Here is a 56,688-nt window from a genome sequence, read left to right as displayed (position 1 = left end):
GCTGTGTACTTCAACACGTGGGGCGCCCACCTCGTCTCGCACCCGATCGGCTGGACGCTCCCGATCGCCGCGCTGGTCACCTGCCTGTTCGCGGGCGTGGCGCTCCACGCTGTGCGGCGGCGGGCCGCTTCGCCGGGCCGGATCGCCGCGGGGCTGCTCGCCTTCCTGGCGCTGCTCCTCGGCGTCGCCGCGGCCGTGGGCGGGCTCGCGTGGATCCTCCGCAGCGTGCACCCGGCCCTCCGGGTGATGCCGTTCGAGCCGTACAACGCGCCCGCGTACCGGCTCGCGCTCGCGCTCGCCGCGCTCGCGGCCTGCGCGGCGGGCTACCGGTTCTTCCGGCGGCGCCTCGGCGCCTGCGAGCTCGCCCTCGGCGCGCTGCTCCTGTGGCTGTTGCTCCTCGTCGCGGCGAGCCTCTTCATGCCGGGCGCGAGCTTCTACTTCGCCTGGCCGCTCGCGTTCGCCCTGCTCGGGCTCGCGGCGGTGACGATCCGGCGCGGCGACGCCCCGCCCACGCTCGCGGACGCCGCGATCCTCGTCGCGGCCGCGGTGCCGGCGGTCGCGCTCGCCGTGCCCGGCCCGTACCTGTTCTTCGTCGCGCTGGGCCTGCCGAAGTCGGCGGTCCCGGCCCTCGCCGTCGCGCTCGTCTTCGGGCTCTTCCTGCCGCACGCCGAGCTGCTCGGCGGCGGCCGCTCGCCGCGGCTCTCGCTCGCGTTCGCCCTCCCGGGCCTCGCGGCGCTCCTCGTCGCCTGCGCCACCACGGGCTTCACCGAGGCGCGGCCCCGGCCGGCGAGCCTCGCCTACGCGGTCGACGCCGCCGCCGGGAAGGCCCACTGGCTCTCGGCCGACCGCGACCTCGACCCGTGGACCGCCGCGTACTTCCCGGACGATCGCGGGCAGGCGCCCTCGTTCGCCGTGCCGTTCGTGCGCGTGACGCGCCAGGCCGAGGCGCCGGCCCTCGCCCTCCCGGCGCCGTCGCTCACGGTGCTCGGTGATGTGCGGCGCGACGGCGTGCGGGCGCTCCGGCTCCGCGTCGCCTCATCCCGGGGAGCCCCCTGGCTGTTCGCCGAGGTGACGTCCCCGAACCGGGTGATCCGCGCCGAGGTGGACGGGCAGGGCGTGGAGGAGCCGGTGCGCGGGGCCGACGCGAAGCCGGATGTCCGCTGGGGGTTCACCTACATGGGTTTGCCGTCGGGAGGTATCGAGTGGTCGCTGGAGGTCGAGGATTCCGGGCCGATCGAGATCCGGCTGATGGACCAGACCTACGAGCTCCCAAGCGAGCTCGTGCGCTGGCAGAGGCCCAGCGAGCTCATGGGCGTGCCGTACCGCCTCGCCGATTCGACGTTCGTCAGCGGGTCGTTCCGGCCTTAGCACCGGCGGGCTCGCTGAAGCGGGCCCGCCGCCCTCGCTGCGCAGGATAGGTCGAGCGGATCAGTCGAGCAGCTCAGTCGAGCAGCTCAGTCGAGCAGCTCAGTCGAGCAGATCAGTCGAGCAGATCAGTCGACAAAGATGGGCTCGCAGTTCGTGAACGCGAGCGTCGACTGGACGGTGAAGTTCGACTCGCTCGTGTGCCGCTCGGCGTGGAAGAAGTCGAGTGCGTACTCCTGCCCGGGCGTGATCCCCAGCTCGTTCGCCATCGCGTCGAGGTCGAGCCTGTCGTCCTGCGGGCCGTGGAGGCCGCCCAGATCGATGGCGAGCCGGTTGTTGATGAACACCCAGAGATCGTCGTCGCCGGAGAACCTGAACTCCTCGCCGCCGTTGTACACGAACGTCATGTGGAGCTCGAACGTGAAGTGGTAGTTGTGCTGCCTCCCTTCGTTCCCGAAGCCCTGTTCGTCGATCGGGAAGAAGGCCCGGTTCTCGTAGGTGGCAATGCCGTCGGCGCCGACCACGGGCGTGATCGTGAACTGGATCGGCATGTTCACGCCGTCGACGTCGCGGTACCACTGGTTGAACTCGTCTGGCCCGGTCGTGTGCTCGGTGCCCCCCGGGTGCGCATAGACGGGCTTCTGATCCGGGCCCAGCTCGCGCTCGACGATGCCTTTCAGGCCCTGGCCCGTGAACGTCTCGAAGTCGGGGTGCCCCTTGCCGCCGTCGTAGGCGCGGAAGTCGCGCACGATGCCCGTGAGGCTCGCGTTGCACCCGTCGCCGCTGCCGCTGCTGCCGTTCCCGTTGCCCGCGCCCGCCGACACGCCGGACCCGAAGTCGCCGCCGCTGCTCGTGCCCGCGCCAGCGCCGGCGCCGGAGGTGTTGCTGGAGTCGCTCGCTCCATCGGTGCTGCCCCCACACGCGACCCCGGCCAGCACCAGCATTGTCGCGAGCGGAGCACACCAGTTCAACTGTAGCGGCCTAAGCATGTGAAGACTCCTTCTGTGGGGGACATCGCGCGTGGTCTGCGCGTCCGTTGTGCGTGGTTTGCGCATGTTTTGCGCGTTCTTTGTGCGCGGGGCGCGGCGCTTCCGGCGGTCGCCGAGGACGCAAGTGAGACAGCAATTCTATCTCGTCGCAATGGCGGCGCGATCCAGAAAATTGCCGCCGTGCGCTGGCAGCGCGCAGCGCGAGGCCGAAGCGGAGAAAAGTGCAGCTGGGCGACAGCGCACGAGCGCCGGGGAGGCGCCGAGATGTAGGTCGTTTATCGAGATCCGACGCCGCGGTGGGCGCCGAGGCGCCGCGCCAGCGCGGCCGGGAGCCGCTCGCAGAAACCGTCGCTCCGGGGCAGGGGCTCGCGCCGCGCGGTTTGCCAGAACAGCACCGGGCCCAGCCGGCGCTCGCGCGCGTGCGCCATGAGCGCGGCCATGGCCTTGCCGGTGTAGACCGGCTCCAGCGAGATCCCCTCGGCGGCGAGGGCGTCGCAGGCGGCGAGCGACGCGGGCGTGGGCGAGCCATACCCGCGGCCCAGGTAGCCGTGCACGACGTCGATCGGCGCCGCGGGGGGCACGGGCGCGACGCCCCGCTGCGCGAGCGCGGCGCGGAGCTCGGCGGTGAGGGCGCGGAGGCGGAAGCGCGAGGCGAGGAGGCGCTCGACCACGGCGACGGCCACGACCCGCGACCGCAGGCCGCCGAGCGCGAGCCCGACGGCGAGCCCGGCGGCGGTGCCGCCGGAGCCGAGCGGCACGTAGACGCGCGCGGGCTCGGGGAGCTCGCCGGCCCGGATCTGCGCGCCGAGCTCGAGCGCCGCGCGCGCGGCGCCCACCATGCCGAGCGACGACGTGGCGCCGAGCGGCACGATCGCCGCGCCGTCGTCGTCCCGCGCGCGGAGCGGCAGGAAGAGCGAAGGGCGCGCGAGCGCGAGCGCGGCGCGCGACGGGTAGAAGCGGATCGAGGCCGGGCCCGAGGCGGTGAACGCGAGGTTGTCGAGCACGCCCCTGGAGAGGTCGGTCCAGAAGAGGTGCGCGTGCACGCTCCGGCCGAGCCGCTGGGCCGCGGCGACGAGCGCGGCCACGTTGCCCGAGCCGATGCCGCCGGCCGCGGACCACGCCGCCGCGGTCGAGAAAGGGGGCGCGGCGAGCACGTAGTCGAGCTTCCGCATCTTCATCCCGCCGTGGAGGGGCTCGCAGAGGTCGTCGCGCTTGACGCCGAGGAACTCGATGCCCAGCGCGGAGGCGAGCCGCGGCAGCGCCGTGACCGGCGAGGGCGCGCCGACCCAGCCGAGCCTGGGAATGTCGTCGATCATCCGGAGGGCGGCTGCGTCGCGCAACGAGGGGACCTCGTGAAGGGTGTAAGGCGATCGGGCGAGCGAGCAATCGGGCGAGCGGGCAATCCGGGGGTCAGGCGAGCCGGCGATCGGGCAATCAGGGGTCGGGCGAGGTGGCGGTCAGGCGCTCTTCCGGTCGGCGATCACCCGGGCGTGCCGGCGCGCTGCCCAGCGAGCGTCGCGTCCGGCTCCAGGACGAGCAGGCGCACGCGCCCCGAGGCGCAGAGCCGGCCCTCCTCGTCGTAGACAGAGCCCTCCCACACCTGGGTGCGCCGCCCGCGGTCGAGCGGGCGCGCGGTGGCGCGCAGCCGCCCCGACCGGACCGCGCGCAGGAAGCTCGTGTGGTTCTCGAGCCCTACGACCGAGCGGCCGTCCGGCAGGGCGTGGAGCGCGGCGCCGATCGACGCCAGCGTCTCCACGATGCCCGCGTGGACGCCGCCGTGGACGATGCCATAGGCCTGCCGGTGCTGCGGCCCGATGTCGAGCTCGGCCTCCACCTCGTCGCGCGTGGCGCGGATCAGCCGGAGACCCATGGCGCTGATCCAGCCGTCGATGGCCGCGGTGTTCAGCGCGGCGGCGAAATCCTCGGGTTCCCCTTCGGCCATGGCGGCAGCGTAGTACACGCCTTGCCGGGAGCTTCCGGCGATTTCTCCCCGGGCGCGTCAGCGCGTCATCCGGATACCTTCCTCTCCAGGAGATCGGCGAACTCCTCGCGCAGCTTCGATTTGAGGAACTTGCCGGTCGAGGTGCGCGGGATCCGCTCGAGGAAGAGGTACTCGTCCGGGAGCCAGAACTTCGCGAAGCGCGGCTCGAGGAGGGCGCGGAGCTGCTCTTTCGAGGCGCTCTGGCCCTGCCGCAGGACGATCGCGGCGAGCGGGCGCTCGCCCCAGAGGGGGTGGCGCGCCGCGAACACCGCGGCCTCCAGGACAGCCGGGTGGCTCATGAGCGCGTTCTCGAGCGCGACCGAGCTGATCCACTCGCCGCCCGACTTGATCACGTCCTTCGTTCGATCCGCGATGCGCATGTAGCCCTCGCCGTCGATCGTCACGACGTCGCCGGTCTTGAACCAGCCGTCCTTCGTGAAGCGGTCCTCGCCCTCGCCGCCGAAGTACGATGAGGCGACCCAGGGGCCCCGCACCTCGAGCTCGCCCATCGTCCTGCCGTCCCAGGGCAGCGGCCGGTCGCCCGCGTCGACGTGGCGCTGATCGATGAACGGGACCGGGTAGCCCTGCGACGCGCGCGTCTGCAGCGAGGCGGCCGGGTCGTCGCGGAGGCGGCCAAGGCTGCTCCGGACGTGGGCGACGGTGCCGAGCGGGTTGGTCTCGGTCATCCCCCAGGCGTGGAGGACCACGAGCCCGTGCCGCGCGCGGAAGCCGTCGATGAGCGCGGGCGGCGCGGCCGAGCCGCCGATCACCATGGCGCGCATCGACGAGAGATCCCAGCGCTTCGGGTGCTCGTCGAGGAGCGCGAGGATTCCGAGCCAGATCGTGGGGACGCCCGCGGCGAACGTGACGCGCTCCCTGGCCATGAGGTCGAGCAGCGACGAAGCGTCGAGGTGCGGGCCGGGGAGCACGAGGCTCGCGCCGGTGGCGATCGCCGCGTACGGCAGCCCCCAGGCCATCGCGTGGAACATGGGCACCACCGGAAGGACGATGTCGCGGTCGCGGAAGCCGAGCGCGTCGTGCATGCAGGAGACCAGCGTGTGGAGCACGATCGAGCGGTGGCTGTAGGCCACGCCCTTGGGGTTGCCGGTCGTCCCCGACGTGTAGCAGAGCATGGCGGCGGAGCGCTCATCCAGGCTCGGGAAGTCGAAATGATCCGGCTCGGGCGCGAGCAGCGCCTCGTAGTCGAGCCCGTCGCCCGCCGCCGGATCCACGGGCCCGTCGTCGTCGAGGACCAGCACGCGCTGGATGCTGCGGACCTCCGGCGCGAACTTGCGGAAGAGCGGGAGGAGCGAGCGGTCGACGACGACGACCTTGTCCTCGGCGTGCGAGGCGATGTACCCGAGCTCGCTCGGGTGGAGGCGCAGGTTCAGGGTGTGGAGGACCGCGCCCATGGCCGGGACGCCGAGGTAGAGCTCCAGGTGCCGGGCGTGGTTCCAGCAGAGCGTCGCGACGCGGTCGCCCGCGCGGACGCCGAGCCGCGTGAGCGCGTGCGCGAGCTTCGACGCGCGGCGGTGGAGATCGGCGTACGTGGAGCGGGAGACCGTCCTGTCCGGGTTCTGGGTCACGATCTCGCAGCGCGCGTGGTACGTCCGCGCCCGGTCGAGGAAGTGGGTCAGCGTGAGCGGGTAATCCATCATGCGGCCGGCGAGCATGGGCGGTGCCTCCTCGTCCCGCGCGAGGCGCGGGGATCCGTCGAGTCAGGAGGGCTGTTCGAGGCGCCGCGAGACAGCGGCCCCGCCCCCCGAAACGGAGACTAGCTCTGTCTAGCTGCCCGTGCGCGACATTGCGCGCCGGAACGCGCGCATGTGGAACTCGCGCTGCTCGTCGGGATAAATGTGCTCCTGCCCGATCGGGCAGGCGCGGCGCGACAGGCACCCTCCCGTCATGCACGTCGCGTTTGGCCCGGCGTGGAGGTGGCCGACGCACGCGGCGACATCGTAGCTGCCAGGGGAGAACGCAGACACGGGGCAGGCGCTCAAACAGGGCTGGCCGGCGCACGAGGCGCAGGGGCTCGCCAGGTCCTCGCGCGGCGGGAGCGACAGCCGCTCCGCGAAGACGAGGGCGGCGCGGTACCCGTGCCAGAGGCCGAATCGCGGGTGGATGAGGATGGCGAGGGGCGACGGGGACAGCGCCTCGGCCTGCTGCGCCCAGCGCTGGAACGGCCAGTAGGGAGGGCCGGTGAAGGGAAACAGGGCAGTCGCGCCGAGCTCCGCCGCGAGCGGGGAGACGACCGCGACGGTCCAGTCGTCGAGCGCGAGATCGGGGGCGTCCTTGCGGGCGCGCGAGAACGCGCGCCACATCGACGGGCCGGCGTTGCCGAGAAGGGCGAGCGTCCCCGCGGGGAGGTCGCCTGCCGCAGGCACGCCGTCGCCCTCGCGCGGGTGGAAGCCGCCGCGGAGCGGGAGGCCAGCGCGCTCGCAACGCGAGGAGAGATCCGGCCAGCTGATGGGCATCGCGCCCCGCGATAGGGCGCCTGGGCCTGCGCGGCAAGCGAGCGGCGGCGCTCAGTTCACGTCGACGTAGAAGTCGAGGCTCTTCAGGTTCGTGATCGGGCCTTCCCAGATCTCGAACCCGACGGCGACCGCGTTGACCGTGTCGCCGGGGACGCTGAGGCCGCGCGTCTCCGCGTCGCGCACGAAGTCCATCACGTCGAACTCGATCTCCGAGCTGTCTTGCCCCTCGGCGCGCACCCAGTTCACGATCGGCAGGCCGTTCACCATGCCGTTCCAGATGTTCCATTTGCCGGGGACGTTCGCGACCGTCACGCCCTGGTGCGCGGCGTTCGGCTGCCCGGCGGGCTGATAGCGCGTCGGATCGCGCAGCCACACCATGAGGTAGCCGCGGAGCTGCGTGCCGTTGCCCATCCAGATGTCGTACGCGGCGTTGTACTGGCCCTCGTTGCCATTTTTCGCCCAGCGCCAGCCGGTGCGCAGGCTCTTGATGGAGCTGCTCGGCGCCGGCAAGCCGCAATCCGGCACCTCCTTCACCGAGTATCGGCCGCAAAAGACGGTCGGATACGAGGCGGGTTGCCCCATCGAGCCGGCCGAGCCGCTCATGCTCTCCACCGTGAACGACGTGCCTTCCCACGAGACCGTGTGGTTGCCGAAGCCGGGGCCCCAGCCGTTGGTGATGAGCACGTACGGCGTGCCGTCGCGCGAGACGAGGCCCGTTTCGTACCGCTCGCTCGATCTGCCGGAGCCCTCCATGGCGCCGTTGCCGAGCTCGGAGCCCGGGTTCGCGGTGCCGCCCGTCCCTGCCGTTGTGCTGCTCGCATGCGAGGTCCCCCGCGTCACGCGCTTCCTGGACTTGACGTCGCTCCGGCGACCTCGACGCTTTGCGTGTTCGCGTGGGAGCGCCGCTCGACATCGTTTTTACGCCCATCGAGGGTTGGAGTCGCCAGAGGGACGCTCGAGCCGTGCCTCGCTGATCTTCATCGATGCTCCGAGTCGCTCGATGACGGATGAGGCCGTTGGTTGCGGAGACGAACGCGTCCCCAGAAAGCGCGGAACCGAGTGACCGGGCGCTTGCGCTCCTCCCCGGTTCCCACGTTCTGGTCTAGAGTGCCGTCGTGCCACCTAGGCTCCACTGCCGGATCGGGACGGAGGCAAAGTCCCCTCTCACCCGCGCGTTTGCTCGCGCCGGACGCGCACCAGCGAGCGCGCCATGAGCCTGCCGCGCCCGCGGGTCACGCTCCACTTCGCCCAGACGCTCGACGGGCGCATCGCGGCCCAGGACCAGCGCGTCATGCTCAGCACACCCGCAGGGATGGTGTGCGCCCACCGGGCGCGCGCGGAGCACGACGCGGTGCTCGTGGGGATCCGCACCGTCGTGATCGACGATCCGCTGCTGACCCTGCGCGGGTGCGAGGGGCGCCAGCCCATGCGCGTGGTGCTGGCGAGCGCCCTCGGCGTGCCGGGAGGGGCGCGCCTGCTGCAGCCGTCCGGCAGCGGGCAGCCGGCCGGCGGGCGCGTTGTCGTCTTCGGCGCGGCGGGGCGCGCGCCGCGCGCGGCGCGGGCGCGGCTCGAGGAGCGCGGCGCAGAGGTGGTCGTCGTGCCCGCGGACGACCAGGGCCTCGTCTCGCTGCCGCACGCGCTGGCCGAGCTCCACGCGCGCGGCGTTCGGCGGCTGCTCGTCGAGGGGGGCGGCGCCGTGCTCACCTCGTTCCTGCGCGCGCGCCTCGCCGACAGGGCGGAGGTCGAGATCGCGCCGCGCTTCCTCGGCGACACCGCGATCCCCGCGGTCGGCGCGCTGGGAGAGGCGCCGCTCGCGTCGGCGATCGACCTGCGCGAGCCGGCGGTCGAGCTCCTCGGGGGCAACGTGCTCTTGCGAGGGGAGGTGCGTTATCCCGACTGACGCGCCCGCGCCGCCCGGGGCCGTCGCGCCGCGCGACGCCGCCCCGCCCCTCGCCCGCGAGCTCTGGTTCGTCCGGCCGGGGCTCGTCGAGGTGCGTCCGGGGGCCCCGCCGCGCGCGCCCGGGCCTGGCGAGGTCGTGGCGCGCGCGCTCGCGTCGGGCGTGAGCCAGGGGACGGAGCTGCTGCTCTTCCGCGGCGAGGGGCCGACGCCGTTCGACCCGTCGCTCGACGCGCCCGACGCTGAGTGCGCGCCGACCTACCCGCGCCGCTACGGCTACGCGTGGGTCGGCGAGGTCGTCGCCCGCGGCGACGGCGCGGCGCTCGGGCCGGGCGACCGCGTCTTCGCGCTCGCGCCCCACGGCGATCTCCACCTGCTCGGGCCGGGCGCGGCGCGCGGCCTGCCACGCTCGATCCCGGCCGAGCGCGCGGTGCTGGCCGCGAACCTCGAGACGGCGATCACGTGCGTGTGGGACGCGGGGCTGGGGCTCGGGGACGCCGTGGTGGTGCTCGGCGGCGGGATCGTCGGGCTCCTCATCGTGGCGCTCGCGCGGCGCGCCGGGGCCGTGGTCCGGCTCGTCGAGCCGAGCGAGCGGCGGCGCCAGGTCGGCCTCGCGCTCGGCGCCGTCGCGGCGCTCCGGCCGGAGGACGACCGGCCGCGCGGCGACGCGGACGCCGTCATCGCCGCGACCGGCCATCCGGAGGAGCTCGACCGCGCGATCGCGCACGCGGCGCGCGAGGCGACGGTGACGGTCGCGTCGTTCTACGGGGCGCGGACGAGCCCGGTCGCGCTCGGCGCGGACTTCCACCGCCGGCGCCTGCGCCTGCGGGCGAGCCAGGTCTCGACCATCCCGCCGGAGCGCGCGCCCCGATGGGACCACGCGCGACGCTTCGCGCTCGTCCGCGCCGTCCTCGAAGATCCGGCGCTCGACGCGCTGCTGGACCCGCCCGTCCCGCTCGACGCGGCGCCGTCGGTGTACGCAGAGCTCGCGGCCGAGCCCGGGGCGCGGCTACAGACGGTCTTCCGGTACGGCGCACGATCGGCTACGCGAGAGGCAACCTAGAGGGTAGAGGCCCACCACCGCCATGTTCCTCCTCGGCGTCAGCGATCACGTGATGATCGCGCACAGCTTCTCCGATCCGTTCTTCGGCCCGGCGACCCGGATGCACGGCGCGACGTACTCCGTCGAGATCGAGATCCGCGCGAAGGCGCTCGGCCCGCACCACGTCGTGATGGACATCGGCGCGCTGCACGCGTCGCTGCGCCGGGCGCTCGACACGATCGACTACCAGAACCTCGACGAGCACCCGGCCTTCCCCGGGCGCACCTCCACGACCGAGCGCGTGGCCGAGCACGTGGCTGGCCTGCTCGCCGCGGACATCGCGAAGCTGCCCGCGGACGAGGCGCCTTGCTCGGGCGCGACGCTGCGGGTGCTCGTCCGCGAGTCGCCCACGGCCTACGCGGGCTTCGAACGCGATCTCTAGGCTCCGTCTGACGAGCTGCTGCGTCGTCCGAACGGCCGGCCGAGCCCGCTCCAGGACCTGCTGGCTTTCTCGCGTGCTCTCCCGGCCTCAGGCCGCTCGCGACGCTCGTCCGGCAGAGCCGAGCGCTCCTGAGCCCGGCGAGGCGCGCGCCTGTCCGTCCGAGGCCGAGCGGCCAGCTGCTCGGCGCCTGCTCCGGCGCTCGCGCGGGACTAGGGCAGTCGACTCCGCCGCATAACAAGGCGGAGACACCCTTATTCCTCTGACGAAGCGATCTTCACAGAGACGCCACGTAGCCCGGCCGGGGGCGCCCGGAGGAGACCCGTGGTGTCTCGCTGTATGCGATCGGAACCTCATAATTCGTCACGACGCCCGGAACCCGGTACCCCCCCCGTTCCGTCTTCTGGGCCACAAAGGCGGAACACTTCAAGGCGACCCGCGCGGGGCTGGATCGATTTTTGTATTCCTGTTGCATCAGCAACTCGATGCGAGAACGCGACCGAGCCTGCTCCGCCGCGTCCTCGTGACGTCGAGGGCCGCTGTACTGGATGACCCGACGAGCGCTCGCGTAGGACCGCGGGCGATAGCGCTCGGGGACGCGCGCAGCGCGCGTCGGACGGTTGCCTGGGCAAGGAGGACTGGATCTCATGAGCGATGAACCTGGATCTGCCGTCGTCGAGGGAGGCACAACCGGCAGGAGCGGGCAGGCGGTCCCAAAACGGGAGAGGGAGCGCCTCGTGGTGATCGGCAATGGGATGGCCGGCGCGCGGTTCGTGGAGGAGCTCGTCGCGCGGGGGGGCAGAAACCGCTTCGAAATCGTGATGTTCGGCGATGAGCCGTACGGCAATTACAACCGTATCCTGCTGTCGAACGTTCTCGCGGGAATCCAGGATCCGAAGGACATCTTCATCAACCCTCTGTCCTGGTACGAGGACAACGGCGTCCGCCTCCACGCCGGGGTCCGGGTCGCCTCGATCGACCGCAGGAGCAAGATTGTCCGCGGCGCCTCGGGCGTCGCCGAGGCCTACGACAAGCTCGTCATCGCCACGGGGAGCCGCGCCTTCGTGCCGAGGATCGAGGGGCTGGAGCGGGAGGGGGGAGGGTACAAGAGCGGGGTCTTCGTGTTCAGGACGCTCGATGACTGCAGCGGCATCCTCGAGCACGCGAAGCGGTCGCGGCGGGCCGCCGTGATCGGCGGCGGGCTCCTCGGCCTCGAGGCCGCGCGGGGCCTGCTCGGGCTCGGCCTGGAGGTGCACGTGGTGCACCTGATGAAGCACCTCATGGAGGTCCAGCTCGACGCGGCCGGCGGAGCCGTGCTCCGGCGCGCGCTGGAGGACATGGGGCTCGCCGTCCACCTCGAGAAATCCACCCGGGAGATCCTCGGAGACGAGCGGGTCGAGGGGCTCCGCTTCGAGGACGGGAGCGAGCTCGCGTGCGATCTCGTGGTGATCTCCGCCGGCATCCGCCCGAACGCAGAGCTCGCGCGCGACGCGGGGCTCACCGTCGAGCGGGGGATCGTCGTGGGAGACGACCTCTGCTCGCCCGACGATCCGGACATCCATGCGCTCGGCGAGTGCGTCCAGCACCGCGGGCGCACCTACGGGCTCGTGGCTCCCCTGTGGGAACAGGCGCAGATCCTGGCCGATCGGCTCACGGAGCGCCGGCCCGACGCGGCGTATGCGGGCTCGAAGGTCTCCACCAAGCTCAAGGTGATGGGCGTCGATCTCCTGGTGATGGGGGAGCAGCGCGCCGCGAGCGACGCGGAGGAAGAGGTCGCCTACGCCGAGCCGTCGCGCGGGATTTACCGGAAGCTCGTGATCCGGGACGGGACCCTCGCGGGCGCCATCCTGCTCGGCGGCGGGGCGCCGGGCGGGAGGCTGCTCCAGGCGTTCGAGCGGGGCCTCAAGATCCCCGAGGATCGCGCGGCTCTCCTCTCCGCAGGGGCCCACGCCGGCGCGGGCGAGCCCAGCGTGGGGGACATGCCGGACGAGGCGCAGGTATGCAACTGCAACGGCGTCTCGAAGGGCCAGATCGCCGCGGCGGCGCGGGGCGGGTGCCGCACCCTCCGGCAGGCGTGCGCCGCGACGCGCGCCGGGTCGGGCTGCGGGGCGTGCAAGCCGCAGGTGCAGGCCGTCCTCGAGCTGGTCCTCGGGAGCGGCGCGGCGGAGGACCCCTCGGCCCATTACTACGTGCCCGGCGTGCCCTACGCGAAGCCGGAGCTCGTCCGGCTCATCAAGGAGCGCGGGCTGCGCAGCGTCTCGTCGGTGTTCCGGGAGCTCGCGGGCGGGCAGGAGGACCTGGCGAGCAAGCCGGGGCTCGCCTCGCTGCTCAAGGGCATCTGGGGGAGAGAGTACGAGGACGAGCGCGACGCGCGCTTCATCAACGATCGGGTGCACGCGAACATCCAGCGCGACGGGACGTTCAGCGTCATCCCGCGCATCTATGGAGGCGTCACGACGCCCGCCCAGCTCCGGAAGATCGCCGACGTGGCCGAGCGCTACGAGGCGAGGATGGTGAAGATCACGGGCGGCCAGCGGATCGACCTCCTCGGCATCGAGAAGGAGCGGCTGCCGGACGTGTGGCGCGACCTGGGCATGCCGTCCGGTCACGCTTACACCAAGGGATTCCGCACCTGCAAGACGTGCGTCGGCAGCGAGTTCTGCCGTTACGGGGTCGGAGACAGCACGGCGCTCGGCATCGCGATCGAGCGCCGATTCCAGGGGTTCGAGGCGCCCCACAAGCTGAAGCTCGCCATCGCCGGCTGCCCTCGCAACTGCTCGGAGGCGACGACCAAGGACGTGGGCGCCGTCGCCATCGAGGGAGGCCGGTGGGAGATCTACGTGGGAGGCGGGGCCGGCTCGCGCGTCAGGAAGGGAGATCTGCTGTGCGTGGTTGACACGCAGGAGGAGGTCATCAGGTACGCGGGCCGCTTCATGCAGTATTACCGAGAGCAGGCCAGGTACATGGAGCGCTCGTACGATTTCGTCGAGCGGGTCGGGATCGAGAGAGTGCGGCGGGTGATCGTGGACGACGCCGAAGGGGTTGCGGCGCGCCTCGACGCGGAGGTCCAGGCTTCTGTCGACGCCTACGCGGACCCCTGGAGCGAGGCCGACAGCCCGATCCATCCGTCCCAGTTCACGACCCTGCTCCCGCCGCCGAGCGGCGCGCCCGCGCAGGCGGAGTAGGCCGTGGATCGGCGGAGAGGCGCGCCGGGCCAGCGCCCGGCGCCCGCGGAGGCGAGGGGTGTCATCCGGCCGGCACGCGCGCCGGCCGGGGAGGAGTTCGTGTGATGAGCGAGGTCGCGCTGAAGGAGATGGCTGTCTTCAACCTTGGCCCCCTGGGCCAGATACCCGAAGGAGAAGGGAAGGCGTTTCATGTCGACGGCTACGAGGTGGCCGTGTTCCGGACGCGAGCAGGGGAGCTGTTCGCCGTGCAGGCGCGCTGCCCTCACCGGGGAGGGCAGCTCGCGGACGGGCTCCTCGGGGGCAACGTCGTCCAGTGCCCTCTTCACGGGCTCGCCTTCGACCTGTCGACCGGTCACCCGATCGGCGCCGAGTGCAGCGCGCTCGCGTGCTTCGCGGTGGAGCTGAGCGCGTCGGGGGAGATCCTCGTCCGCCTCTCGCGTCCCGAGGCGGGCAGCTCCCCCTTTCCGCGCGAGGAGCGACCCGCGCTGGCGCCGCTGCGGAGCGAGCGCGGAGCTTGCGGCGCATGATCGACGGCACGGTGCAAGCCATCCTCGCGCCGCAGCGCGCCCCGCTCGCGCACTGGGGCGCGGTCCGCAACGGGACCGTCGCCGCCGCCGCGCTCGCGGCGCTCATCGTCCTCGGCAGCCGCGATCTCGCGGACTTCGACTCCGCGCTCGTGGGCTACACCTTCGCGTGCCTCTTCATGACCTTCGGGGTCGTTTACCGGTACTCCGTCTGGCTCAGCAAGCCGCCGACCCGCAAGTTCTGGGTCCGCGGCGTAGAGGTGCTCTTCTCGCCGCGCCGCTGGCCGCGCATTCGCCGCCCGACGCTCGTCGTCAAGGCGCTGTGGTCGAAGATCATCGCGCAGGATTTCATCCTGCGCCGCGGCCTGACCCGGTGGATCGCGCACATGCTCATCGCGTGGGGCTGCGCGCTCGCCGCGGCCGTGACGTTCCCGCTCGTGTTCGGCTGGCTTCACTTCGAGTCCGGCGCGGGCGCGGTCTATCGCGTGGTGCTCTTCGGATACCCCGTCTCGGAGATCCCGGTCCACGGCGTCGTGGGGTGGGCGGTCTTTCACGCGCTCGTCGTCAGCGGCCTCATGGTCATGCCGGGGGTGATGCTCGCCATGCTCCGCCGCATGCGGGAGGGCGGCGCGGTGGCGGCACAGCGCTTCGAGCGCGACCTCCTGCCGCTCCTCCTGCTCTTCGCCGTGAGCGCGAGCGGGCTCTTGCTCTGGGTGAGCTACGAGTGGCTGCACGGGTATTTCTACGGCGCGCTCGCCCAGCTCCACGCGCTGACCGTGATCGTGACGCTCGTTTACCTGCCGTTCGGCAAGCTCTTCCACGTGTTCCAGCGCCCCGCGTCGGTGGGCGTCACGTTCTACAAGGAGGCGGGCGACTGGGGCGAGAAGGCGGTCTGTCCGGTCACGCGCGAGGCGTTCGCGGCGAAGCTCCAGACCGACGATCTCAAAGGGGTGCTCGAGGAGGTGGGGTTCGACTACGCGGCGCGGACGGGGACCGGACCTGCGTGGAGCGAGATCTCCCCGCGGGGCCGGCGGATGCTCATCGGCCGCGCGCACCACCGCGCGCGTGGCGGCCGCTTCTCGTGAGTGACGGAGCGGAGGAGACGACATATGGCTCACCTGAGATTGCCTATTTCCGACTACATTCGTGAGTACGGACCGCACGTCTCGGACTCGCCCGTGACCGGGTGGGGGCCGAAGCCCGAGCCCGACAGGCTGGTCGAGACGCACTGCTGCTTCTGCGGGATGCAGTGCGGCGTGAAGCTGCAGGTCAAGAGCGGCCGTGTCATCGGCATCGAGCCGTGGGAGGAGTTCCCGTTCAACGAGGGGCGGCTCTGTCCGAAGGGGGTCAAGCGGTACATGCAGACGCACCACCCCGACCGCCTGACCGACCCGCTGATCCGCGAGGGGGCCGGGTTCAGGAAGGCGGGCTGGGACGAGGCGCTCGATCTCGTCGCGTCGAAGGCGCGCGCGATCCAGGCGAAGCGGGGCAAGGACGCGTTCGCGATGCTGAGCGGGGTCTCGCTGAGCAACGAGAAGAGCTACCTCGTGGGCAAGTTCGCGCGCCTCGCGCTCGGCACCGCCAACCTGGACTATAACGGCCGGTTCTGCATGGTCTCCGCGGGCGCGGGCAACAAGAAGGCGTTCGGGATCGACCGCGTCGCGAACCCGTGGGACGACATCCCCGAGGCCGGCGTCGTGCTGCTCGCGGGCACCAACGTGAGCGAGTGCTTCCCGACGCTGACGCACTACATCTGGAAGGCGCGCGACCGGGGAGCGAAGCTCATCGTGGTCGATCCGCGCGAGACGCCCATCGCCCGCACCGCCGACCACCACGTCGCGCTTCGCCCGGGGACCGACAGCGCGCTCAACCAGGCGCTGCTCCACGAGCTCGTCGCCAACGGCTGGTTCGACCGGGAGTTCGTCGAGCAGCGCTGCACGGGCTGGGCCGAGCTCCGCGCCTCGGTAGAGCGCTGCACGCCCGAGTGGGCCGGCGAGATCTGCGGCGTCCCGGCGGCGCTCATCCGCGAGGTCGCCGCTGCGTGGGGGCAGGCGAAGACGAGCTTCCTCCTGCACGCGCGCGGCGTGGAGCAGCACACGAAGGGTGTCGAGAACGTCCTCGGCCTGATCAACCTCGTGCTCGCCACCGGCAGGATCGGCCGCAGGGGCTGCGGCTACGGGACCATCACGGGGCAGGGCAACGGGCAGGGCGGGCGCGAGCACGGGCACAAGTGCGATCAGCTCCCCGGCAACCGCGACATCGAGAACCCGGAGCACCGCAAGCACATCTGCGATGTCTGGCGGATCTCCGACGCCGAGCTGCCGCGCAAGGGCAAGACGACCGTGGAGATCGTCGAGGCGATCCACGCGGGCGGGATCCGCGGGCTCCTCAACATCTGCTTCAACCCGATGGTCAGCCACCCCGACACGGGCTTCACCCGCGAGGCGCTCGAGAGGCTCGAGTTCTTCTGCGTCATCGACTTCTTCATGAGCGAGACGGCCCGCTACGCCGATGTCGTGCTGCCGGGCTCGCTGCACGAGGAGGAAGAGGGCACCTCGACGACGGCGGAGGCCCGCGTGGTGCGCATCCGCGCCGCCGTGGAGCCGCCCGGCAACGCGCGGCGGGACACGTGGATCCTCCTCGAGCTCGCGAGGCGGCTCGGGAAGGAGGAGCACTTCCGCTTCTCGAGCAGCGAGGACATCTTCAACGAGCTGCGCCGCGCGAGCGCGGGAGGGACCGCCGATTACGCGGGCATCACCTACGAGCGCGTGGAGCGGGAGATGGGGGTGTTTTGGCCCTGCCCATCGGAAGGGCACCCGGGCACCCCGAGGCTCTTCGAGGACGGGAGGAGCTACCACCCCGACGGCAAGTTCAAGCTGCTCCCCACGCCTTACCGCCCGAGCGCGGAGGTGCCCGACGCGGAGTTTCCGCTGTACATGACCTCGGGCCGGAGCGTGTTTCATTACCTCAGCGGGACGCAGACGCGGCGGATCAAGTTCCTTGTCGAGAAGAGCCCCGGGCCGATCTGCGAGATGCACCCCGCGCTCGCGGCGCGGCTCGGCCTCGCCGATCGGCAGCTGGTCACGGTCGAGACCCGGCGCGGCGGGATAACGGTCCCGCTCCGGATCGTCGAGACGATCCGCCCGGATACGGTGTTCCTCCCGTACCACTGGCCCGAGAAGCTCGCCGCCAACCAGCTCACGGTCCGCGCGCTGGATCCCGTGAGCAAGATGCCGGAGTTCAAGGTCGCGGCGTGCAGGGTGCGCGCCGCCACGCGCGGCGAGGCCGATCTGGCGCGGTCGCTGTTCGCCGAGCTCAAGCTGGAGGCCTCATGAGCGCTGTTGTGCGTGATTTCTTCATCGATTTTCAGCGGTGCATCGGCTGCCAGGCGTGCGCCGCGGCGTGCTCGGAGTGCCACACGCACCGGGGGTTGCCGATGGTGCACGTGGACCTGGTCGCGCCGGGCGTGTCGCTCCAGACCGCGCCGATGGTCTGCATGCATTGCGCCGATCCGACCTGCGCGTCGGTCTGTCCCGCGGACGCCATCAAGGTCGACGAGCACGGGATCGTGCACTCGAGCCTCAAGCCCCGGTGCATCTCGTGCGGCAATTGCGAGCTCGCGTGTCCGTTCGGAGTCCCGATCATCAAGATGGAGATCCAGCAAATGCAGAAGTGCGACATGTGCTTCGACCGGACGAGCGCAGGGAAGAAGCCGATGTGCGCGACGGTCTGCCCCACGGGCGCGTTGTTCTACGGGACGCGCGAGGAGATCGCGCAGCAGCGGCCGGCGAGCAAGCCGATCAACCGCTGGCGCTTCGGCAAGCAGCGGATCGCGACGCGCGTGCACGTGATGGTGCCGCACGACGTGGACGAGATGGCGGTCGACCTGCCCGCCTTCGACGAGGGCGGCGGCCCCGCGGCGCTCGCGGTCGCGCAGGCGGCGGGCGCGCGCGACGGGCGAGCGCCGGACGAGGCGGGGCCGGAGGCGGAGTTTCTGTGATGGGCGCGGAGGATCTGCCCAAGTGGCGAGAGGACTTCCCCTACGAGTCCGAGGGCGATGACCACGTGACCCGTCGCGACTTCGCCCGCTTCCTCGTGCTGCTGAGCGGCGGGCTCGCGACCGGCAACGCCGTGGTGTACCTCCGCTCGCGCCGCCCGCCCGCGGAGCCGTCCGGCCGCATGGAGATCGCGCGGGTCGGCGATCTCGCGCCCGGGAGCGCCGTGGTCTTTCGCTACCCGGACGAGACGACGCCGGCGCTGCTGATCCGCCGCGAGAACGGCGAGCTCCTGGCGTTCGAGCAGAAGTGCTCCCACCTCGGATGTCCGGTCTCCTATGCGCGGGAGGGCGGGGAAGAGTGCCTCCGGTGCTACTGCCACAACGGCCGCTTCGACGTGGCCTCGGGCGAGGGCACGTCCGGTCCGCCGCGCGACCTGCGGCCGCTCGGGCGCATCGTGCTGGAGGTCGAGGGCGGCAAGGTGTTCGCGGTAGGCCTCTCGCGGCGGCGTGCGACGTGAGGTGAGCGATGCCGATCCCTGGACCGAAACACGATCTGCGCCCTGGGGCGAAGGGCGCGATGAGCGCGAGGCTGCTCGCCGTGGCGATGCTCTGCGCGTTCCAGTACTGGCTCCTGACGTCCACGGTCGAGGCGTACAACGGCGGCGATCGCGACATCCCGCTGCCCGCGCTCGCGACCTCGCTGGTGTGCTTCGCGCTGGGCGCCGGCCTTGTCGCGGCGGGGGAGCTGTCGGCGCGGAGGGCGCGCCGGTGGCCGCCGCGCGACGCGTGACGCCCGGGCGCGGCGCCTGGCCGTCCGCGCGGGGCTGGCCAGGTCCCGTGGTACTGGGTTGACGCATGCGCATCGCCTGGATCGTCTACGGAGCCCTCGACCAGACCACGGGCGGCTACATCTACGATCGGCTCGTCGTCGAGCGGCTGCGCGGCCAGGGCGACGCCGTGGAGGTCGTGTCCCTCGATCCGGCGCCGCGGTCGCGGGCGATCGCCGGCCTCGCGCTCGCGCGGCGCCTCGCCCGGCTCGACCCCGCCGTGGTGGTCGGCGACGAGCTCTGCTTCCCGGAGCTCGGGCCGGCGTTCGCGGTGCTGCCGCGGCGGATCGCGCGCGCGCTCCTCGTCCACCACCTGAGCGCGTGGGAGCTCCCGCCCGGCCCGCGGCGCGCGGCGCTCTCGCTCGCGGAGGCGGCGGTGATCCGCCTGTGCGACGCGCACCTCGCGACGAGCGCGACGACCGCGGCGCGGCTCCGGCGCGAGCTCGGGCTCGCGCGGGTCGACGTGGCGACGCCGGGCGCGGACCGGCTCCCCTTGCTCGCCCGCGCCCGGCGGGACGGCGGCCCGCTGCGGCTCCTGTTCGTGGGGAGCTTCATCCCGCGCAAGCGGCTGCTGGAGCTCCTCGCGGCGTTCGAGCGGGTCGGGAGCGCGCATGCCACGCTCGTGCTCATCGGGGACGCGGCGCGCGACCCGGCCTACGCCGGGCAGGTGCGCCGCGCGATCGCCGGCTCCGCGTTCCTGCGGGCGCGCGTCTCGGCGCCAGGCGTGCTCGGGGACGAGGCGCTCGCGGCCGAGCTCGCGGCGGCGGACGCGCTCGTCCTGCCCTCCTCGCTGGAGGGCTACGGCATGGTGCTCACGGAGGCGGTCCGGGCCGGCGTCCCGGTGCTCGCCGCCCGCGCCGGCGCGATCGCGGAGGCGGTCCAGGACGGCGCGGAGGCGCTGCTCTGGGACGACGTCGAGGACCCCGCGCCGGCGCTCGCCCGCTTCCTCGAGGACGGCGCCCTCCGGGCGAGCATGAGCCGCGCGGCGGCCGCCCGGGCCGCCACGCTGCCCACCTGGGACGGCACCGCGGCCGCGGTGCGCGCGGCGCTCGCGCGCGCGACGGGCGGATGAGCGGATGAGCGGATGAGCCGATGACCGGCTCGGCGAGGAACGGGCAGGAGCGCGCGCCGGGGCGCCGGGCCGTCACGCCCCCGCGAGCAGCGCCGCCGCTTCGTCCTTCAGCCATCGCGTGAGCGCCGCGTCGTCGCGGGCCCCGCGCGCCACCTCCGCCGCGTCCCGCGCCTCGCCCAGGCGCACCCGCACGTCGACGTCGTCGAAGCCCGGCAGCGCCGCCTGCAGGAGCGGCGCCAGCGTGGTGATCCCGCGGCGCTCGGCCCACCGCGTGATGGCCAGCCGCTTCGCCCGCGGCGAGTGCACCCCCGAGACGATCGCCACGGCGGCGCGCCCCCCTGCCGCCGCGGCCGCGCGCAGCAGCGCGCCGGCGCTCGGCTGCCACTCCGCGAGCAGCGCGTCGCCCTTGCCTGCGAACGCCGGATCCGCCTCGATGCGCCCCGCGGGGAAGTGCAGCAGCGCGCCCCCGCGGCGCAGGTGCCGCAGCGCGCGGCGCACGCCGGCCGACCGCGCCGCGAGCGCGGGCGCGCCATCCTCGTCGATCGGCACGAAGAGCAGCCGCTGGCTCACGTGGGGCAGCGCCCGCAGGAACCGCCGCTCGGCCGCGACGATCATGAGGTCTTCCCGGCCGAGCGCCGCCATCAGCGCGAGCGCGTCGTAGGCGCCGGGGTGGTTGGACACGACGAGCAGCGCCCCGCGCGACGGCGGCGCCGCGTCGGCCCTCCAGCGCGCCCCGAAGCCGGCGAGCGCCTCCCGCGCCGCGACGTGGAGCCCGGCCTCGCCGGTGCGCCGATCGAAGCGCGCGAGCACGCGCCCGAGCGGCCACGAAGGGACGGCGAAGGCGGCACGCCCGGCGCGGCGCACCCACGCCGGCGCCCCGCCGAGGCCGAGCGCCGCCACCATCTCCGCGCCGGACAGGTTCGCGAGCTCTCTCTCCAGCGGCTCCGTCATGTCGGCGTCTTACTCCGTGTCGACGCCGCCTCGCCAGCGCCGGCGCTCCGCCCGCTGATATCGCCCAGCACGATGGGACGCGACCTGTGTCGCCTGTCGGGTTTGCGTCGGGGCGCGCCGCCTCTGGGTTTGCGTCGGGGCGCGCCGCCTCTGTATGAAGGGGGCCATGAACGCCACGCCCCCTGCCATGGATGACGCGATCGGCCGCGGCGACGCGGCTGCGCGTCCTCGGCGGACGCTCGCGGATCTCCCGGGGCCGCCGGGCTTGCCTGTGATCGGCAATCTGCTCGCGCTCCACCCCGACCGCTGGCACCTCGAGTTCGAGCGGTGGTGGCGCGCCCATGGGGACCTGTTCGTCGTGCGGATGGGCCGACAGCCGGTCCTCGTCGTCGTCGACGGCGAGCTCGTGCGCGACGTGCTCCAGCGCCGCCCCGCGGTGTTCCGGCGGGTGCGCGCCATCGAGGCCGTGTCGCGCGAGGCGGACATGGTCGGCCTGTTCTCGGCGGACGGCGACGCGTGGCGGAAGCAGCGGCAGCTCATCCACCCGACGTTCCACCCGAGGCACGTCGAGGGCTTCTTCCCGAGCATCCGCGACATCACGGGCCGGCTGCGCGAGCTCTGGGCGCGGGCGGCCGACGAGCGCGCCGCCCGCGACGTGCTCGGCGATCTCATGCGCTACTCGGTCGACGTCACCTCGTCCGTCGCCTTCGGCCGCGATCTCAACACGCTCGAGCGCGGCGCGGACGCGCTCCAGGAGCACCTCCAGCGCGTGTTCCTCGGGCTCAACCGGCGGATGCTCGCGCCGCTGCCCTACTGGCGCTACCTGGGCCTCCCCGCCGACCGCGCCTACGACCGCGCCCTTGTCGCGGTGAAGCGGCTCATCCTCGAGCTCGTGACCGCCGCGCGGCGCGAGCTCGAGGGCGGCGCGGACCGGCCCGCGCGCCCGCGGACGCTGCTGGAGCTCATGATCGCCGCGCGGGACGGCGAGGACCCGAGGGCGCGCCTCTCGGACGCCGAGGTCTACGCGAACGTGCTCACGATGCTGCTCGCGGGCGAGGACACCACAGCGAACACCCTCGCGTGGATCCTCTATTACCTGGGCTCGCGCCCCGACGTGCAGGCGCGCGCCCGCGAGGAGGCCGATCGCGTGCTCGGCGGCGGGCTGATCCCGACGCTGGAGCAGTGCAAGCGCCTCGAGTACACGGGCGCCGTCACGCAGGAGACGCTGCGCCTGCGCTCCGCCGCCCCGCTGCTCTTCCTCGAGGCGAACCACGACACCGCGGTGGGCGACGTGGCCGTGCCCGCTGGCGCCGGCGTCGTCGCGCTCACGCGCGCGACGGGGCGGAAACCCGAGTATTTCGGCGATCCGGAGTCGTTCCGCCCCGAGCGCTGGCTCGGGGGCGCGCCCGCGACGCTGCCCCACGAGCCGAGGATGGCGCTCGCGTTCGGCGGCGGGCCGCGCGTCTGCCCGGGCCGCGCGATGGCGCTGCTGGAGTGCGCGGTGACGGTCGGCATGGTGCTCCGGAGCTTCACGGTGCACCTCGCGGATCACACAGCTCCGGTGGGGGAGCGGATGGCGTTCGCGATGCAGCCGGAGGGGCTGCGCATCCGGTTCACGAGGCGCGCGAGCGCGTGAGATCACGGGGCGCTCGCGCGCGTGGCGGGGAAGCGCCGGCGCTCCGGCTCACTGCACCTTGGCGAGGGCCGCGTCGTAATCGGGCTCCTGCGCGATCTCCGGGACGAGCTCGACGTGGAGCACCTTGTTCTGCTCGTCGAGCACGAGGACCGAGCGCGCGAGCAGGCCGGCGAGCGGACCGTCGACGAGCGTGACCCCGTACTTCTGGCCGAAATCTCCCCGGAACGTCGAGAGGCCTTCCGCGTTCGAGATGCCCTCGGACGCGCAGAAGCGGGTGTGCGCGAACGGCAGGTCCGCCGAGATGTTGAGCACCGTCACGCCCGGGAGCTTCTCGGCGCGCTCGTGGAACGTACGCACGGATCTCGCGCAGACCGGGGTGTCGACGCTCGGGAAGATGTTGAGGATCTTCTTGCCGGAGTACGACGAGAGCTTGCGCTCGGAGAGGTCGGTCTTCACGAGCGTGAAATCGGGGGCGGTCGCGCCGACGGACGGCAGCTCGCCGGCGGTGTGGATGGGGCTTCCCTTGAACTTGGTCTGAGCCATGGTCGCATCCTCCTCTGTGCTCTGTGCAGCTGTGCGGCAGCGACTCTCGTAGGCGCGCCGGGGGCGGACGCCAAGCAGAACCAGCCAGACCGCCTCGGCCAGAGCTCCGCTCGTCCGGCGTGCGGACGCTGCGCTGGCCGGGCGGTCTTGCCCGCGCGATCGTGCGAGAACGTGCGAAAACGTGCGAAAACGTCGATCGTCCGCGCGCGCGCTCAGCGGAGGGGCGAGCGATGGACCAGGGGAAACGGCTCGACCTCGCCGTCATCGGGGTTGGTCGAGTCCCTGCTGTACCCGATCTCCTGCTCGGCCGTCGTGATGACGAAGGGGCCCCCGATCTCCTCCGGCTCCACCCTGTCTTCGTAGTCTTCGGTGGTGTCGCCCCTGCCCGATGTCGCCGAGGCGACGTACTGCTCGGCGATCTGCTCGGCGAGCTCGTCGAGCACCTCGGGGGGGCCGTCGCCGGGGTCGGGGATGAACGCATCTCGGCTCTCCGCGCGACCGGCGCTCCTGCGCGCCGCCTCCACGAACTCATGGCTGTGGGTCCTGCTCGTGGCCCGCAGGGTGCTGTCTCGCTTGGTCTGCATGGATGATCTCCTCGCTCGGCGGCGCGCTCTCACGCGCTCTCGGAGCCGCCGCCCTTCCGCTGTTCTGATGGCGAGAGATGCACCGCGTGTACCATGCCGCTGGATGGCTGATCCGCGCGCGCCACGGCGAGCAGATGGGACCGGCGCTCGCACCCCGCGAGATGCGCGCTGCGCTGGCGTGGGATCGGTGGTGCGTCGTGCCACAGCGGTCGCGACGGGCCGGTGGCACGATGCCCCGGCCCCGCGCGGCCCTTACCAGTCGAGCTCTTCGCGGATGGCCTCCGCGAGCTGCTGGGCCATGAGCGCGTTCGTCTTGACGCTCGGGTGGTAGTCGCAGCCGAGCCCGTTCGCCGCGCCGTCCTGCGCGGGGAACTCGAGGACGCGCACCTTGTCGTCGCCGTCGTCGTTCCGGTCCTCCACCACCTGGCCGATGTAGGCGCGCGCCCTGGTGAGCGCCTCGGCGCCTTCCGGGTACGAGTCGCTCAGCATGGGCCCGATGGTGCAGAAGATGAACGCGTCCGGATAGTTCGTTCTGACCGTCTCGACGAGGCCCGCGTAGGCCTGGGTGAACGGCGCGCGAAACTGGGCGTCGCCCGGGACGTTGATGCTGAAGTCGTTCGTGCCCAGGTTGATCACCACGACCTGCGGCACCCAGGACGAGAAGTTCCACGCGGGCTGCTCCTCGTCGGCGATCGTCCGGCCATAGATCTCGGGCATGGTGGGCGCGACTTCACCGTTGTAGTTCCGGTACACGCCTCTGCCGGACCACGCGACGATCGTTGTATCGGCCCCGACAAGCCGCCCTGTCAGCGCGCTGTAGGCGAGGTAGTTGTTCTCCGTATCGCTCGTGAACGGGCAAGTCTCGTTGGCCCCATCGACGCCGTAGCCGGCGGAGATCGAGTCGCCGATCACCTCGATCCGGCGCGCGGGCGCCGCCGGGACCGGCAGGAGCGCCTCGCCCTGCTCCGGGACGAACTCGAGGAACTGCGACACGCCGACCAGCGGCTCGGTGCGGCGGTGGAGCACGAGGTCGTGCTCGCCGTCGGGCAGCCCGTCTGCGACCGTGTAGAGCTCCTCCTCGCTGTTGACCTTGAGGACGCCCTTCGCCTCGCCGTCGATCACCACCTGGAAGAAGTTGGATTGAGCCGCGGTCGACTCATCGTTGAAGCGGACGCCGAGCGACGTCCCCGAGAACCGCGTGACGATCGCGCTGCCTGCCCAGGAGAAGCGGGGGCCCTCGGCGTTCGTCGTATCGAAGCGCCCGATGAAGCGGATGGTGTCGCTGGAGGGGTCTCCGCCGCCGGCGCCGCCCGCGCTCGACGAGGTCGTGCCGGGATCCGCGCCGCCGCCGCCGCCTCCGCCGCCTTCGTCCGTGCCGCCGCCGCCCGTGCTGGCGGCGCTGCTCGAGGTGGATGAGCCGCCGCCGGAGCCCGTCGTTCCAGTCGTTCCATTCGAGTCGTCGTCACCGCAGCCGGCCAGCGCCGACCAGGCGATGCAGCAGACGGAAGCGAGCTTCGGGAGGGTGGAGTAAGCTTGTCGTTTCATGCGCGCGAGGATGCTCTAGCTCCGTGGCGCGGACAACTCCAATCTCCTCCTGCGCGCCGGGGCAGACACCGCGGCGCGGGCGTCGAGCTGCGGAGATCGGTTGATCTCAGTTCCAGGTCCGGTCCTGGCTCTGGGCTCTGGAGCGGCCGCCGTCCTCGGCGGGGGAGCGCTCGCGGTCGCGGCCTTGCGAGGCGCGCACGTCGTCGCGCTCGTGGACGCGGGTCGAGTACCCCTGCGGGATCTCGTCGCCCATGAAGCGGCCGAACCCGGGCCGGCGCTCCGGGCGATTGTACGTGTCGCCGTATCCGCGGAGCTCCTGGCTGCGGCCGCGGCCTCCGCGCTCCTCGCCGCGGCCCTGGTATCCGCCACCGTGGACGCCTCGGCCGTCGTGGTGGCCAGGGGCGTTTCGCTCCTCGCCGCCTCGATATCGATCCTGGTCATCGCCGCGCCCGTAGCCGTCGCTGCGATACCAAACCTCGCGTCCCTGGTAGTCGTCTCTTGTGGCGTCGCGGCCCTGGTAGCGCTCGCGGCTCTGGTAGTCGTCTCGCGTGGAGTCGCGGCCCTGGTAGTCGTCTCCTGTGGAGTCGCGGCCCTGGTAGCGCTCGCGGCCCTGGTAGTCGTCTCGCGTGGAGTCGCGGCCCTGGTAGCGCTCGCGGCCCTGGTAGTCGTCTCTTGTGGAGTCGCGGCCCTGGTAGCGCTCGCGGCCCTGGTAGTCGTCCCGGGTGGTGCCGCGGCCCTGGTAGTCGTCTCGCCCGTCGTCGTAGCCCTGGTAGCGCCGGCTCTGACCCTCCTCGTCGCGGCCGTGGTCGCGGCGCCCGTAGGCCCCGCGGCCCTGGTCCTCGCCCGGCCCGGAGAAGCCGCGGGCCGCGTCGCGGCCGTAGTACGCCTCGCGCCCGTAGTAGCCGCGGTTCTCCTCCCGCCCTCGCTGCGCCGAGCCGAACCCTCTTCGCTCGTCCTCGGCGCCCCGCCCGCTGAAGTGGTCGTCGCGCCCGCCGATCCGCTCCCACGAGGGGCTGTCCTGTCCGTAGGCGCGGCGCTCCTCGGGCTCGCGGTAGCCGCGCGCGCCGGCCCCGCCCTGCTCCTCCCAGCGCCGCTCGGCTCCGCCGCGATCGTCCTGTGCGTGCTGGCCGCCCGCCCTCCACGCGCCCCTGCCGTCTCCGCGCCCTTGCTGACCGTACGGCTGCGGCATCTGTCCCAGCTCGCCCTGCCGGCTGCCGCCGCTCTGGTTCGCGTAGTTGCCGCGGCTGTACGACCCTCGCTCGAACGCGTCGCGCTCCCCCTCGTGACCGCGGAATCCGCGCTGATCGTCGTCCCGTGGCGCGCGCCACCGCTCGTCCCGGTGACGCCAGTCGTCGCGCGGCCCCTCGTCACGGAAGTCCCGGCCCTCGTAGCGATCTCGTGCCATCTCGCTCTCCCTCTGGGTGCTGGTGAACAACTGTCGAGGCTCACGCAGGTGGTCACCTCCGTGAGCAGCGGGCCCACCCCGGTCAGCGACGGTCAGCAACCGACGTGCCCAGTTGAAACCCGGTTGGAATCCGGTCGAGAGGAGAAGAGCGCCGGCGCTCCGACAGACGGCCTCGCAGGCCGGATCGCGCCCCCGCGCGACAATGCGCCACACGCTGGGGCAAGCTGTCACGCAGGCGCGGCTCGTCTCATCGAGGACGAGCTCGCCGGGCCTGCACGGCGGCCCGGTTCGGATCCGGGGCGGAGAGACAGGGAAACAGGGAAACTAAGAGGAAGAGCGCCGCGTGCAGCGGCGCTCACCCGGCCCTCAGTAGCGCGTCTCGCAGGGGTGCTGATCGGCGAACGCCTTCACGGCGGTCTTGTTGGACGACCACGGGAAGTTCCGATCGGTGATCGACCACGAGAGCGCGCCCGCATACCCCATGGTGTAGAGGTCGCCCACGAACTTGTCGTAGCGCACGTCCATCTCGGCCATGTTGATGGGGAACTCGCCCATGACGACCGGCTTGTCGGTGAGGCCGTACTCGGAGAGGGGCTTGCTGTAAGGGAAGTAATCGTTGACCCAGCCGTACATGTGGACCTGGTAGAAGTCGACGTCCGAGCGCGTCCACGCCTGACCCCACTTGATGGCGGCGCTGCCGACGCTCACGGGCGCGCCGGTCTCTCCCCTCAGCACGGCGGCCGATTCCTTGGCGAGCGCCTCCATCTGCTGGTGTGTGACGAGATCGAACTTGCTGGAGTCCCCCTCGAACGCGGGGTCGCCGCCGTAGAGGCTCGGCCCGGTCATCGCCCACTCGGGCTCGTTGATGACGTCCCAGGCCAGCATCCGGTCGCTGTGCGGGCTCGACGCCACCGTCCGAGCGATGGGGCGGACGACGTTCTCGATGAGCTTGGCGCGCCGGCCCGCGTCCGCGACGATGGGCCCCATGCTCGCGACCGACAGGCCGTTCGGCGGATTGTAAGACGTCTTGTAGAAGCCATCGAAGGAGAACAGCGTGAACATCACGTTCACCTGCGCCTGGTCCGCGAGCTCGAGCGCCGCCAGGATGTCCTGCGTCGAGGTGCCGCCGAGCCCGGTCGGGTTGCCCTGTGCGTCGAAGTTGATCTGGTCGCCGTAGAAGCGGGGATAGATCCACCAGCGGACCACGTCCACGCCGTTGGCGCGCATGTCCTGCAGGTCGGCGAGCACCTGGCTCTTCTTGCCCGAGATGCCCGCCTGGCTCCACTTGGACTGACCGCCGAAATCGGCGCCGAAGTCGCGCCAGGCGTAGTTCACGCCGTACATGAAGCGGAGGCGGCAGGCGATCTCGACCCCTGCCTCGAACGGGCACTCGTCCTCTTCGGCGCCGGCGCAGGCGCTGGGCTCTCCTCCACTGCTGGTGCTGCTGCCGGCCACGGGGTCGCCGCTGCCCGTGCTCGCGGGTCCGCCCGTGGGCTCGCCGGCGCCCGCGCCGGAGCCCGTGGGTGTGCCTGCGCCCGCGCCCGAGCCCGCGGGTGTGCCTGCGCCCGCGCCGGAGCCCGTGGGCGTGCCGGCGCCCGAGGAGCTGCTCCCGGTGACGCCGCTGTCCCCCGCTTCGCCGCCGGCGCCGCCGTCGCCGCCGCCGTCCGATCCGTCGCCACAGCCGAATCCAGCCACGGAGAGCTGGAGAACCCCGACAAGAAAAAGCCAGTTGCGCATGCCCGATTATCACCAGAAACGCGCGCCGGACCAGCCCGAACTCTTAATCGGTTCAGTGACTCACTGCGCAACGTTCTGCTCTTGCTACAAGATCGTGGTCGCAGCGGCCCTGATGAAGATCAAGTGAACTTCGCGGGGCACCTGCGGTATCGCCGCTTACCTGGACGGCCCGCGCGGCCTCGGGTGGATCCCCATGTACGCGGCCGCGCTCTTCGCGGAGGGATCGTCCGGGTAGCGCTCGATCAGGTCTTCCGCGAGGCTGCGGGCCTGGCCGATCCGGTCCAGGCGAACGAGCGCCCGCACGCGGAGCATGCCGCGCTCGGCGGCGCGGGGGCTGTCGCCGAAGTCGCGCGACGCCGCGTCGTCGAGCCGGAGCACCTCCTCGGGGTTGCTCGTCAAGGCGGCGCGCATGCGGTCGATGATGCTGGCCTCGGGGTCGGTGTCCGGCGCCGGCTCCGACTCCTGTGCTGCGGCGCTCACGGTGGCAGCGGCCGGCGGGGCAGCGGGGGGGACGACGGGCGCCTCCTCGCTTCGCTGCGGCCGGGGGGCTGCGCTGGACTCCGCGCTCGGCGGGCGCGCGTCCGGGGCGGGGCGCTCATCGCGATCCACGAAGAGGAAGGCCGCCGCGGCGAGCGCGGCGACGGGGAGGCCGATGAGCAGCGCGCGACGAGCGCCGGACGGTCGGGGGGCGTCCACGGCGGCGAACGTAGCGCGGAGGAGCGGCCGGCGGTAGCGGACGGAGCGAGCGGACCGCGCAGGAGGGGGCGAGCCGCACAGGGGCGATGGCCGCCGCCATCCGCGCGATCTCGGGCCGGCCGCCCCGCGCGCCTCGCGGCGGTGCTGCCGACGGTGCGAGGCAGGTCTACCCTATGGCGCGGCGCTTGACAGCATTTGGGTCTTGCTGCGCAGAGCCGATACGTGAGATTTTTTTGTGTGAGGGAAGATACAAAAAACGACAAGTATTGCTTGGAACGCCCAGGTCATGACCTCGTATCCGAGCTTGGATGGCTCCCGCCCAGCTGGCCGCTGAGTCGTTTGGCAGCCGCTACGAGGCACCCGGCGAATGAATCCGACGGAGCTCAGCGAAGAAGATCTCTGGCTCGCTTTGGACGAGCGTCGCACCGATGCGGAGCGCGCCTTCATCACGGAGATGTCGCGTCGAGCCTTGGCGTGGCGCAGCCTGGGGGTTCCCGGCGACCATCTCCTCGGCACGGTCGGACCGTTCGTCATGCTGCTACTCGACGTCTCCGCGGACGGAAAGGTCCTCCGAACCCTCCGGGTCGATTTTCACGAATCACGCATTGTGGTTGGAGAGGATGAGACGTTGCAGGCCGCCACAGACCTGGACGAGGAGAATCCACGCGTGCTCGTGGTCAAAGAAGGGTCGCCCTTGGCTCTCGCGACCGCGGCCGCCGACTGGATGGAACGGGAGATCCTGCGGCCCATCGAACGTCACGAATGGGTGCGAGAGGACTTTTGTCACCAGAGGTATGTGTTGTCGGACAGTGGAGAACCCCTGTGCTGGTCGGACTCCCACAACCAGAAGAGGCCCGACTTGGGCCCACCAGACAGGACTGTCACCGTGCGAAGCTACCATGTCCAAGGTCGCGGCTGATTGCTCGCAAGGCGAACACAGCGAGCCGGCGCGTGACCCGATGATGCGCAATGCGACGACGGAATCTTGCGAGCTCGCGCGCTCGCCGAGCCGGCGGGGCGCGCTGGTGGGGTCGCCTCGGCGCTCGTGGCTCCGCGCACCAGGCATCGCGCGCAGGTAGAGTCGAGCGCCTCACCGGCGAAACACGCGTGACGCCCTTGACGTGCGGGTCGGTTTGCTCTTCGCTTTCCCCGGCCATGAAGCTCGTCATCCGCTCCGCTGGCGTCTGGGGGCATGCCAATCTCCGGACGTGGGCGCCCGACGAGCCCGACGCGTTCGCCGAGCTCGTGATGCTGGACGTCGGGCCCAGAAAGGGCGCGAGCGCGGATTCCTCTTCACCCTCAGGGTGGCCACGCCCGCGGGGCTGGACCGGCTGGAGGCACGCGATGGAATCCTGGCCACCCGCCCGCTGCTCGTGATGCGCCGGTACGACTTCGATGATCTCTGGCGCTGGCTCGAGCAGACCGTCGCGTCGTGCGAGGCCGAGACCTGGCCCGCCTGCGTCGAGAACCTCCGGCGTTACTTCGCCTGGGAATACGAGAGCTACCGGGAACCGTGACACGGCGCGCGCTCTCCTGTTCGCCCCCCGCTCCTCGCCGCAGCGCAGGTGCGCGGCGCGTGCGGCGGCTCCTCCAGCTTGCCGCCCCGTCGGTGCTCGTGGCCGCCCCGGGGGGTACCGCCTGAACGTCGAGGGGAGCTTCGCCAGGAAGGAGAACGTCGATGGCAGACTCGCTCCACCCGTACCAGGATTTTGCCGCTTGCCACCCGAAGTTGCGGGAAGCGGTGTCTGAGGTCGTCGCCTACTGGGAGCCCGATGCGGTCCCTATCACGGTCGGCTTCGGCAGCATCGGTCGTGCTCTCGTCCAGCTCGAATCCGACCTCGATGACGCCACGCTCGATGAGGTCTCGCGGCTCGTGGAGCGTTCGCTGTCGGGAAGCGGCCCGGAGGCCGATGCGGTGGCCACGGGGCTCCTGGAGGCGATCTGCGCCCAGAGTGTTCGTGACCCTGCCGCCGTTGCGCGCGTCGTCTCACGTCTGGGAGCGGATGCGCGAGCGTACATTCGGGCCTGGGATGCCTTCACTGGAACGACGACGCCGGGCGTCACGTAGTCGTGCCGGTGGCCATGAAGGGAGTGTCTCGATGCCCACCACGAAGCCCGTACGGGTTTTGATGTCCGCACCTTTCAAGGCAGATCCGCTGAGCTTTGCGCCGGCTCGTTCGAGGAGAGAGAAATGAAATGGACGATCTTTCTAGAGGAGTACGCCAAGCACACGGCGCTCAACTTGGGCCAAGTGATGCAAGGCGTCCGATACTTCCATTCTCATCCGGACTGTGATGAGGTCGCGGCGCGTGGGACCTTGAAGCACTGTTTCTCGTCGATGTCCCTTCGGGCGAGGCGAGTCGCGAACGACCTCTTCTTTTCGATGATTCCACCTCACTGGCATCACACGCCGGACGAGCTCCACGGGATGCGAGCGATCCCGATCAAGAAGTGGTTCTTCTACGGCTATTCTGCCTGGCAATTCGACGAGTCCGGGGAGGTCAGGACCGACCTTGACGGGAGAGAGGATCGAAGATGGGATCCGCGATGCCGAAAGCCACAGACATGACGGGTGGAGCGCCTGACGCTCGGCTTGCAGCGGACGTTGCGTCGCGCCGCCGCTAAAGCCGAGCGTCAGGCAGACGAAGTGTTGGCCGGGCGGGGGACCCTGGGCCGCCTGAGCGGAGCCGCACCGTGGGTGAGCATTCCGCATCACCGGAGAGGCTGGGAAGCCTGCGCGGGGAGTGATAAGGTGTCCCGCCGTGGGGCTCTTCGATCGCTGGCGAAAGCGCGCCGACGCTCCCGCGGCTTCGCCGGCGGACGATGAGCACGTCGTCGTGCCCAAGGGGCATCGGGTCGACATCCACCGCGTGAGCCCGTTGCCGGGCTTCGCTCGCTCCGCTGCGGGCGTGTGGCTGGCATACGTGGGCGGCAGCAGCGACGAGCTGGAGGAGGATCTCGATCGCGTCCTCGGCGAGGTCGAGATGCTGCTCAGCGGCCCTCGGCCGCAGATCTTCCTCGCCGCGGACCACGGGCTTCTTTCTTCCCTCATGGCGCCCGCGGACCCAGCGCTCACCCCGATCTCCGGTCACCTCGTGTGGAGCCTCGACGCTGCTGCCCTCGCGGGAGCGCCGCGCGCGTCCGCGCTCGTGCAACGCCTGCTCCGGCGCATGTACGTCACCTCGCGCGCCGCGATCACGCAGAGCGTGTTCGCGCTGAGCAACGATGCGGCGCCGGCGCGCGCGGTCGTGACGCTGATCCGCGAGCTCGGTATCGGGGTGCGCGCGCCTGAGCCGAAGAAGCAGGCCGTCCTCGTCGAGGTGCACCGGCCGGAGGGCGTTATCCTCTCCGCGCTCCCCGGCACGCCGTACGAGGAGGCGCACGCCGCGGGCGCCTGGGCGCGCGAGGTCAACGCGGAGAAGGATCTCGCCGCGGGCGATCGCGAGCGGCGCGCGCGATTGGAGGAGGAGGAGCGTCGCGTGCTGGAGGAGCGCCTCGCGCCGGCCGGCGGTGCAAGGCGGGTCGCGGCGGTCGATCGGGCGCCGCGGCTCCGTCGGCTGCTCCTCGCGGTGGGGAGTGAGGGCGGCGCCGCGGCCAAGACGGCGCTCTATGACGAGCTGCTCGGCCGCGAGATCCCCCTGCTCTTCATGATCGACCCGAGAACACGCGGGATCCACCTGCGCGCCTGGCCGGGCGGCTTCGAGGCGCTGGCGGTCTACGCCGACAACGCTTCGCTTCTCACGAGCGCGCGCGATCTCGGGCTGCCGATGGGCTCCTTCGCGATCGCCGGGATGGAGCCCGCGGCCCTGTTCTCGTGGGGAGCGGGCCAGGGCTGGGCCGTGGCCATCTGCGTGTTCGCCGAGTCGGGCGAGCCTGTCTATGTGCCCATCCACGCGGAGGAGGTGCGCTCGCTCGCGGCGGGGCGCCCCGGAGCGGCCTGAGCAGGACCTCGCGACGGACCGGCAGCGCCCCGAAGCGCGCGGCCGGAGCCCGCCATTGCGTGAGCCGTCAGTACACGGCCGTGAGCATGGGCAGCGCCTCGTACCGCAGCCCGATGTTTGACTTGATCGCAGGATCCTCGCTCTGGAATGTACGGAGCTCGGCTTCGTCGCGGACAGCGACGATGCCGACGCCCCATCCGCCCGCTGGGTCGGCGACGGGTCCGAAGGCGATCACGTGGCCCTCGGCGAGCTTGCCGCGCCAGTATTTGCCGTGCGCCTGCATGACCGCGAGTTCATCAGCCGTCATGTCCTGCATGAAGGTGGCGCGCGACGGCAACAGCCGACAGAGAAAGAAGCTCCGCTGCGGCTGCGGCGCGACGTGGTTCGTGAGCCAACCCAGGACACGCTCCCAGCCTGTCGCATGGCTCTCGCACGATGCTGCACGCGTGCCAAATCCAGTGTGTCGGACCGTGAGGCGCGTGCCCGTCCCGATCGCGTCGAGGAGATAGGAGACCGTCGTAGGGGGCGCGTCCGCATCCCATGACGGTTCCCACGTCTGGACGAGCCTTCGAGGCGGATCGAGCTCGAGAACTTTGCCGCCGACATGGAATGGCTTCCCGTCTGCGCCCACGCCCTCGGTCCGCCAGGCCCCTCCTGCGCGAAGGTCGATCGTGAAGGCGGTCGTACGATACATCTCCGCAGAACCCCACCACTTCGTCAGCTCGTCGGTCGTCAGCGCACGGAAAACGCGCTCTGGTGGCGCGGCGATCTCGATGCGGGCGAGGATCGTCCCTTGCGCGACGTCGGCGATCGAACGGGCGTGGATGCTCTTGGCTGTCATGTATCCTCCAGGTAACGCTTCAGCGACTCGAGATTGCGACCCCAGAACGCGCGGTAGCCCTCGAGCCATGCCATCGCCTTCTGCAGCGGCGCGGGTCGCAGCGTGTACAACCGCTCGCGCCCGACCTTCTCCTCGGTTACCAGCCGTGACGCCTTGAGCACGCGGAGGTGCTTCGAGATCGCGGGGCGGCTCTGAGAGAAGTCGGCCGCGATCTCGTTCACAGGGGCAGGGCCCGCGCGCAAACGATCGAGGATCGCGCGACGGGTCGGATCGGCGATGACAAAAAACACATCGATGTCGGCTTTCGCGGGTGACATATAGGTAACCGTTGGGTTACCAGTATCGCGGTGGTCCGCGCTTGTCAAGCGCGTCGAAGCGGTGCGCGCACGCCGGTCGTGCGCTGCGCAATGTCGGCAGAGCTGACCCCATGCTTCCGCACCCGTTCGCCTGGGGCTTCGAGAAATGGCTTCGACTCGCGCCGTTGTTCGACGGATCTTGCATATCCCCTCCGAACCGAAGCTCCCTATCCCGTGGCGCGGGACAGCATTTGGGACTTGCGGCGCAGAGCCGATCCGTGAGACTTTTGTGGGGGAGAGCACAAATGGCGACGATCGCGACAGACCTGGTCCGGCGGCTCAGGTCGACCAACCGACTGACGGTTCGGCGGACAGAGGCGCGAAGACCAGGACGAGAGGATCGCATCGCCATGCGTGCCCCCTTGAACCGGAATCGCTCTGCGGAGGTGAGAGACATTTGACTGGCCGAAGAGTACTCGCGGTATCCCTGGCGGTCGGAGGCGTCTGCTTTGCCGGACTGGCCTTCCTGGCCCTTTCGGGCCGCCTGCCCTCACTCACGCCTGGCTCGCGCACGTACCACCCGGTGTCGGAGCAAGAGGCCGCGGTCTTCGCGCGAGCAACGCGGGATATTCATCCGGACGATGTCCGCGGCAATCCTGGCCGATACGGCAAGACACTGGTTGCCTGGGCGGGCGTCTTGCGATCGTACAAGGTGTCGAAGGAGAACGACGCCACGGTGCTGCGGTTCGACATCGAGCATCGGTACTTTGACTGGATCGAAGACTCTGGCCTTCAGCGGGCTCGCTACTTCCTCTCCCCGAGAGGGGAGGGGGCCATCAGGGCAGCATGGTCCATGCCCCTTGAAGCGTTCAAGTCCGTTTCCGAGCAGATCCATGATGGTGACATGTTCGTCGTGTACGGCTATCCTGCCGATGTGCGGGGGCAGATCGTAGGACTCTTCCCCACGGAATACGTGCGGTTGATTCAGGCGGATCTCTACACGGATCGGCAACTCGACTACGGCCGACCGGACGCGGCGCCATGAGGGGTCGCCTGGCGCGTCACCCACCGCAGCGACCCCGTACTCCCGCATCGAGTCGAGAGCCGGCGGGTCGGGGCGGCGCGGCGGCGCGCCGCGAGCCGCGAGCCGCCGGCCGTTGGACGGGCGGGAACCACTCCTGTACTCTAGCGATCGCAGCGACTCATGCCGGAAGACCTGGACGTTCAGTACCTGGAGGGATTCGTCGCGGATCCAACGGCCATGTTCGACATGGCGGAGCGAAATCTATCGTGGGATGATCGGATGCATTCACGTCGAACCGCCTCGTGCGGGGTGGCGTACAACTACTCAGGCATCTCTTACCCGGACTGCGAGATGCCGGCCTTCGTGCAGGACCTCGCGGCCCGCCTCGCCGGCGTGGTGGGGCATCCGATCAACAACTGCCTCGCCAACTTCTATGCGGACGGGACGGCGAAGATGGGCTTTCACTCGGATTCCAGCGCCGGTGTCGTCGCTGGAACGACGACCTCGATCCTGTCGCTGGGCGCGCCTCGCGTCCTCACCTTCCGCCGGAATCTTCGCCGGGACGAGAGGCGCGACATGGCCCTGGCGCCCGGCTCGCTCCTGATCATGCGCGCCAGCGTTCAGGAGGGGTGGCAGCATGCGGTCCTCGCCGTCGAAGCCGCGGGCCCGCGGATCAGCCTCACATTCCGATCCCTGTCTCGGTGAACGTGGCGGGCTTCGCTGGTAAGCTCCCGGCCGTTACCCGGACGAGAGGGATCGACGGCGTCAGCCGCGGGGGCGCGCCCCCGGAGGAGGAAGACGTGGCGAGAGGACGAACGCAGCGAACCGCGACCGTCGGCGTCGCCGAGCACGGCAACTCGGCGGTGCTCGTCACCGTCGCGCCCGGCGGCGAGCTCCTCGATCGCCGGCGCATCGACCTCACCGACGGCTTGCCGACGCACCCGCATCACCACGAAGGGTCGTGGGCGGTGGGGCGCTACCTCAACACCCCGGGAGCGCGAGCGCTCTCGCTCGCCGACGCCGTCGCGCTCGTCGAGCGCGTGCGAGCGTCCGCGGCGCGCGGCGCGCGCGAGAGCCTCGAGGCGCTGGCCGCGGCGGTGGCCGTGCCGATCGCGAGCATCGCGATCCGCGTGTGCCCCGAGCTCCCGCCGACGACCGAGGAGCGCATCGCCGACAATCGCGCGCAGACCGTCGCCGACTCCGTCATGTACCGCGAGGCCCTCGCGGCCGCGGCCGAGGCGCGCGGCTGGTCCGTGCGCTGGTACGACCGCGAGCGCGTGTTTCGCGAGGCTGCAACGGCGCTCGGCCGCGACGACGTGAACGATCTTCTGCATGCGATGGGCCGATCGATCGGGCCGCCTTGGCAGGCCATCCACAAGCTCGCGGCAGCTGCGGCGCTCGCGGCCACAGGGCATCCAGCGCCGCGGTCAACCGCCGGATGACATGCAGTTGCGGCGGGCGGTGATACGGCATTCACACGACACCTTGTTGATCCGCTGCTGAACTGCGGCCCGGCGCCGGTGAACGCCGAACCGTCAGGTCCGCGGAGCGCGAGAAATACCCGTCGTCGCATCGGAAAAGGTGCCGGCCGGAGGTCGCCAGATGAACGAGACGGAATGGCTGGTGTGTGATCGGACCAAACCCATGCTCCGCTTCCTGCTCGGACTCGGGCCGGAAGAGGTGCGGGTTGCGGACATCAAGACGTTTCCGGCGTGCAGGGGGACTGACCGCAAGCTGCGGCTGTTCGCCTGTGAATGCTATCACCGCGTGCGCGCCCTGCTCCCCGATGAGCTTGCAGAAGCGGCAGTGGAAACAGCGAGCCGTCACGCCGATGGCCTGGCCACGCTGGAAGAACTTCAGGCGGCCGAGGCGCTGGTCCGGCAGGCGCTCGACTCTCTGGAGGGTCGGTGGCGGGCGTCCCATGGGGCCGAACGTATCTCGCTCCAGCCGACGCACGACGCACTGGCCCTGAGCTATCAGGTGGTTCGGCCACAAGCTCCGAAGGCCGCGTACTACGCCTCGTCCAATGCTCATCTGGCAGCTGCTGCCATGGCCAATCCTGGCGCCGCGTCTGGGGATACTTCCCACGCTGCCAGCAGTGCAGCGGAAGAGCACGCCCAGGCCGACGTACTCCGCGACATCTTTGGCAACCCGTTCCGCGCGGTTGCATTCGACCCGGATTGGCGGACCTCGACGGCCGTCGGGCTGGCCCGGCAGATGTACGAAAGCCGCGTGTTCGGGCCGATGCCGATCCTCGCGAACGCCCTGCTGGACGCCGGGTGCGACGACGCTGACGTGCTCGGCCACTGCCGCGGCCACGGGCCGCACGTCCGCGGCTGCTGGGTCATCGATCTGCTGCTCGGGAGGGAATAGGCTGAGCCTGACTCACGGCTGCTGCCGATGGTCGAGCTCCGCCCGTCCGTGTCAGGCCTTCACGCTGGCGGGCCAAGGGGCGTTGCGCGACGGAAAGGATCTGCGTACCATTGGGTGAAGCAGGAGCGTAAGAGAGAACGTCATGCAAGACAGACAAGTTGCCGCGCCCGACGACACGGCGATTCGGGTCGCCCTTTGGCGTGCGCTGCACGTGGAAGCCGATGCGCCGCCGCACGTGTTCGAAGACGACGTTGGCTTGAAGCTCGCGGCCCCCGACGACGGATGGCGCAGCCGTCCGGACATGAGCCCGTTCACGCGGCCCTTCCGCGCATCCATCCTGGCCCGCGCCCGCTTCGTCGAGGATCTCGTCGCGGAGCAGGCTGCCCGTGGCGTCGGGCAGTACGTCATCCTCGGAGCGGGCCTGGACACGTTCGCCCAGCGTCGGCCGGAGCTCGCCGCCCGCCTGGTCGTGTTCGAGATCGATCGGCCCAGCCCCCAGGCATGGAAGCGCCAGCGCCTCCTCGACCTCGGCCTCGGCGTTCCATCGTTCCTGCGGCTCGTGCCGGTCGACTTCGAGGCGGGTGATGCGTGGTGGGAGCGGCTGGCGGCGTCGGGCTTCGACTCGGGGCGGCCGGCTGTGGTGGCGTCCACCGGTGTCAGCATGTACCTGACCAGGGACGCGATCGCGGCGACGCTGCGCCAGGTCGCGGCGCTCGCTCCGGGCTCCACGCTCGCCATGTCGTTCATGCTCCCGATCGAGCTGGCGGACCCGGAGGTGCGTCCGGGGATCGAGCGCGCGGCAGCGGGGGCCAGGGCCAACGGCACGCCGTTCATCAGCTTCTTCACGCCGGCGGAGATGCTGACGCTGGCCCGAGATGCCGGCTTCAGGGAGGTCCAGCATGTATCGGCCGCCGCGCTCGCCGAGCGCTACTTCGCGGACAGGACGGATGGCCTTCGTCCGCCGAACAACTCAGAGGAGCTGCTGGTGGCGACGACCTGAATCAAGGGGTCCAGCTCGACTCGTGAAGCTGACGTGGCCCTCGTTGCGCGTGGGACAACGCCGCCTGATGCCAGTCGTTGGTTAGATCTGTCGCTCGCCCGCGGACGTTGGACCGACCCGAGTTGCATCTACTTGACCATGCGGAAGCTCGCGTGCCGTAGCCAGGAGCGCGCGAGCGCCACGTCTCCGTAGTGGGAGCGCGCCGTCGCGAACAGCACGCCCGTGACCCCACCTGGGTTCTCGACCCTGACGGGCTTGTCGTCTTGAAGGCCGTCCAGCAGTGGACCGATCGCCAGCAGCCCGCCGAAGTCGATGACTCCACCTTCCGCCTCGGCCAGGTCGATGCACAGCCTGGCGAGCAACCGATGATCTTCGTCGTCGTTGCACATCGCAGCGAATGAAACGACGTCTTCTGGCGACCATCCGAGCACCTCCGGGAGGCCCGCCTCGAGGATTTCGGATATCGCCTCAGGGTATTCGGGCCCAACGGTCAGAATGAACGGGCGTTGGTCGAGCCAGAAGTCATCCCCACGGACGTCGTTGGCAATGCGCGAGATTCCACTTCGAAGCGCGGCGACTCGCTCAACGCTCATCTTCGAGGGCAGCAAAACGGACGCCACTGGCCCCGCCATTCCGGGAGCGTACGCTTTCGAATCATGGCAGTCCACCAAGGCCTCGCAGCCGCCGAGCTTCGAAGCTTCTTCCGGCTGGATCACGGCCGCCTCTCGGGGTGATCGGCGAGGGCGGGAAGGGACGCCTTGTCGAAGGCGCGAAGGCAGCGGTGAAAGGCGGCGAGGGGAGGCTCACCATCGACGCCACGCTGCCAGCCTCGTCGGCCCCCATCGACAGCTTTTGGCTCTTCGCGCGGGCGGCGGAAGCGCTACGCCCGCCAGCGCTGGAGGACGAGGAGTGGGTCTGGTGGGAGATCCGGAGCCGGTGAGCTACGAGCCCTTCGCAAACCTCCGCGGAGCGATCGACGGCGCACGCCGGGAGCCCGGGGCGATCCGCGACCCGATGGATCTACGCCGCGTCGCGGCGTTGGCACACAAGGACGAAGCTCCTCGACAGGTGTGCCAGGCTCTGACCCTCGTGTCATGAGGGGGCTCCGGCGGCGCGCCCGCGCACCGCCGCATGGACGGCCCGAGCTCCTCACCATGCTCGCAGGACCCGCAGGGCCGACGTGCCACCAGGGCACCGACACCGACGCGTCAGAATTCCGCCATAAACGGTACGTTATTTGCACTGGGCGTGAAGCGGAAAGGTTGCGCTTCATGTCCAATCAGCTGCCGTCGTCTTCCTCTGCTCGATCATGGTCGTCTCGCACGCGAGCCATCTCGCTGCTCGCCCTGCTTGCCCTCCCGTCTGTCGTCGTCTCGGCGGGGTGCGCTGACAAGCCGGACAACATCTACAACTACTACTACACGAACGGGGAGGGCGGCGCCGGGGGTGCCGGAGGTGCCGGGAGCACCAGCGGCGCCGGCGGCGCCGCCGGCGCACCCCAGGAGTACCCGGGAGCGCCTGTCGTGGACACCGAGGTGGCCGAGCATGAGCTCGACCTCTTCGGCACCATCGGCAACCGCTACTGGTTCGCCGTCTCGGAGGAGCAGCTCGAGCTCATGAACGAAGGGCTCGGCGGCATCGGGGGCCCCATCAAGAGGGATATGTTCGGAGATATCTACTCCCCGACAGGGGAGGACGCGACCTTCGTGGATCACCTGTGGGTGACGACGGCCGGTGCCAAGGGCAAGACGGCCGACTACGGCAAGGTCCAGGTGGGGATCGCCGGCCAGTCGACGCAGCGGCCCTGGACGAAGCGAACCATCCCCAACCTCAACGTCGACGCCGACGAGTTCGTCGAGAAGCAGCGGCTCGGCGGCTTCGAGCACGTGCGCTTCAACAACGGCCAGGTCGGCAGCATCTTCCGCGAGCGCCTCACGCTCGATCTCTATGCTCGCCTCGATTATCCGGCCCCCCTGACCAACTACGCCTGGCTGTCGAGCAACGTCTGGGGCGAGGAGGTGTCCATCCCCTACATCGTGGTCGAGCGCTACAAGAAGGCGTTCTGCACCCGCCTCGAGGGCAAGTTCGGCGGCGGCTGCGCCAACATCTGGGAGTTCGCCGGAGACTTCGCCGGCAACATTCCGGGAGGCGGCGGGATCCCGCTCCCGGTCGACCTGGTGCCGTTCGGCGCCAGCGTCTTCGACGAGCCGGAGAACTGCCAGCTCAAGGAGTGTGAGAACACCCGCGCGAAGGAGCTCGAAGAGGCGATCGCCGAGACGCCGCCTGGCGAGGGCTTCAAGGCTGCGCTCGCGGGCTGGATCGACTGGCCGGCGTTCCATCGGTTCCAGTGCCTGTCGTGGGTGCTCGCCACCGGCGACGACGCGCTCCACAACAGCAACAACGTCGTGCTGGTCGAGCGGGCCGATGGTCTGTTCCAGTACCTGCCGTACTCGGTCGACATCAGCCTGGGGCAGAGCTGGTATCCGGTGGTCCCGCTGGCCGGTATGAACACGCTGGCGCGCGGGTGCCAGAGCGAGCCGGGCTGCTGGGCCGACACGATCGCGGCGTGCGAGCAGGTGATCGAGGAGTTCACCGCGCTGGACCCGAACGCGGTGCTGAAGGGTATCTACGAGCAGCTGTCGGATGAGGGCATGCTCCGCCCGGGCGACGAGCAGCGATACAAGGAGCTGGACGCCTGGCTCACCCAGCAGATCGAGGTCCTGCCGGTGGAGCTGGAGAGGAACCGCGAGCAGCCGCAGCTCTGCATGCCTCCCCAGATCGATTGCGGCGGCTACTGCGGCTTTCCCCAGGACTGCGGCGGCTTCTGCGAGCCTCCCCTGGTCAATTGCGGCGGCTACTGCGCCTATCCCAAGGAGTGCGGCGGCGGCGTAGGTGCGGGCGTCGGAGCGGGCGGCGGCGAAACGCCCGTCGGCGCGGGCGGCGGAGACGCGGGCGTCGGAGCGGGCGGCGGCGAAGCGCCTGTCGGAGCGGGTGGCGGCGACGGGGATGCTGGCGGCGCTGGCGGTAAAGCGGCGGACTGACGCCGGCTAAACGCCCGAGGGAGGGGGCTCCGCCGTGGAGCTCCCTCTCAGGGCGAAACCTCGAACAGGCACCGCGTGATCGGGATGCCGACGTCTTTCCAGACGTACAGGTAGTATTTCGTGCCCGGGACGAGCTCCTCGGGGTTCCCCTCGGCCGGATAGCCCTGCTTCGTGTTCGGCGGGACCTCGCCGTAGATGATACCGCTCTTGACGGGCTCGGCGCTCGAGGGCACGTCGAGCCGCCAGATCGTCCCCTCGGGCAGGTCGAGGTTCGGCGGAGCGCCCGGGTTCTCGGCGTCCGCCGACAGGACGTAAACGTAGCGGGCGTCGCCGCCGGTCCAGGTGATCTTGCCTGCAGCGTCCACGCCTTCCCCCGCCGCGCAGTCGCCGGGCACGTAGAGGCTCTGTTCATGGAGCGGCCCGCCGAACGGGGTCTCGTCCGCGAAATCCTCCTTCGTGAATCCGCGGCGCAGGAGCTCGCCCTCGAAGAACGCGACCATGCGCGCCGGGTCCGTGGAGGGCAGGCCGCTGACGTCACGGGAGAATCCGTTGTTCTGATCCGGCGGATACGCGCCGAGCGCCGCCGAGGAGACCCAGCCGGCGGCCAGCGCGAGGCCCGTCGGATAGAAGCTGTCGGTCCAGACCGGTCCGGCCTCGATGTACCAGTTCGACGGCCCGGTGGCCGGCGCGGCCTTCTCCGAGTGACAGCACACGCACCCGCACGCCTCGGTCTGCTCCGTGACCCAGGCGAGCTCGCCGAGCCATTGCGGATCCGAGAGGCGTGGATCGTCGCTCGGAGTCTTGTAATCCGAGGGGGGCGCCGGCCAGTACGGGCGCTGCGTGAAGACGGGCTCGCACGACGCATAGTCGGTGAACAGGCGGCCGGGCTCGGTGCAGCCGGAGATCGCGCCGAACGTGCAGACCTTCCCGCCGCTCTGCCCTGCCGGCTCGCCGGCCTGCGGGTCGACGCAGACCTGCGCGGGCCACTGGAAGACGGCGCCGCCCGTGCCCACGCCGCCGCCCGGCTCCTCGGCCGCGCCCTCGCAGGCGTCGGGCTCGAACCGGCCGCCGCCGAACATCTCGCAGCCGCGCTGGGTCGAGGCGCACTGGCTCGTGTCGCCGCCGGGGAGGACCAGGCTGACCTCGTCGTCGGTCCCGCCGCCGAGCACGCATCGGCCGAGCGTCTGCGGATACGCGCAGCGCTCGGCTCTGGTGAAGGTGGAGCCCTGGAGCGCCTTGCAGTCGGCCTCCGCGGCCTCTGCGGTCCAGCCTGCGCCTGTGTACTCGCGGCACTCCTCGGCCTGGCTGAAGGCGCTCGTATAGACGCAACGATCTGGCGTTACGGAGGCCCCTGGAGCCCCCGATGCGGCGTCTTCCTCGGTCCGTTGACAGGCGCCCAGCCCTCCCAGGGCCGAGACGAGGAGCGCTGCGCCCAGCATCACGTGCGGTGAACGGAGGAGCTCTTGCTTCACGGTCGAATCTCCTGAACGTCGTCTTCGGACGAAGTCGTTTGTGATTTGCCTCACATGGATGCCCTGTGAGCGTTCGTCGATATACCGTTTGTTCATGGTTGTTCAATCTTAGTCCAATCTTTTCTCTAGAAATATGTATGCAAGGACACGTTCTTGCTCATGGCGCCATTCGCTTGGAGGAGGCGGAGGTGTGTCCAGGGGCGTTGGCCCGCGCCCTGCGTGAGGATCAGGCGGCGACGGAGCTCCTCACCGGAGCGCGCCGAGGCCGAGCGAGATGCAGGGCTCCCCGTCGTGCAGCGAGATCCCCGCCACCTGCTTGTCCGGCGGGTACATGTACCCGAACAGCATGCACATCTCGTTGTCCCCGTAGCCGAACGTGAGATCGTGGTCCGACGTGTTCCGGAACCTGCACGCGTACCGGAGGGAGTCGCCTTCGCCGAGCGCGAGCGCCGGCCTGTAGACCTCGATGTCGCTCTCCAGATCGAACGCCCCTCCCTCGTAGACGCGCGCCTCGCCGCCGTCCGCGCGGACGACGTCGACGTCGAAGGCATCGGCGTACCGGTGCGTGTGCGGCATCAGAGACACGATGTTCCCGCCGAACGTCGAGCACGTCGTGCCGACGCTCCGGGTGGCGCGCGGAGGGACGAGGAAGTCGTTGACGCTCAAGACGAACGGCGCGAGCTCTTCCTTGCGCTCCGAGAGAGGCATGGTGAAGAAGTCGTAGGCGAGCTCGACGACCGCGGGCTCGGGCGACGTGTTGAGCAGGTGGACATTCGCGGCGATCTCGCGGGACGTGTCGAGGGTGAAGCCCATCCCCTCCGGGAACACGAGCGTCTCCTCGCCGACGATCTGCGTGGAGCTCGCGAAGAGGACGTCCGGGATGGCCGCCGGCAGCGTCCCGAAGGGATCGTCGGCGCCAGGATGGCAGCCCGGGTAAGGGTTCGGCCCGAACGATGGATTGACCGGCTTGGCGATCACGTTGCTGTGATGCAGGCCGCCTGTCGCGTAGACGCGCGCCGCGTGGACGGTCGTGTTCTCGAGCGCGGGAAAAGGCCATGACACGCAGAAGGTCACCTCCTCGCCGGGCGCCATGAGCCGCGGCGGCGCGATGATCCTGAAGCCGCTGCGCGGCGGCTCCGGCAGCGCGAGCCGGGTGAGCTCGGCGCCGAAGGCGACGACGTTGTCCCGGTCGATGCGCTCCTCAGGCTCGTAGCGGGCGGCGGGCTGGACGCACCGCCCGCGAAAGCGCTCCTCGCCAGGAGAGCACGCCTCCGGCGGCGACGGCTCGACGCCCGTGCAGGCAGGGAGAAGAAGAATCCAAAGGAGACCCGTCGACCATGCTCTGTCCCTCGGGACATAGCGAGTTTTGGGATGTTGCATCACAAAGCATCTGCGGCCGACTGCTTCTCACCGGAAGCCTCGACTGTGGATCTCCCCTGCGGAGGGAGGGGCCCTCGCGCGGCCAGGGCGGAGCCCGCGGCGAAGGGGACGCTCCCGGCACAACCGAGGACGGCGTGGGCTGACACGGTCCATCCGCGGCGGCGGTCGTCGCCGGGCAGCGCCCGCGCGGCGGCTGGTGCGCCAGCAGCAGCGCTCGCTCCGCCAGCAGCAGCGGCCGCTCGCCGGCCCGCGGCCGCTTCGTCCAGCGCAGAGCCGACCGGAGCATCCCGCCCACCTGTCCGCCGGCGGGGGTAGAAGGGCCGCCCACGTGGACACCCTGTTCACCCGGCTCGACGCTGTGCGCAACAAGCGCGTGACGTGGGCGCCGCGGATCGTCTAGGATCCGCGTGCCGAGGGGCAGCGCGCCCCACGATCCCCCGCATCGCCCGACCACCACGCAGCGTGGTCCCAGCTCGTGGAGAGACAGCATTGAGCGTGCAAGCAATCGAGCCGGCCCTGCCCGTCACCGCTTTCGAGAGGCGCTTCAAGCACCCGCCGGGGCTCGTGATCCTCTTCTTCGCGGAGATGTGGGAGCGCTTTTCCTATTACGGCATGCGCGGCCTCCTCAAGCTGTATATGGCGAACTACCTGTTCGTCACCGCGCGAGAGGCCTACCAGGGGTGCCGGCAGCACGCGCAGCCATGCGATCTCGTCGCTGGCGATCCGACGACCGTGTTCGCCTGGCAGTTCATCAAGGGCCTCCTCCCGAGCGCCCCCAACGAGCAGGCGTCCATGCTCTACGGGCTGTACACGGGCCTCGTGTACCTCACGCCGTTCTTCGGGGGCATCCTCGCCGACAAGGTGTGGGGGCAGCGCAAGACGGTGGTGATCGGCGGCGTCTTGATGGCCGCCGGGCACTTCGTGATGGCGCTCGAGAACTCGTTCTTCATCGCGCTGCTCTTGCTCATCCTCGGCAACGGCGCGTTCAAGCCCAACATCTCGACCCAGGTCGGAAGCCTGTACCCGGCGGGTGATCCGCGCCGCGACGGCGCCTTCACCATCTTCTACATGGGCATCAACCTCGGCGCCTTCATCTGCAACTTCGTGTGCGGCACCCTGGCGGCCGTCTACGGGTGGCACTACGGCTTCGCCGCCGCGGGCGTCGGGATGTGCCTTGGGCTCGTCGTCTACCTGGCGGGGCAGAAGTACCTCGCCAAGGACAACCTGATGAAGACGGCGGAGGGCGCCGGCGAGCAGAAGCAGCCGCTCTCCAGCGACGAGTGGAAGCGCGTCGGCGCGCTCGTGGCGCTCTGCGCCCTCAACATCGTCTTCTGGGCGGTCTACGAGCAGCAGGGCAACACGATGCAGACCTGGGCCGACGAGAAGACGGTGTGGCCGAGCGTCCTCGGCTTCCAGATCCCGTCGACGTGGTTCCAGTCGGTGAACCCGCTCTGCATCATCCTGTTCGCCCCGCTCCTCGACGTCTTCTGGCGCTGGCAGGCGAAGCGGGGCTCCGAGCCGACGAGCGTCTCGAAGATGGCGATCGGCTGCACCATCCTCGGGCTGTCGTTCATCGTGATGATCCTCGGCGCGCAGGCCGTCGGCGACGGCAAGGGCAGCCTGTTCTGGCCGGTCTTCTGCACGCTGCTGCTCACGATCGGCGAGCTCTACCTGTCGCCCATCGGCCTGTCGCTCGTGACCAAGGTCTCGCCGGTGCGGATCGTGTCGATGATGATGGGCATGTGGTTCGTCTCGAGCTTCCTCGGCAACACGCTGAGCGGCTACATCGGCATCTTCTACACGCGCTGGTCGAAGGACATGTTCTTCCTGATGCTCACCGTGCTCGGCGTGGGCGCGGGCGCCGCGATGTTCGCGTTCAACAAGCCGCTCCGCCGCGTGCTCGGCCACCACTGACCCACACCGCGCCCGGCGCGGCCGCGCGCCCTCTCCGAGAGGGCGCGGCGTCGCGTCAGGGCGCCCGCGCGCCGGCCGGGTCGACGACCCGCTCGTCGAGGGTCGCGAGCCGCCCCTCGGGCAGCGCGCTCCCGATGGCGGCGACGGCGCGGCGGACGCTCTCCAGCGTGCTGCACGAGGCGACGTCGACGAAGAGCCGCCCCGACTCGGGCCAGGAGTGCAGCGCCACGTGCGACTCGCCGACGACGGCGCACGCGGTGATCCCTTGCGGAGAGAACGGGACGACCGCCATCTCGAGCAGCGTGAACGATCCCGCGGCGACGGCCGCCTCCAGCGCGCCGCGCAGCGCGGCCGGGCTGTTCAGGAAATCGAAGGGGCAGCCCTCGAAGAGGGCGAGCGCGATGAACAGCTGCATCGATCGGGCAGGCGCGCGCGTCGGTCCGCGCCGCGCAGGCCGCGTAGCGTAGCCGAGGCCGGGCGCTGCGGAGACGGAATCGGGAGGGCCGGGGCGGCGTCGTCCTCGTGCGGCGGCGGCGGTTCGAGGTGATCCCGAGCCGAGCGCGCCGGCGGGTGGCTCCGCGCGGCGCGGGCGGGCGGGCGCTCGGCCATCCGCCAAGACAGGGGCCGAGGAGCTTGCGCTGAGAACACCGCCCGGCATGTCTCCCTTCGGGCCTTGCCACCCGGGACGTCTCGTCGCGCGCCACACAAGGCGCGCCTGAGACCTCGAGCCACCTGAGACCTTATGGCACCTCGGTCGGTGCTCGCCGCGCCCGCCCGCCCGCGCCGCGCGGAGCCACCCGCCGGCGCTTGCGTCGTCCGGAAGGCGCGCGGCGTGCGGCCTCCACGATGACATCCCCGCGCCGCTCTCACCGCCGCCGCGCGACCTGGACGACCTCCCGCACGCGCTGCCCACCCAGGTCGAAGCGGCCCTCGAGGCCCGCGAACACGAAGCTGTTCACGCGCCCGCCCGGGACCTCCCAGCCGAGGCTCGACCCCTCGGCGTTCTCCCAGAGGAACAGGTTGAGCCCGCCGCCGATCGTGGGCCCCAGCGCGACGCTCTCGGACATGCGGACGTCGATCACCGCCTGGAGTCGCCCGAGCTCGATCCCGTGGGTCACCGTGCCGCCCCTCACCCCCGGCGGCGCCGCGGTCCACAGCGCCCGGTAGCCGCTGCCCAGCGAGATCACCGGATCGACCCGCTCGAACGGCGCCAGGTGAAAGCTCGCCTCCGCGCCCAGCGTCACGCCGCGCACGTCGGCCCCGCCCTGCTCCGCGCCCTGCGCCGTGTACTGCTCGTAGCGCGACGTCAGCCCGAGGCCGACCTTCGGCACCGCGCGGTAGACGAGCTTCACGCCCACGCCCGCCCCCGGCCCCGCCACGTCGCGCAGGCGCCGCTCGCTCCCGATGTCGCCGAACCCCTGCGCGTACCCGAGGTTGAGGCCGAGCTCGAGCGCGTTGGCAGGCGCCCCCAGCGGAGAGCGCAGGTAGCTCGGCGGGACCTCGCCCTCGAAGTCCTGTGCAGCGGCGACGCTCCCGCAGAGCACGGCGACCGCTCCCGCGGCGATCGCGACCCCGGTGTTTGCCTTCATTGCGGATCCTCCTCGCTGCGCGGCGCCGCGAGGACGGCGGATCCGATCCACGCGCCACGCCGGGAACGCCGCGCGCCGGGGCGCGAGCATTGCGTGTGCCACGGAGGCGGCGAGCAACGCCTTCCCGGTCGCGGACGGGCCGACCGCGCCGCGCGTCAGCCGGCGCGGGCGTGTGCGTGTGCGAGTGTCAACGAGCGGCGGCAGCCGCCCGCGCCGCGCGTCAGCCCGCGCCTACCAGCGGTGGAAGGCCGGGTGCCCTTCCTTCACCGCCACGAACGTCCCGCGGCACGTCGCGGTGACGCGCCCGCCCGCCTCCAGGGTCGCCTCGACCACGACGCGGTCGCCCTCCGCCTCGGCGACCTGCGCCCGCAGGTGCACCGGGCCGCCGAGCGGCGTCGGCTTCTTCAGCTTCACGTGGAAGTCCGCCGTCACCGTGCACGGCGGCGCGTCGGCCCCCCGCGCCTTCATCAGGTGGTAGGCCGCGGTCCAGTTCGAGTGGCAGTCGAGCAGCGCCCCGATGATGCCGCCGTTGAGCATCCCCGGGAACGCCTCGTGGTGCGGCTCCGGCGTGAAGTCGCAGACCACCGCGTCGCCCTCGACGCGGCTCTTCAGCCGGAGCCCCTTGTCGTTCGCCGGCCCGCAGCCGAAGCAGCGGCCTCGCGGCGAGTACCTGTCCTGCAGGCTCGCCGCGTCGCCGCTCACCGGGTGCCCCCGACGAACGCCTCGTCCATCAGCATCTTCTGCTCGAGGAGGTGGCTCGCGCGCGAGCCGGTCGCCGGGCTCGCGCTCGGCGCGCGGCTCACGCACGAGAGCGGCAGCCGGTCGCCGATGCGCTGCCGGAGCACCGCGAGGATGTAGTACCAGGCGCCGTAGTTGCGCGGCTCCTCCTGCACCCACACGAGCGGCGTGCCGTCCTTGTAGGGCGCGAGCGCGTTCACGATCTCGTCGTTCAGCGGGAACAGCTGCTCCAGCCGCAGGATCGCCACGTCCTTGAGCCCGCGCGTCTCCCGCGCGAGCGCGAGGTCGTAGTAGACCTTGCCCGAGCAGAGCAGCACCCGCTTCACGTCCGCCGGATCGACCCCGCTCGTGTCGGGCAGCACGCGGTGGAACTGGCCCTCGGAGAGATCCTTGATCGTCGACACGGGCCGGTGCGGGCCCTTCGACGTCGCCGGGACGCGCAGCAGGCTCTTCGGCGTCGCGATGATGAGCGGCTTGCGCCAGGGCCTGTGCACCTGCCGCCGCAGCACGTGGAACAGCTGCGCCGGCGTCGTGAGGTTGCACACCTGGATGTTGTCCTCGGCGCTGTTCTGCAGGCAGCGCTCGATGCGCGCGCTCGAGTGCTCCGGCCCCTGGCCTTCGTAGCCGTGCGGCAGGAAGAGCACGATGCCGCTCAGCCGGTGCCACTTGTCCTCGCTCGACGTGAGGAACTGATCGACGATGACCTGCGCGCCGTTCAGGAAGTCGCCGAACTGCGCCTCCCAGATGACGAGCCCGTCCGGGTAGTCGAGGCTGTAGCCGAAGTCGAAGCCGAGCACGCCCGCCTCGCTGAGCGGGCTGTTGTACGCCTCGAAGCGCGCCGGCCCCTCGGCCACGCGCGACAGCGGCGCGAAGCGCGCGCTCGTCTCGACGTCGCGCAGCACCGCGTGCCGGTGGCTGAAGGTGCCGCGCTGCACGTCCTGACCGGAGAGCCGCACCGGCGTCTTCTCGGCGAGCAGCGAGGCGTAGGCGAGCATCTCGCCCGTGCCCCAGTCGAACGGCTCGCCGGCGACGAGCTTGTCGTGCCGCTGCTGGAGCGTCGGCAGCACCTTCGGGTGCGCCTTGAAGCCCTCGGGCAGCTCGAGGAGCTTCTCCGACAGCGCGATGAGCTTCTCGGCCGGCACGCTCGTCGGCACCTCCGGCGTCGCCTGGTCGGCGCCGCCGCGGTAGTGCGACCACACGCCGCCCATCGAGTAGAGCACCGGCGCGAAGCCCTTCTGCTTCACCTCGTCGAGCGCGGCGGCGAGCGCCTCGCGGCGCCGCACGACGATCTCGTCGGCCTTCTCCTCGGTGACCTGCCCGAGCTCCATCAGGCGCCGGACGTACACCTGCCGGACGGTGGGCTTCTTGTCGATCGCGGCGTACATCCGCGGCTGCGTGTAGCGCGGCTCGTCGCCCTCGTTGTGGCCGTACCGCCGGTAGCAGTACATGTCGATGATCACGTCGGAGCCGAAGCGCGTGCGGTAGTCGATCGCGAGCTGCGCGACGTGGGCGACCGCCTCCGGATCCTCGCCGTTCACGTGGAACACCGGGACCTTGAGCATCCGCGTGATGTCGGACGCATAGCGGGTCGAGCGCCCTTCCATCGGATCGGTCGTGAACCCGACCTGGTTGTTCACGATGACGTGGACCGTGCCGCTCGTCGTGTAGCCCGGCAGGTTCATCATGTTGAGCGTCTCGGCGACGACGCCCTGCCCGATGAACGCCGCGTCGCCGTGGATGAGCAGCGGCATCACGCGGCGGCGCGCGTCGGCGGCGCCGTCGGCGAGCCGCCGGTCCTGCTTCGCGCGGACGCGCCCCTGCACGACGGGGTTCACGAACTCGAGGTGGCTCGGGTTGAACGTGAGCGTGAGGTGGACGTTGCGCCCGTTCTCGAGCGTGCGATCGGTCGAGTAGCCGAGGTGGTACTTGACGTCGCCGCTGCCGAGGTGGCGCTCCGCGTTCTTGTCCTCGAAGGCCGCGAAGATCTCCCGCAGGCTCTTGTCCATGATGTTCGCGAGGACGTTCAGCCGGCCGCGGTGCGCCATGCCGACCACGATCTCGTCGACCTCGTGCGCCCCCGCGCGCTCGATGATGAGGTCGAGCAGCGGGATGAGGCTCTCGGCGCCCTCGAGGGAGAAGCGCTTCGTCCCCGCCTCGTAGGACTTGTGGATGAACTGCTCGAAGATCTCGGCGTCGGAGAGCTTCGTGAGGATCCGGAGCTGCTTCTGGCGGTCGAGCGTGAGCCGGTTGCGCGTCGACTCCATCTGCTGCTGGAGCCACTGGCGCGCCTCGGGCTCCTCGATGAACGTGAACTCGACGCCGATCGAGCGACAGTACGTCTCCTCGAGCCGGCGGATGATCTCGCGCAGCGTGAGGACGGGCGGCACGCCGGCGAGGTCGGTCGTCGGGAAGGGCAGCTCGAGGTCCTCGACCCGGAGCCCGAAGTTCGTGAGGTCGAGCTCGGGCGGCGTTGCGGGCGGCAGGCCGAGCGGGTCGACGTGCGCGAAGAGGTGGCCGCGCACGCGGTAGGCGTTCACGAGGGCGTAGACGCGCGCCTTGATCGCGGCCTCCGCGAGCACCTTGAGATCGCGCGAGGACTCGGGCGAGCTCGGGTGCTCGCTCAGCGTCCGTGCGAACGCGGCCTCCAGCGTCTTCGCGGCCTCGCCGTTGGTCTTGCCATTCCCGTACCCGTGCCCGTTCCCGTTCCCGGGCCGCAGCACCTGATGCTGGATGGTCGGCGGCGCCGCCGGAGCGGGCAGCCTGCTCGGCGTCGCTCCGCCGTTCTTTCCCTCGAAAAACGAGCGCCAGCCGGGGTCTACCGACTCCGGGTTCTCGAGGTACTGGGCATAGAGCTCCTCGACGAGCCCTGCATTGATTCCGAAATCAAGCTGCATCGTGGTCGGGCTGCAAATAACGCGTGTCGGGCCGGCACGCTAGAGTCGTTTTCCGATGACTCCGCCTCGTGGGCCGGAACATCGTCCGGGCAAGGGGTTCGACCGCCTGGAGAAACGGTAGGGAGAAGCGGTAGAAGGGGGCCATGGATCAAGACCGCAGAACCCCGGGTCGAGGACCGGCGCCCGCCGTCCTCCCCTTCGATCGCTTCCGGGACCACCTCTTCCACGATCCCAGCCTCGGTCTCTGGCTGGACGTGAGCCGGATCCGCTTCGGGAGCGACTTTTTTACCACGATGGAACCGCGGATTCAGGCGGCGCTCGCCGAGATGGCGGCGCTCGAGGGCGGGAGCATCGCGAATCCTGACGAGGGCCGCCGGGTCGGCCACTACTGGCTGCGCGCGCCGGAGCTCGCGCCCGAGGCGGCGCTCCGCGCGGCGATCGAGGAGACGAACGCGCGCATCCTGAGCTTCGCCGCGGACGTTCACGCGGCGCGGGTCCGGCCGGAGCGGGCGGCCCGCTTCAGCAGGGTGCTCGTCGTCGGGATCGGCGGCTCGGCGCTCGGGCCTCAGTTCGTCGCCTCGGCGCTGGGGACGCCGGCCGACCGGATGCAGATCCATTTCTTCGACAACACGGATCCCGACGGGATCGATCGCACGCTGGACGCCATCGGGGACGATCTCGGCGCGACGCTCGCGGTGATCATCTCGAAGTCGGGCGGGACGAAGGAGACGCGCAACGGAATGCTCGAGCTCGCGGCGGCGTACCGTCGGCTCGGCCTCTCGCTCGGCGCGCACGCGGTCGCGGTGACGGGGGAGGGCAGCGAGCTCGACCGGTACGCGACGAAGCACGGCTTCCTTGCCCGCTTCCCGATGTGGGACTGGGTCGGCGGTCGCACGAGCGAGCTCTCTGCGGTCGGCCTGCTGCCGGCGGCGCTCCAGGGGCTGTCGATCGTCGAGATGCTGCAGGGTGCGCGCGAGACGGACGAGGTCACGCGCTCGAAGGAGGTGCCCCGGAACCCGGCGGCGCTGCTCGCGCTCGCCTGGTACTCGGCGACGGGCGGCGTGGGCCGGAAGGACATGGTGCTGCTGCCCTACAAGGACCGGCTCGAGCTCTTCTCGCGCTACCTCCAGCAGCTCGTGATGGAGTCGCTCGGCAAGCGGCTCGATCGGCAGGGCAAGGAGGTCTTCCAGGGCATCGCCGTGTACGGCAACAAGGGCTCGACGGATCAGCACGCGTACGTGCAGCAGCTCCGTGACGGGCTCGACAACTTCTTCGTCACGTTCATCGAGGTGCTGCGGGATCGCGCGCCGTCGCGCGGCGTGCTCGAGGTCGACCCCGGCGTCACGACGGGCGACTACCTCGACGGCTTCCTCCAGGGGACGCGCAAGGCGCTGACCGAGAGCGGGCGCGAGTCGATCACGATCACGATCGACACGGTCGACGCGCGCGCCGTCGGCATGCTGATCGCGCTCTACGAGCGCGCGGTGGGCCTGTACGCGTCGCTCGTCGGCATCAACGCGTACCACCAGCCCGGCGTCGAGGCCGGCAAGAAGGCGGCGCAGGAGGTGCTCGACCTGCAGGCCAAGGTGCTCGCGGCGCTCGGCGCGAGCGCGGGCCGCGCGCTGTCGCTCGCGGAGGTCGCGAAGGCGGCGGGCACGGACGACGTCGAGACGGTCTTCTGGATCCTGCGCCACCTCGCGGCGAACCCGGAGCGCGGCGTCGCGCGGGAGGTGCCGCAGGGCGGCTCGCCGTTCGACGCGACGTACCGTCTGGCGCGCTGAGGGGCCTCGCGGAGCAGGCCCCCGGGCATGTCGGACATGGGCGGGTGCCTCGCGGAGCGGTCAGGTCGTGTTGGATTGAAACGCACCATCTGGATTCGATTGCGACCGCCTCGCGTCTGGCTCGGCAGCTGACTGGCATCATGGCCAGCGCCGTCGCGACTGCCTCGCTCGTCACATGGCGCCTCCGGTGAGGTCCCGCGCTTGCGCCCGATAGGCGAGCGAGGCTATGTTGAGCGGCTCAGAGCCCTTCGCCGCCGTCGAGGTGCGTGGGCCCCGTGACCACGCGTCGTGCAATCGCCCTGGCCCCTCTCCGTCGTCGCCCTGTCGCCATCCGCCTGCGGCGCCGTCCTGTGGCGCATGCGGGGCGCAGAGCGGCTCACCGTCGTCGTCAAGGCCACCTTTGCCCTCGTGCACGACAGGAGCGCAGAGCTCGCCGCAGCGGCCGATCTGGTCCGCACCGACCAGCTTCGGGAGGGGTGGGGCAGCCTCGAAGAGGCCAGTGAGACAGCACCCTACCTGCCGGGCGCCGGGGTCATTGTGCGCGGGCACGCCTGCGCGCCCGCGGGAACGACCGCCACCGCTCTCCCGGTGCGGCTCGCGCTCTTCCGCGATGGCCGCTGGATCCTCAACAAGACCCTTCATGTCTTCGGCGACCGCACGCGAGAGGCGCCGAGCCCCCGCCCGTTCAGCAGGATGCCGCTCGTGTACGAGCGCGCGTTCGGCGGCCCACGTCTCGATGTGAACCCGGTGGGCGTGGGCTCCGACGCTGCGCTGCCGAGCATCGTCGATCCGGGCGATCCGATGCGGCCGGCGGGCTTCGGCCCGATCGCGAGGCACTGGGCCCCGCGGCGGCATCTCCTTGCGCGGGATCAGGCGGCCGACCCTCCGGCGCTGGATCTCGACGGCAGCTTCGACTTCCGGTACTTCCACGCCGCGCCTGCAGATCAGCAGATCGACCTCCTCCGCGGCGACGAGTGGATCTTCCTCGAGGGCCTGCACCCGCATTGGCCGTGGCTCCGGTCCAGCCTGCCTTCGGCCCGCGGGCTCGCGCGGCTCTATCGGGCCGGGCCGGAAGGGGAGGACCACGGGCAGCCGGTCGAGCTCGTCGCCGACACGCTGACCATCGACGCCGACCGGCTGCTCTGCTCCGTGCTCTGGCGAGGGAACGTCGCCCTGCTGGCGGGCGACACGCCGGCCCGCATGCGCGTGGTCGCGGGCGTCGAGATGCCGGGGCAGCCCCTGGCGTGGCCTTCTGCAGCGGCCGCGCCTTCGCCGCCCCATCGCCGGCATGGAGCGCTCGGCCCCGTCGCGGGCGAGCGGCCGATCGCCAGGACGCTGGTGGTCGACGACAACACGGTCGATGCCCGCGACGGCGGCCTCGTCGTGGACAGGAAGATGAAGTCGCCGTTCGCGCTTGCCGCGCCCGGCAGCGGGCGTGCTTCCCCGGTGACAGCGATCCCGGGGGCGCCCTGGAGCGCCCGTCCGCACCTGGCGCCGCTGCCTCCGCTGCCCGCCGCCATGGCGAGCGGCCCGACAAACCTCGATGCACCGCCGTTCGGTGCTGCGCCCCTCGACCTCACGGTGACGGCGATCACCGAGAACACTGCCGGGCCTGTCGCACCACCGCACGCCCCGGCCGCGCCCGCTGTGGCTTCGCTCGGCGCGCCCATCGCGCCCGCTGTGGCTTCGCTCGGCGCGCCCGCCGCGCCCGCTGTAGCTTCGCTCGGCACGCCCGCCGCGCCCGCTGTGGTGTCGCCCGCTGCGGCCGCGCCCGCCGTCATGTCGCCCGAGCCGGAGATCCGGGGCCTCCGCGCAACGTTGCTCGCCCGCCTCAGGAGCGGCCAGCCGCTCCACGACCTGGAGCTCGCGGGCGCCGAGCTCGACGGCATCGACTTCAGCGGCGCCTCGCTCGAGCGCCTGAACCTCGCCGGCTCGACGCTCACCCGATGCAACTTCGCGTCGGCGCGCCTCTCCGGGGCGAACCTGAGCGGTACGGATCTGACGGACGCGAGCCTCCACGCGGCCGATCTGACGCGCGCCGATCTCTCCCGCGCCACGCTGGACCGCGCGCAGCTCTCCTCCGCGCTCCTCAAGAACGCCGACCTCGCCTTCGCGAAGGGGGCGCGCGCGCGCTTCGAGGACGCGTCGCTCGAGGGCGCCGACCTGCGACAAGCGCGCCTCGTCGAGGCCGTCTTCGATCGGGCGTGCCTCGTGGACATCAACGGGACGAAGGCCGACATCTCGCGAGCGAGCCTCGCGGGCGCCAACCTCGCGGGCGCAGTCCTGCGCGCGGCGAAGCTGAAGGAGGCGAGCCTGCCGTGCGCCAACGTCGAGGGCGCCGATCTGCGCGACGCGGACCTCGCGGGCGCCAACGTCTATGGGGTCAAGCTCGCGAGCGCGAAATCGAGCGGCGCCATCCTGCGCGCGCTCGTCGAGATCCCACCGGCGGACGCCGGCATCGACGGTTCTTCGGCAGGTTGACCGCCTGACGGATTCTGCCTAGTTCTATCAGTGAGCTCCTCGGGACGACTGGCGGACGACTCACCTGGTGGCATCGGGCGCGTGCCCTCGAACAACGCACGGAAGGCCATGGACGACCTCATCAAGATCTCATCGGGCGTGCTCCCCAGCTCCACGCGCGTCGTCGGCTTTCGAGGCGTCGAGGCCATCTCGCGCCCGTATCAGATCGAGATCTTCCTCCTGCTCCAGGGCGAGGACGCCGAGTCCCTGGACCTGCCCGATGCCGTCGGCGCCAAGGCGTCGCTCGTGCTCGACTGGCCCAGAGACAACGTCCCGCCCTTCGTCTTCGCCGGCGTCCTCGCGACCGTGGGCCTGCTCCACGAGCTGGACGGGCGCTCGCTCCTCCGGGCGGTGCTGGTCCCGAAGCTCTGGCTGCTCGGCCTCTCCAAGCGCAGCCGCATCTTCACCAGGCTGTCGCTGCCCGACGTCATGAAGGCCGTCCTCGAGGAGAACGGCATCGGACCCGACGAGTACGAGATGCGCCTCGGCAGCTACGAGGTCGAGGAGCACATCTGCCAATACCGGGAGAGCGATCTCGACTTCCTGGCGCGGTGGATGGAGCGCGAAGGCATCATCTACTTCTTCGAGCACACGCCCGACGGCGACAAGGTCGTCTTCTGCGACACGAAGTCGTACGAGGAGGACCCGATCGGCGAGCCTGTCCGGTACCACCCGCAACTGGGGTACGACGTGAGCGCGGGGATGTCGCTCCGCACGTTCACCAGCCAGCACACGACCTTGCCGGCGGTGATCAAGCTCAAGGATTACGACTATGCGCGGCCCAACCTGAGCGTCGCCGGGTCGGCGCGCGTATCGCCGAACGGCGCGGGCGAGGTGAGCCTGTACGGCGAGCGCTTCTTCACGCCGTCCGCGGGCGAGCGGCTCGCGAAGATCCGGGCCGAGGAGCTGCTCGCGCGGCAGGTGCTTTATCAGGGGACGGGCACGCGGCTGCACCTCCGGCCCGGCTACACGTTCGAGCTCGAAGAGCACCCGCG

The 56,688-nt window shown here is 70.9% G+C and carries 51 protein-coding genes (2 of these 51 running past the window's edge); 29 read left to right on the top strand and 22 right to left on the bottom strand.

Annotation, left to right across the window (positions count from 1 at the left end; genetic code table 11):
• Positions 1-1,368 carry the 3' portion of a M20/M25/M40 family metallo-hydrolase gene (locus WMF19_RS32440; protein WP_437893918.1) on the top strand. The gene continues 924 nt to the left of window position 1, outside the view, so only the last 1,368 of its 2,292 coding nucleotides appear in the window; its start codon lies beyond the left edge, outside the window; its stop codon occupies positions 1,366-1,368.
• Positions 1,369-1,493: 125 nt separating this feature from the next.
• Here WMF19_RS32440 and WMF19_RS32435 read toward each other — a convergent pair whose 3' ends face one another.
• The 6 genes from WMF19_RS32435 to WMF19_RS32410 form a co-directional block, all read right to left on the bottom strand.
• On the bottom strand, positions 1,494-2,354 hold the full coding sequence (locus tag WMF19_RS32435; RefSeq protein WP_437893917.1) for a fibro-slime domain-containing protein: 861 nt from the start codon (positions 2,352-2,354) through the stop codon (positions 1,494-1,496).
• A 275-nt stretch (positions 2,355-2,629) separates the two neighbouring features.
• A complete protein-coding gene (locus WMF19_RS32430; protein ID WP_437893916.1) occupies positions 2,630-3,694 on the bottom strand; it encodes a 1-aminocyclopropane-1-carboxylate deaminase/D-cysteine desulfhydrase in 1,065 nt (354 codons plus the stop codon).
• A 140-nt stretch (positions 3,695-3,834) separates the two neighbouring features.
• Positions 3,835-4,296: a PaaI family thioesterase gene (locus WMF19_RS32425; protein WP_437323753.1), complete on the bottom strand. Its 462-nt coding sequence runs from the start codon at positions 4,294-4,296 to the stop codon at positions 3,835-3,837.
• Positions 4,297-4,361: 65 nt separating this feature from the next.
• On the bottom strand, positions 4,362-6,008 hold the full coding sequence (locus WMF19_RS32420; protein WP_437893915.1) for a long-chain fatty acid--CoA ligase: 1,647 nt from the start codon (positions 6,006-6,008) through the stop codon (positions 4,362-4,364).
• A gap of 111 nt (positions 6,009-6,119) precedes the next feature.
• Positions 6,120-6,809, bottom strand: coding sequence for a hypothetical protein (locus WMF19_RS32415; RefSeq protein WP_437893914.1), 690 nt, complete (start codon positions 6,807-6,809; stop codon positions 6,120-6,122).
• A gap of 51 nt (positions 6,810-6,860) precedes the next feature.
• Positions 6,861-7,649 (bottom strand): GH12 family glycosyl hydrolase domain-containing protein, encoded by a 789-nt coding sequence (locus tag WMF19_RS32410; RefSeq protein WP_437893913.1) that lies wholly within the window; start codon positions 7,647-7,649, stop codon positions 6,861-6,863.
• A 370-nt stretch (positions 7,650-8,019) separates the two neighbouring features.
• Between WMF19_RS32410 and WMF19_RS32405 the strand changes: the two genes are divergently transcribed.
• The 11 genes from WMF19_RS32405 to WMF19_RS32355 all read left to right on the top strand — a co-directional run bounded on the left by WMF19_RS32405 (position 8,020) and on the right by WMF19_RS32355 (position 19,792).
• Positions 8,020-8,709 (top strand): RibD family protein, encoded by a 690-nt coding sequence (locus WMF19_RS32405; protein ID WP_437323749.1) that lies wholly within the window; start codon positions 8,020-8,022, stop codon positions 8,707-8,709.
• Positions 8,710-8,800: 91 nt separating this feature from the next.
• Positions 8,801-9,769, top strand: coding sequence for a zinc-dependent alcohol dehydrogenase (locus WMF19_RS32400; RefSeq protein ID WP_437893912.1), 969 nt, complete (start codon positions 8,801-8,803; stop codon positions 9,767-9,769).
• Positions 9,770-9,791: 22 nt separating this feature from the next.
• Positions 9,792-10,190, top strand: coding sequence for a 6-pyruvoyl trahydropterin synthase family protein (locus WMF19_RS32395; RefSeq protein ID WP_437323747.1), 399 nt, complete (start codon positions 9,792-9,794; stop codon positions 10,188-10,190).
• Positions 10,191-10,834: 644 nt separating this feature from the next.
• Positions 10,835-13,372 (top strand): nitrite reductase large subunit NirB, encoded by a 2,538-nt coding sequence (nirB, locus tag WMF19_RS32390; protein WP_437893911.1) that lies wholly within the window; start codon positions 10,835-10,837, stop codon positions 13,370-13,372.
• A gap of 104 nt (positions 13,373-13,476) precedes the next feature.
• Positions 13,477-13,899 (top strand): Rieske (2Fe-2S) protein, encoded by a 423-nt coding sequence (locus WMF19_RS32385; protein WP_437893910.1) that lies wholly within the window; start codon positions 13,477-13,479, stop codon positions 13,897-13,899.
• A complete protein-coding gene (locus WMF19_RS32380) occupies positions 13,896-14,981 on the top strand; it encodes an MFS transporter (RefSeq protein WP_437893909.1) in 1,086 nt (361 codons plus the stop codon). The genes WMF19_RS32385 and WMF19_RS32380 overlap by 4 nt, the downstream gene beginning before the upstream one ends.
• A gap of 24 nt (positions 14,982-15,005) precedes the next feature.
• Complete coding sequence (locus tag WMF19_RS32375) at positions 15,006-17,231, top strand: molybdopterin oxidoreductase family protein (RefSeq protein WP_437893908.1); 2,226 nt, start codon at positions 15,006-15,008, stop codon at positions 17,229-17,231.
• Entirely contained in the window at positions 17,228-17,896 is a 669-nt protein-coding gene (locus tag WMF19_RS32370) for a 4Fe-4S dicluster domain-containing protein (protein ID WP_437893907.1), read from the top strand. The genes WMF19_RS32375 and WMF19_RS32370 overlap by 4 nt, the downstream gene beginning before the upstream one ends.
• A complete protein-coding gene (locus WMF19_RS32365) occupies positions 17,896-18,411 on the top strand; it encodes a ubiquinol-cytochrome c reductase iron-sulfur subunit (protein ID WP_437893906.1) in 516 nt (171 codons plus the stop codon). Before WMF19_RS32370 ends, WMF19_RS32365 begins: the two co-directional genes overlap by 1 nt.
• 8 nt (positions 18,412-18,419) lie before the next feature.
• Complete coding sequence (locus WMF19_RS32360; RefSeq protein WP_437893905.1) at positions 18,420-18,683, top strand: DUF6755 family protein; 264 nt, start codon at positions 18,420-18,422, stop codon at positions 18,681-18,683.
• Between the two features lie 65 nt (positions 18,684-18,748).
• Positions 18,749-19,792, top strand: a complete 1,044-nt coding sequence (locus WMF19_RS32355) for a glycosyltransferase family 4 protein (RefSeq protein ID WP_437893904.1) — start codon at positions 18,749-18,751, stop codon at positions 19,790-19,792.
• A gap of 72 nt (positions 19,793-19,864) precedes the next feature.
• Here the strand turns inward: WMF19_RS32355 and WMF19_RS32350 are convergent, their stop codons facing one another.
• Complete coding sequence (locus tag WMF19_RS32350; RefSeq protein ID WP_437893903.1) at positions 19,865-20,743, bottom strand: 1-acyl-sn-glycerol-3-phosphate acyltransferase; 879 nt, start codon at positions 20,741-20,743, stop codon at positions 19,865-19,867.
• Between the two features lie 166 nt (positions 20,744-20,909).
• On the opposite strand from WMF19_RS32350, the gene WMF19_RS32345 reads away from it, so the two are divergent.
• Entirely contained in the window at positions 20,910-22,379 is a 1,470-nt protein-coding gene (locus WMF19_RS32345; RefSeq protein WP_437323737.1) for a cytochrome P450, read from the top strand.
• Between the two features lie 48 nt (positions 22,380-22,427).
• Here the strand turns inward: WMF19_RS32345 and tpx are convergent, their stop codons facing one another.
• The 6 genes from tpx to WMF19_RS32315 all read right to left on the bottom strand — a co-directional run bounded on the left by tpx (position 22,428) and on the right by WMF19_RS32315 (position 28,889).
• The gene (tpx, locus tag WMF19_RS32340) at positions 22,428-22,922 is read right to left on the bottom strand and encodes a thiol peroxidase (protein WP_437323736.1); all 495 of its coding nucleotides are present in this window, start codon (positions 22,920-22,922) and stop codon (positions 22,428-22,430) included.
• Between the two features lie 212 nt (positions 22,923-23,134).
• The gene (locus WMF19_RS32335) at positions 23,135-23,506 is read right to left on the bottom strand and encodes a hypothetical protein (protein WP_437893902.1); all 372 of its coding nucleotides are present in this window, start codon (positions 23,504-23,506) and stop codon (positions 23,135-23,137) included.
• Between the two features lie 252 nt (positions 23,507-23,758).
• Positions 23,759-25,051: an SGNH/GDSL hydrolase family protein gene (locus WMF19_RS32330; protein ID WP_437893901.1), complete on the bottom strand. Its 1,293-nt coding sequence runs from the start codon at positions 25,049-25,051 to the stop codon at positions 23,759-23,761.
• 106 nt (positions 25,052-25,157) lie between these two features.
• Complete coding sequence (locus WMF19_RS32325) at positions 25,158-26,456, bottom strand: hypothetical protein (protein WP_437893900.1); 1,299 nt, start codon at positions 26,454-26,456, stop codon at positions 25,158-25,160.
• A gap of 366 nt (positions 26,457-26,822) precedes the next feature.
• Complete coding sequence (locus WMF19_RS32320; protein WP_437893899.1) at positions 26,823-28,193, bottom strand: endo-1,4-beta-glucanase; 1,371 nt, start codon at positions 28,191-28,193, stop codon at positions 26,823-26,825.
• Positions 28,194-28,349: 156 nt separating this feature from the next.
• Positions 28,350-28,889, bottom strand: a complete 540-nt coding sequence (locus WMF19_RS32315; RefSeq protein ID WP_437893898.1) for a tetratricopeptide repeat protein — start codon at positions 28,887-28,889, stop codon at positions 28,350-28,352.
• A 367-nt stretch (positions 28,890-29,256) separates the two neighbouring features.
• Here WMF19_RS32315 and WMF19_RS32310 point away from each other — a divergent pair, with 367 nt between their 5' ends.
• From WMF19_RS32310 to WMF19_RS32290, 5 genes are all read left to right on the top strand, one after another.
• Positions 29,257-29,808 (top strand): hypothetical protein, encoded by a 552-nt coding sequence (locus WMF19_RS32310; RefSeq protein WP_437893897.1) that lies wholly within the window; start codon positions 29,257-29,259, stop codon positions 29,806-29,808.
• 385 nt (positions 29,809-30,193) lie between these two features.
• Positions 30,194-30,406 carry an Imm8 family immunity protein gene (locus tag WMF19_RS32305; RefSeq protein ID WP_437893896.1) on the top strand — a complete coding sequence of 71 codons (213 nt, stop codon included), beginning with the start codon at positions 30,194-30,196 and terminating at the stop codon, positions 30,404-30,406.
• 161 nt (positions 30,407-30,567) lie between these two features.
• Complete coding sequence (locus WMF19_RS32300; protein ID WP_437893895.1) at positions 30,568-30,957, top strand: hypothetical protein; 390 nt, start codon at positions 30,568-30,570, stop codon at positions 30,955-30,957.
• 123 nt (positions 30,958-31,080) lie between these two features.
• Entirely contained in the window at positions 31,081-31,458 is a 378-nt protein-coding gene (locus WMF19_RS32295; protein WP_437893894.1) for a hypothetical protein, read from the top strand.
• A gap of 193 nt (positions 31,459-31,651) precedes the next feature.
• Positions 31,652-32,830 carry a hypothetical protein gene (locus tag WMF19_RS32290; protein WP_437893893.1) on the top strand — a complete coding sequence of 393 codons (1,179 nt, stop codon included), beginning with the start codon at positions 31,652-31,654 and terminating at the stop codon, positions 32,828-32,830.
• 67 nt (positions 32,831-32,897) lie between these two features.
• Here WMF19_RS32290 and WMF19_RS32285 read toward each other — a convergent pair whose 3' ends face one another.
• Entirely contained in the window at positions 32,898-33,671 is a 774-nt protein-coding gene (locus WMF19_RS32285) for an SRPBCC domain-containing protein (protein WP_437893892.1), read from the bottom strand.
• Positions 33,668-33,988: an ArsR/SmtB family transcription factor gene (locus WMF19_RS32280; protein ID WP_272094624.1), complete on the bottom strand. Its 321-nt coding sequence runs from the start codon at positions 33,986-33,988 to the stop codon at positions 33,668-33,670. The genes WMF19_RS32285 and WMF19_RS32280 overlap by 4 nt, the downstream gene beginning before the upstream one ends.
• 436 nt (positions 33,989-34,424) lie before the next feature.
• On the opposite strand from WMF19_RS32280, the gene WMF19_RS32275 reads away from it, so the two are divergent.
• The 5 genes from WMF19_RS32275 (at position 34,425) to WMF19_RS32255 (ending at position 38,364) form a co-directional block, all read left to right on the top strand.
• Positions 34,425-35,012, top strand: coding sequence for a hypothetical protein (locus tag WMF19_RS32275; protein WP_437893891.1), 588 nt, complete (start codon positions 34,425-34,427; stop codon positions 35,010-35,012).
• Positions 35,013-35,270: 258 nt separating this feature from the next.
• The gene (locus WMF19_RS32270; RefSeq protein WP_437893890.1) at positions 35,271-35,696 is read left to right on the top strand and encodes an alpha-ketoglutarate-dependent dioxygenase AlkB; all 426 of its coding nucleotides are present in this window, start codon (positions 35,271-35,273) and stop codon (positions 35,694-35,696) included.
• Between the two features lie 95 nt (positions 35,697-35,791).
• The gene (locus tag WMF19_RS32265) at positions 35,792-36,433 is read left to right on the top strand and encodes a hypothetical protein (RefSeq protein ID WP_437893889.1); all 642 of its coding nucleotides are present in this window, start codon (positions 35,792-35,794) and stop codon (positions 36,431-36,433) included.
• 160 nt (positions 36,434-36,593) lie between these two features.
• The gene (locus tag WMF19_RS32260) at positions 36,594-37,364 is read left to right on the top strand and encodes a hypothetical protein (protein ID WP_437893888.1); all 771 of its coding nucleotides are present in this window, start codon (positions 36,594-36,596) and stop codon (positions 37,362-37,364) included.
• 142 nt (positions 37,365-37,506) lie between these two features.
• Complete coding sequence (locus WMF19_RS32255) at positions 37,507-38,364, top strand: class I SAM-dependent methyltransferase (protein WP_437893887.1); 858 nt, start codon at positions 37,507-37,509, stop codon at positions 38,362-38,364.
• A 128-nt stretch (positions 38,365-38,492) separates the two neighbouring features.
• Here WMF19_RS32255 and WMF19_RS32250 read toward each other — a convergent pair whose 3' ends face one another.
• On the bottom strand, positions 38,493-39,080 hold the full coding sequence (locus tag WMF19_RS32250; protein ID WP_437893886.1) for a DUF6368 family protein: 588 nt from the start codon (positions 39,078-39,080) through the stop codon (positions 38,493-38,495).
• Positions 39,081-39,094: 14 nt separating this feature from the next.
• On the opposite strand from WMF19_RS32250, the gene WMF19_RS32245 reads away from it, so the two are divergent.
• A complete protein-coding gene (locus WMF19_RS32245; protein WP_437893885.1) occupies positions 39,095-39,304 on the top strand; it encodes a hypothetical protein in 210 nt (69 codons plus the stop codon).
• A 331-nt stretch (positions 39,305-39,635) separates the two neighbouring features.
• Positions 39,636-41,405 (top strand): hypothetical protein, encoded by a 1,770-nt coding sequence (locus WMF19_RS32240; protein ID WP_437893884.1) that lies wholly within the window; start codon positions 39,636-39,638, stop codon positions 41,403-41,405.
• Between the two features lie 47 nt (positions 41,406-41,452).
• On the opposite strand, the gene WMF19_RS32235 is transcribed toward WMF19_RS32240, so the two are convergent.
• Positions 41,453-42,877, bottom strand: a complete 1,425-nt coding sequence (locus WMF19_RS32235) for a proteinase inhibitor (RefSeq protein ID WP_437893883.1) — start codon at positions 42,875-42,877, stop codon at positions 41,453-41,455.
• A 246-nt stretch (positions 42,878-43,123) separates the two neighbouring features.
• The gene (locus WMF19_RS32230) at positions 43,124-44,257 is read right to left on the bottom strand and encodes a hypothetical protein (protein WP_437893882.1); all 1,134 of its coding nucleotides are present in this window, start codon (positions 44,255-44,257) and stop codon (positions 43,124-43,126) included.
• A gap of 489 nt (positions 44,258-44,746) precedes the next feature.
• On the opposite strand from WMF19_RS32230, the gene WMF19_RS32225 reads away from it, so the two are divergent.
• The gene (locus tag WMF19_RS32225; RefSeq protein ID WP_437323710.1) at positions 44,747-46,171 is read left to right on the top strand and encodes a peptide MFS transporter; all 1,425 of its coding nucleotides are present in this window, start codon (positions 44,747-44,749) and stop codon (positions 46,169-46,171) included.
• Positions 46,172-46,226: 55 nt separating this feature from the next.
• Here WMF19_RS32225 and WMF19_RS32220 read toward each other — a convergent pair whose 3' ends face one another.
• From WMF19_RS32220 to WMF19_RS32205, 4 genes are all read right to left on the bottom strand, one after another.
• Complete coding sequence (locus WMF19_RS32220) at positions 46,227-46,586, bottom strand: S-adenosylmethionine decarboxylase family protein (RefSeq protein WP_437792241.1); 360 nt, start codon at positions 46,584-46,586, stop codon at positions 46,227-46,229.
• Between the two features lie 451 nt (positions 46,587-47,037).
• Positions 47,038-47,760 (bottom strand): hypothetical protein, encoded by a 723-nt coding sequence (locus WMF19_RS32215; protein WP_437893881.1) that lies wholly within the window; start codon positions 47,758-47,760, stop codon positions 47,038-47,040.
• A gap of 231 nt (positions 47,761-47,991) precedes the next feature.
• Positions 47,992-48,462: a PaaI family thioesterase gene (locus tag WMF19_RS32210; protein ID WP_437893880.1), complete on the bottom strand. Its 471-nt coding sequence runs from the start codon at positions 48,460-48,462 to the stop codon at positions 47,992-47,994.
• Positions 48,459-51,392, bottom strand: a complete 2,934-nt coding sequence (locus WMF19_RS32205; protein WP_437893879.1) for a 2-oxoglutarate dehydrogenase E1 component — start codon at positions 51,390-51,392, stop codon at positions 48,459-48,461. The genes WMF19_RS32210 and WMF19_RS32205 overlap by 4 nt, the downstream gene beginning before the upstream one ends.
• Before the next feature lie 143 nt (positions 51,393-51,535).
• On the opposite strand from WMF19_RS32205, the gene WMF19_RS32200 reads away from it, so the two are divergent.
• The 3 genes from WMF19_RS32200 to WMF19_RS32190 form a co-directional block, all read left to right on the top strand.
• Complete coding sequence (locus WMF19_RS32200; protein ID WP_437893878.1) at positions 51,536-53,173, top strand: glucose-6-phosphate isomerase; 1,638 nt, start codon at positions 51,536-51,538, stop codon at positions 53,171-53,173.
• 288 nt (positions 53,174-53,461) lie between these two features.
• Positions 53,462-55,654 (top strand): DUF2169 family type VI secretion system accessory protein, encoded by a 2,193-nt coding sequence (locus WMF19_RS32195; protein WP_437893877.1) that lies wholly within the window; start codon positions 53,462-53,464, stop codon positions 55,652-55,654.
• Positions 55,655-55,762: 108 nt separating this feature from the next.
• Positions 55,763-56,688: the 5' end (the start) of a type VI secretion system Vgr family protein gene (locus WMF19_RS32190; protein ID WP_437893876.1), read on the top strand. 1,468 nt of this gene lie beyond the right edge of the window; the window shows 926 of its 2,394 coding nt (coding positions 1-926); the start codon lies at positions 55,763-55,765; the stop codon falls past the right edge of the window.

The sequence above is a fragment of the Sorangium sp. So ce124 genome (assembly GCF_051525235.1).
GTDB lineage: Bacteria > Myxococcota_A > Polyangia > Polyangiales > Polyangiaceae > Sorangium > Sorangium atrum.
Note: the sequence above shows the minus strand (reverse complement) of the source record. Positions and strands in the feature narration are given on the sequence as shown.

What these genes read in the sequence shown, in the direction of transcription:
- WMF19_RS32435 (WP_437893917.1), bottom strand. Translation starts at nt 2,354, where the DNA reads ATGCTTAGGCCGCTACAGTTGAACTGGTGTGCTCCGCTCGCGACAATG.
- WMF19_RS32425 (WP_437323753.1), bottom strand. Translation starts at nt 4,296, where the DNA reads ATGGCCGAAGGGGAACCCGAGGATTTCGCCGCCGCGCTGAACACCGCG.
- WMF19_RS32420 (WP_437893915.1), bottom strand. Translation starts at nt 6,008, where the DNA reads ATGCTCGCCGGCCGCATGATGGATTACCCGCTCACGCTGACCCACTTC.
- WMF19_RS32415 (WP_437893914.1), bottom strand. Translation starts at nt 6,809, where the DNA reads ATGCCCATCAGCTGGCCGGATCTCTCCTCGCGTTGCGAGCGCGCTGGC.
- WMF19_RS32405 (WP_437323749.1), top strand. Translation starts at nt 8,020, where the DNA reads ATGAGCCTGCCGCGCCCGCGGGTCACGCTCCACTTCGCCCAGACGCTC.
- WMF19_RS32395 (WP_437323747.1), top strand. Translation starts at nt 9,792, where the DNA reads ATGTTCCTCCTCGGCGTCAGCGATCACGTGATGATCGCGCACAGCTTC.
- nirB (WP_437893911.1), top strand. Translation starts at nt 10,835, where the DNA reads ATGAGCGATGAACCTGGATCTGCCGTCGTCGAGGGAGGCACAACCGGC.
- WMF19_RS32385 (WP_437893910.1), top strand. Translation starts at nt 13,477, where the DNA reads ATGAGCGAGGTCGCGCTGAAGGAGATGGCTGTCTTCAACCTTGGCCCC.
- WMF19_RS32380 (WP_437893909.1), top strand. Translation starts at nt 13,896, where the DNA reads ATGATCGACGGCACGGTGCAAGCCATCCTCGCGCCGCAGCGCGCCCCG.
- WMF19_RS32375 (WP_437893908.1), top strand. Translation starts at nt 15,006, where the DNA reads ATGGCTCACCTGAGATTGCCTATTTCCGACTACATTCGTGAGTACGGA.
- WMF19_RS32370 (WP_437893907.1), top strand. Translation starts at nt 17,228, where the DNA reads ATGAGCGCTGTTGTGCGTGATTTCTTCATCGATTTTCAGCGGTGCATC.
- WMF19_RS32365 (WP_437893906.1), top strand. Translation starts at nt 17,896, where the DNA reads ATGGGCGCGGAGGATCTGCCCAAGTGGCGAGAGGACTTCCCCTACGAG.
- WMF19_RS32360 (WP_437893905.1), top strand. Translation starts at nt 18,420, where the DNA reads ATGCCGATCCCTGGACCGAAACACGATCTGCGCCCTGGGGCGAAGGGC.
- WMF19_RS32355 (WP_437893904.1), top strand. Translation starts at nt 18,749, where the DNA reads ATGCGCATCGCCTGGATCGTCTACGGAGCCCTCGACCAGACCACGGGC.
- WMF19_RS32350 (WP_437893903.1), bottom strand. Translation starts at nt 20,743, where the DNA reads ATGACGGAGCCGCTGGAGAGAGAGCTCGCGAACCTGTCCGGCGCGGAG.
- WMF19_RS32345 (WP_437323737.1), top strand. Translation starts at nt 20,910, where the DNA reads ATGAACGCCACGCCCCCTGCCATGGATGACGCGATCGGCCGCGGCGAC.
- tpx (WP_437323736.1), bottom strand. Translation starts at nt 22,922, where the DNA reads ATGGCTCAGACCAAGTTCAAGGGAAGCCCCATCCACACCGCCGGCGAG.
- WMF19_RS32335 (WP_437893902.1), bottom strand. Translation starts at nt 23,506, where the DNA reads ATGCAGACCAAGCGAGACAGCACCCTGCGGGCCACGAGCAGGACCCAC.
- WMF19_RS32330 (WP_437893901.1), bottom strand. Translation starts at nt 25,051, where the DNA reads ATGAAACGACAAGCTTACTCCACCCTCCCGAAGCTCGCTTCCGTCTGC.
- WMF19_RS32325 (WP_437893900.1), bottom strand. Translation starts at nt 26,456, where the DNA reads ATGGCACGAGATCGCTACGAGGGCCGGGACTTCCGTGACGAGGGGCCG.
- WMF19_RS32320 (WP_437893899.1), bottom strand. Translation starts at nt 28,193, where the DNA reads ATGCGCAACTGGCTTTTTCTTGTCGGGGTTCTCCAGCTCTCCGTGGCT.
- WMF19_RS32310 (WP_437893897.1), top strand. Translation starts at nt 29,257, where the DNA reads ATGAATCCGACGGAGCTCAGCGAAGAAGATCTCTGGCTCGCTTTGGAC.
- WMF19_RS32300 (WP_437893895.1), top strand. Translation starts at nt 30,568, where the DNA reads ATGGCAGACTCGCTCCACCCGTACCAGGATTTTGCCGCTTGCCACCCG.
- WMF19_RS32295 (WP_437893894.1), top strand. Translation starts at nt 31,081, where the DNA reads ATGAAATGGACGATCTTTCTAGAGGAGTACGCCAAGCACACGGCGCTC.
- WMF19_RS32285 (WP_437893892.1), bottom strand. Translation starts at nt 33,671, where the DNA reads ATGACAGCCAAGAGCATCCACGCCCGTTCGATCGCCGACGTCGCGCAA.
- WMF19_RS32280 (WP_272094624.1), bottom strand. Translation starts at nt 33,988, where the DNA reads ATGTCACCCGCGAAAGCCGACATCGATGTGTTTTTTGTCATCGCCGAT.
- WMF19_RS32270 (WP_437893890.1), top strand. Translation starts at nt 35,271, where the DNA reads ATGCATTCACGTCGAACCGCCTCGTGCGGGGTGGCGTACAACTACTCA.
- WMF19_RS32260 (WP_437893888.1), top strand. Translation starts at nt 36,594, where the DNA reads ATGAACGAGACGGAATGGCTGGTGTGTGATCGGACCAAACCCATGCTC.
- WMF19_RS32255 (WP_437893887.1), top strand. Translation starts at nt 37,507, where the DNA reads ATGCAAGACAGACAAGTTGCCGCGCCCGACGACACGGCGATTCGGGTC.
- WMF19_RS32240 (WP_437893884.1), top strand. Translation starts at nt 39,636, where the DNA reads ATGTCCAATCAGCTGCCGTCGTCTTCCTCTGCTCGATCATGGTCGTCT.
- WMF19_RS32230 (WP_437893882.1), bottom strand. Translation starts at nt 44,257, where the DNA reads ATGCAACATCCCAAAACTCGCTATGTCCCGAGGGACAGAGCATGGTCG.
- WMF19_RS32220 (WP_437792241.1), bottom strand. Translation starts at nt 46,586, where the DNA reads ATGCAGCTGTTCATCGCGCTCGCCCTCTTCGAGGGCTGCCCCTTCGAT.
- WMF19_RS32215 (WP_437893881.1), bottom strand. Translation starts at nt 47,760, where the DNA reads ATGAAGGCAAACACCGGGGTCGCGATCGCCGCGGGAGCGGTCGCCGTG.
- WMF19_RS32205 (WP_437893879.1), bottom strand. Translation starts at nt 51,392, where the DNA reads ATGCAGCTTGATTTCGGAATCAATGCAGGGCTCGTCGAGGAGCTCTAT.
- WMF19_RS32200 (WP_437893878.1), top strand. Translation starts at nt 51,536, where the DNA reads ATGGATCAAGACCGCAGAACCCCGGGTCGAGGACCGGCGCCCGCCGTC.